This is a genomic window from Chitinophaga sp. CF118, assembly GCF_900112615.1.
Classification (GTDB): Bacteria; Bacteroidota; Bacteroidia; order Chitinophagales; family Chitinophagaceae; genus Chitinophaga.
Genome location: NZ_FOMK01000001.1, coordinates 403,701 through 461,371 on the forward strand (window position 1 = coordinate 403,701; position 57,671 = coordinate 461,371).

51 protein-coding genes and 1 tRNA gene (2 of these 52 cut by a window edge) are annotated in these 57,671 nt (G+C 39.9%); 23 read left to right on the forward strand and 29 right to left on the reverse strand.

Translation table 11 applies throughout. The features are described 5' to 3' along the window. The 9 genes from BM176_RS01510 to BM176_RS01540 all read right to left on the reverse strand — a co-directional run. Positions 1–87, reverse strand: the start of a protein-coding gene (locus BM176_RS01510) for a hypothetical protein (RefSeq protein WP_090098857.1). The gene continues 210 nt to the left of window position 1, outside the view; the window shows 87 of its 297 coding nt (coding positions 1–87); it begins with the start codon at positions 85–87; its stop codon lies off the left edge, out of view. A gap of 214 nt (positions 88–301) precedes the next feature. Beyond that, complete coding sequence (locus tag BM176_RS33085) at positions 302–412, reverse strand: DUF2310 family Zn-ribbon-containing protein (RefSeq protein WP_143097675.1); 111 nt, start codon at positions 410–412, stop codon at positions 302–304. A 217-nt stretch (positions 413–629) separates the two neighbouring features. Then, positions 630–797 carry a hypothetical protein gene (locus tag BM176_RS32335; protein WP_177230265.1) on the reverse strand — a complete coding sequence of 56 codons (168 nt, stop codon included), beginning with the start codon at positions 795–797 and terminating at the stop codon, positions 630–632. 30 nt (positions 798–827) lie between these two features. Further along, entirely contained in the window at positions 828–1,379 is a 552-nt protein-coding gene (locus BM176_RS01515; RefSeq protein ID WP_090098860.1) for a hypothetical protein, read from the reverse strand. Positions 1,380–1,613: 234 nt separating this feature from the next. Continuing rightward, complete coding sequence (gene leuB, locus BM176_RS01520; protein ID WP_090098862.1) at positions 1,614–2,687, reverse strand: 3-isopropylmalate dehydrogenase; 1,074 nt, start codon at positions 2,685–2,687, stop codon at positions 1,614–1,616. Between the two features lie 28 nt (positions 2,688–2,715). After that, entirely contained in the window at positions 2,716–4,239 is a 1,524-nt protein-coding gene (locus BM176_RS01525; protein ID WP_090098863.1) for an alpha-isopropylmalate synthase regulatory domain-containing protein, read from the reverse strand. Positions 4,240–4,258: 19 nt separating this feature from the next. Then, positions 4,259–4,855 (reverse strand): 3-isopropylmalate dehydratase small subunit, encoded by a 597-nt coding sequence (leuD, locus tag BM176_RS01530; protein WP_090098865.1) that lies wholly within the window; start codon positions 4,853–4,855, stop codon positions 4,259–4,261. Between the two features lie 68 nt (positions 4,856–4,923). After that, the gene (leuC, locus tag BM176_RS01535) at positions 4,924–6,333 is read right to left on the reverse strand and encodes a 3-isopropylmalate dehydratase large subunit (protein WP_090098867.1); all 1,410 of its coding nucleotides are present in this window, start codon (positions 6,331–6,333) and stop codon (positions 4,924–4,926) included. Between the two features lie 284 nt (positions 6,334–6,617). Continuing rightward, complete coding sequence (locus BM176_RS01540) at positions 6,618–9,155, reverse strand: ATP-dependent Clp protease ATP-binding subunit (protein ID WP_090098869.1); 2,538 nt, start codon at positions 9,153–9,155, stop codon at positions 6,618–6,620. Positions 9,156–9,360: 205 nt separating this feature from the next. Between BM176_RS01540 and BM176_RS01545 the strand changes: the two genes are divergently transcribed. Continuing rightward, positions 9,361–9,735: an STAS domain-containing protein gene (locus BM176_RS01545; RefSeq protein WP_090098877.1), complete on the forward strand. Its 375-nt coding sequence runs from the start codon at positions 9,361–9,363 to the stop codon at positions 9,733–9,735. Positions 9,736–9,841: 106 nt separating this feature from the next. After that, positions 9,842–10,750 carry a ribonuclease Z gene (locus BM176_RS01550; protein WP_090098879.1) on the forward strand — a complete coding sequence of 303 codons (909 nt, stop codon included), beginning with the start codon at positions 9,842–9,844 and terminating at the stop codon, positions 10,748–10,750. A gap of 62 nt (positions 10,751–10,812) precedes the next feature. On the opposite strand, the gene dapA is transcribed toward BM176_RS01550, so the two are convergent. After that, positions 10,813–11,691, reverse strand: a complete 879-nt coding sequence (gene dapA / locus BM176_RS01555; protein WP_090098881.1) for a 4-hydroxy-tetrahydrodipicolinate synthase — start codon at positions 11,689–11,691, stop codon at positions 10,813–10,815. Between the two features lie 98 nt (positions 11,692–11,789). After that, the gene (locus BM176_RS01560) at positions 11,790–12,743 is read right to left on the reverse strand and encodes an acetyl-CoA carboxylase carboxyltransferase subunit alpha (protein ID WP_090098883.1); all 954 of its coding nucleotides are present in this window, start codon (positions 12,741–12,743) and stop codon (positions 11,790–11,792) included. Between the two features lie 114 nt (positions 12,744–12,857). Here BM176_RS01560 and BM176_RS01565 point away from each other — a divergent pair. The 3 genes from BM176_RS01565 (at position 12,858) to BM176_RS01580 (ending at position 14,542) form a co-directional block, all read left to right on the forward strand. Next, positions 12,858–12,931, forward strand: a tRNA-Asp gene (locus BM176_RS01565). A 508-nt stretch (positions 12,932–13,439) separates the two neighbouring features. Beyond that, positions 13,440–13,694 (forward strand): hypothetical protein, encoded by a 255-nt coding sequence (locus BM176_RS01570; RefSeq protein WP_090098885.1) that lies wholly within the window; start codon positions 13,440–13,442, stop codon positions 13,692–13,694. Between the two features lie 584 nt (positions 13,695–14,278). After that, positions 14,279–14,542, forward strand: a complete 264-nt coding sequence (locus tag BM176_RS01580; protein ID WP_090098889.1) for a hypothetical protein — start codon at positions 14,279–14,281, stop codon at positions 14,540–14,542. 176 nt (positions 14,543–14,718) lie between these two features. Here BM176_RS01580 and BM176_RS01585 read toward each other — a convergent pair whose 3' ends face one another. The 3 genes from BM176_RS01585 to BM176_RS01595 all read right to left on the reverse strand — a co-directional run bounded on the left by BM176_RS01585 (position 14,719) and on the right by BM176_RS01595 (position 17,784). Next, on the reverse strand, positions 14,719–16,008 hold the full coding sequence (locus BM176_RS01585; protein ID WP_090098891.1) for a type II toxin-antitoxin system HipA family toxin: 1,290 nt from the start codon (positions 16,006–16,008) through the stop codon (positions 14,719–14,721). Further along, positions 16,008–16,364 (reverse strand): helix-turn-helix domain-containing protein, encoded by a 357-nt coding sequence (locus BM176_RS01590; protein WP_090098893.1) that lies wholly within the window; start codon positions 16,362–16,364, stop codon positions 16,008–16,010. Before BM176_RS01590 ends, BM176_RS01585 begins: the two co-directional genes overlap by 1 nt. Before the next feature lie 676 nt (positions 16,365–17,040). Continuing rightward, positions 17,041–17,784 carry an aldehyde dehydrogenase family protein gene (locus BM176_RS01595; protein ID WP_090098895.1) on the reverse strand — a complete coding sequence of 248 codons (744 nt, stop codon included), beginning with the start codon at positions 17,782–17,784 and terminating at the stop codon, positions 17,041–17,043. A gap of 57 nt (positions 17,785–17,841) precedes the next feature. Here BM176_RS01595 and BM176_RS01600 point away from each other — a divergent pair, with 57 nt between their 5' ends. The 7 genes from BM176_RS01600 to BM176_RS01630 all read left to right on the forward strand — a co-directional run bounded on the left by BM176_RS01600 (position 17,842) and on the right by BM176_RS01630 (position 26,435). Then, positions 17,842–18,459, forward strand: coding sequence for a TetR/AcrR family transcriptional regulator (locus tag BM176_RS01600; RefSeq protein WP_090098896.1), 618 nt, complete (start codon positions 17,842–17,844; stop codon positions 18,457–18,459). A 63-nt stretch (positions 18,460–18,522) separates the two neighbouring features. After that, a complete protein-coding gene (locus tag BM176_RS01605) occupies positions 18,523–19,863 on the forward strand; it encodes a TolC family protein (protein ID WP_090098898.1) in 1,341 nt (446 codons plus the stop codon). A gap of 18 nt (positions 19,864–19,881) precedes the next feature. Then, positions 19,882–20,931, forward strand: coding sequence for an efflux RND transporter periplasmic adaptor subunit (locus BM176_RS01610; RefSeq protein ID WP_090098900.1), 1,050 nt, complete (start codon positions 19,882–19,884; stop codon positions 20,929–20,931). Between the two features lie 11 nt (positions 20,932–20,942). Beyond that, complete coding sequence (locus BM176_RS01615) at positions 20,943–23,993, forward strand: efflux RND transporter permease subunit (protein ID WP_090098902.1); 3,051 nt, start codon at positions 20,943–20,945, stop codon at positions 23,991–23,993. Between the two features lie 22 nt (positions 23,994–24,015). Then, on the forward strand, positions 24,016–24,792 hold the full coding sequence (locus BM176_RS01620) for an SDR family NAD(P)-dependent oxidoreductase (protein WP_090098905.1): 777 nt from the start codon (positions 24,016–24,018) through the stop codon (positions 24,790–24,792). Between the two features lie 107 nt (positions 24,793–24,899). After that, positions 24,900–25,925: an NAD(P)/FAD-dependent oxidoreductase gene (locus tag BM176_RS01625; protein ID WP_090098907.1), complete on the forward strand. Its 1,026-nt coding sequence runs from the start codon at positions 24,900–24,902 to the stop codon at positions 25,923–25,925. 51 nt (positions 25,926–25,976) lie between these two features. Then, the gene (locus tag BM176_RS01630) at positions 25,977–26,435 is read left to right on the forward strand and encodes a methyltransferase family protein (RefSeq protein WP_090098909.1); all 459 of its coding nucleotides are present in this window, start codon (positions 25,977–25,979) and stop codon (positions 26,433–26,435) included. Between the two features lie 808 nt (positions 26,436–27,243). Here BM176_RS01630 and BM176_RS32340 read toward each other — a convergent pair. Further along, positions 27,244–27,405, reverse strand: a complete 162-nt coding sequence (locus BM176_RS32340; RefSeq protein ID WP_177230266.1) for a hypothetical protein — start codon at positions 27,403–27,405, stop codon at positions 27,244–27,246. 884 nt (positions 27,406–28,289) lie between these two features. Here BM176_RS32340 and BM176_RS01640 point away from each other — a divergent pair. Together BM176_RS01640 and BM176_RS01645 are read left to right on the forward strand one after the other, a co-directional pair. Next, positions 28,290–31,406 carry a ligand-binding sensor domain-containing protein gene (locus BM176_RS01640; RefSeq protein WP_177230267.1) on the forward strand — a complete coding sequence of 1,039 codons (3,117 nt, stop codon included), beginning with the start codon at positions 28,290–28,292 and terminating at the stop codon, positions 31,404–31,406. Between the two features lie 11 nt (positions 31,407–31,417). Beyond that, a complete protein-coding gene (locus BM176_RS01645; protein ID WP_090098914.1) occupies positions 31,418–32,161 on the forward strand; it encodes a LytR/AlgR family response regulator transcription factor in 744 nt (247 codons plus the stop codon). Positions 32,162–32,208: 47 nt separating this feature from the next. On the opposite strand, the gene BM176_RS01650 is transcribed toward BM176_RS01645, so the two are convergent. From BM176_RS01650 to BM176_RS01670, 5 genes are all read right to left on the reverse strand, one after another. Next, positions 32,209–33,432: a serine hydrolase domain-containing protein gene (locus tag BM176_RS01650; RefSeq protein WP_090098916.1), complete on the reverse strand. Its 1,224-nt coding sequence runs from the start codon at positions 33,430–33,432 to the stop codon at positions 32,209–32,211. Between the two features lie 2 nt (positions 33,433–33,434). Next, positions 33,435–34,412, reverse strand: coding sequence for a PLL family lectin (locus BM176_RS01655; protein WP_090098918.1), 978 nt, complete (start codon positions 34,410–34,412; stop codon positions 33,435–33,437). 311 nt (positions 34,413–34,723) lie between these two features. Next, a complete protein-coding gene (locus tag BM176_RS01660) occupies positions 34,724–35,698 on the reverse strand; it encodes a DUF6268 family outer membrane beta-barrel protein (RefSeq protein ID WP_090098920.1) in 975 nt (324 codons plus the stop codon). Positions 35,699–35,860: 162 nt separating this feature from the next. After that, positions 35,861–36,619, reverse strand: a complete 759-nt coding sequence (locus BM176_RS01665; protein ID WP_090098922.1) for a LytR/AlgR family response regulator transcription factor — start codon at positions 36,617–36,619, stop codon at positions 35,861–35,863. Next, the gene (locus BM176_RS01670; RefSeq protein ID WP_090098924.1) at positions 36,600–37,631 is read right to left on the reverse strand and encodes a sensor histidine kinase; all 1,032 of its coding nucleotides are present in this window, start codon (positions 37,629–37,631) and stop codon (positions 36,600–36,602) included. Before BM176_RS01670 ends, BM176_RS01665 begins: the two co-directional genes overlap by 20 nt. A gap of 186 nt (positions 37,632–37,817) precedes the next feature. Between BM176_RS01670 and BM176_RS01675 the strand changes: the two genes are divergently transcribed. The 3 genes from BM176_RS01675 (at position 37,818) to BM176_RS01685 (ending at position 40,537) form a co-directional block, all read left to right on the forward strand. Next, positions 37,818–38,417, forward strand: a complete 600-nt coding sequence (locus BM176_RS01675; protein ID WP_255373403.1) for a Crp/Fnr family transcriptional regulator — start codon at positions 37,818–37,820, stop codon at positions 38,415–38,417. Positions 38,418–38,542: 125 nt separating this feature from the next. Continuing rightward, positions 38,543–39,517, forward strand: a complete 975-nt coding sequence (locus BM176_RS01680; RefSeq protein ID WP_090098927.1) for a zinc-binding alcohol dehydrogenase family protein — start codon at positions 38,543–38,545, stop codon at positions 39,515–39,517. Positions 39,518–39,538: 21 nt separating this feature from the next. Next, positions 39,539–40,537 (forward strand): L-histidine N(alpha)-methyltransferase, encoded by a 999-nt coding sequence (locus BM176_RS01685; RefSeq protein ID WP_255373404.1) that lies wholly within the window; start codon positions 39,539–39,541, stop codon positions 40,535–40,537. Positions 40,538–40,556: 19 nt separating this feature from the next. On the opposite strand, the gene BM176_RS01690 is transcribed toward BM176_RS01685, so the two are convergent. Next, positions 40,557–41,249: a LytR/AlgR family response regulator transcription factor gene (locus BM176_RS01690; RefSeq protein WP_090098929.1), complete on the reverse strand. Its 693-nt coding sequence runs from the start codon at positions 41,247–41,249 to the stop codon at positions 40,557–40,559. Further along, entirely contained in the window at positions 41,250–42,275 is a 1,026-nt protein-coding gene (locus BM176_RS01695; protein ID WP_090098931.1) for a sensor histidine kinase, read from the reverse strand. A gap of 187 nt (positions 42,276–42,462) precedes the next feature. On the opposite strand from BM176_RS01695, the gene BM176_RS01700 reads away from it, so the two are divergent. After that, a complete protein-coding gene (locus BM176_RS01700; protein ID WP_090098933.1) occupies positions 42,463–43,773 on the forward strand; it encodes a serine hydrolase domain-containing protein in 1,311 nt (436 codons plus the stop codon). 3 nt (positions 43,774–43,776) lie between these two features. Here the strand turns inward: BM176_RS01700 and BM176_RS01705 are convergent, their stop codons facing one another. Continuing rightward, the gene (locus tag BM176_RS01705; RefSeq protein WP_090098935.1) at positions 43,777–44,433 is read right to left on the reverse strand and encodes a metal-dependent transcriptional regulator; all 657 of its coding nucleotides are present in this window, start codon (positions 44,431–44,433) and stop codon (positions 43,777–43,779) included. Between the two features lie 119 nt (positions 44,434–44,552). Here BM176_RS01705 and BM176_RS01710 point away from each other — a divergent pair, with 119 nt between their 5' ends. The 3 genes from BM176_RS01710 to BM176_RS01720 are packed head-to-tail and all read left to right on the forward strand — an operon-like array spanning position 44,553 to position 47,416. Then, a complete protein-coding gene (locus BM176_RS01710; RefSeq protein ID WP_090098937.1) occupies positions 44,553–45,737 on the forward strand; it encodes a di-heme oxidoredictase family protein in 1,185 nt (394 codons plus the stop codon). A 3-nt stretch (positions 45,738–45,740) separates the two neighbouring features. After that, positions 45,741–46,184: a QcrA and Rieske domain-containing protein gene (locus BM176_RS01715; RefSeq protein WP_090098939.1), complete on the forward strand. Its 444-nt coding sequence runs from the start codon at positions 45,741–45,743 to the stop codon at positions 46,182–46,184. Continuing rightward, a complete protein-coding gene (locus BM176_RS01720) occupies positions 46,181–47,416 on the forward strand; it encodes a hypothetical protein (protein WP_090098941.1) in 1,236 nt (411 codons plus the stop codon). Before BM176_RS01715 ends, BM176_RS01720 begins: the two co-directional genes overlap by 4 nt. A gap of 233 nt (positions 47,417–47,649) precedes the next feature. Here the strand turns inward: BM176_RS01720 and BM176_RS01725 are convergent, their stop codons facing one another. Further along, entirely contained in the window at positions 47,650–48,561 is a 912-nt protein-coding gene (locus BM176_RS01725; protein ID WP_090098943.1) for a bestrophin family protein, read from the reverse strand. Between the two features lie 76 nt (positions 48,562–48,637). Beyond that, a complete protein-coding gene (locus BM176_RS01730; protein ID WP_090098944.1) occupies positions 48,638–49,471 on the reverse strand; it encodes an AraC family transcriptional regulator in 834 nt (277 codons plus the stop codon). Positions 49,472–49,560: 89 nt separating this feature from the next. Between BM176_RS01730 and BM176_RS01735 the strand changes: the two genes are divergently transcribed. Then, on the forward strand, positions 49,561–50,046 hold the full coding sequence (locus BM176_RS01735) for a lipocalin-like domain-containing protein (protein ID WP_090098946.1): 486 nt from the start codon (positions 49,561–49,563) through the stop codon (positions 50,044–50,046). A gap of 744 nt (positions 50,047–50,790) precedes the next feature. Beyond that, complete coding sequence (locus BM176_RS01740) at positions 50,791–51,267, forward strand: hypothetical protein (protein WP_143097676.1); 477 nt, start codon at positions 50,791–50,793, stop codon at positions 51,265–51,267. Between the two features lie 75 nt (positions 51,268–51,342). Here BM176_RS01740 and BM176_RS01745 read toward each other — a convergent pair whose 3' ends face one another. The 4 genes from BM176_RS01745 to BM176_RS01760 all read right to left on the reverse strand — a co-directional run. Then, a complete protein-coding gene (locus BM176_RS01745) occupies positions 51,343–52,500 on the reverse strand; it encodes a hypothetical protein (protein ID WP_090098951.1) in 1,158 nt (385 codons plus the stop codon). Between the two features lie 92 nt (positions 52,501–52,592). Continuing rightward, entirely contained in the window at positions 52,593–54,506 is a 1,914-nt protein-coding gene (locus BM176_RS01750) for an SPFH domain-containing protein (protein WP_090098953.1), read from the reverse strand. 521 nt (positions 54,507–55,027) lie between these two features. Next, positions 55,028–56,401: a vanadium-dependent haloperoxidase gene (locus tag BM176_RS01755; protein WP_090098955.1), complete on the reverse strand. Its 1,374-nt coding sequence runs from the start codon at positions 56,399–56,401 to the stop codon at positions 55,028–55,030. Beyond that, positions 56,398–57,671: the final stretch of a VCBS repeat-containing protein gene (locus BM176_RS01760; protein WP_218162131.1), read on the reverse strand. It continues 2,062 nt past the right edge of the window; the window shows 1,274 of its 3,336 coding nt (coding positions 2,063–3,336); its start codon lies off the right edge, out of view; the stop codon is at positions 56,398–56,400. Before BM176_RS01760 ends, BM176_RS01755 begins: the two co-directional genes overlap by 4 nt.

The window sequence follows — 57,671 nt, forward strand, 5'->3', positions numbered from 1 at the left end:
ATGATACTCGATATAAATGCCTGCATATGCTAATAAACAGAGAATCGTCAATGTAGTTAGAACAAAGGTTGTATTGTCTTTCATCATGATCTTGAAGTTTTTGAAATAATCTTGCTCCCATTACCGGGCGAACGACATCAGTTTTCTGGCAAGAATCTCTTTCATCTTTCCTGAAAAATAATCTCATTGTTAAACATAGATGAGCTAGTTATAGTGACATAAATATATATTAAAATTAAAACACATAGTGAGAAAAAAGATTCATGATATAGAAAATATAGAGTTAATGTATTTTAATTATTTAGCCGTATTTGATATTATTCTGCATTTCATCACATTTCAAATCAAATTCATCAAATAATTTTTTTTCTAGTTTCCATTCCTTACCACAACATGGGCATTGCGTAGACATATTTTTAGTGTTGTTAGTCAATTATAAATCGGATCTATTATCCTACATCATTTGGTAAATTCATCAACCATGCCAATAACAGAATTAAGGATTCTTCGTGATCACATTCCATTGAAACATTAACAATTACAGGACGACGAAAAAGGGAAATAAATCTTTCAGCTTTTGCATAACCAACAAAAACATTATTTATATAAAACCGGCGAGGTTGTAGACTTTAAAAATGCGTTGTTACTTTATATTCATTCTTTTCATTTATCAGGAAATAATCACCTTCTGCTTTACCAAGATCTATATTCATTCCTAAATCCTGGTATTCAATTTTTACAAACTTCTTAAAAAACTCCAGATTTTGATCCGCTGGCAGTATTACTAATTGCAGCATATTCTGATAAATAATAGGAACATAAAAGCACTAATTCTTTTCTAAATAAGTATTGCTCCATTCGGGTAACAAATACCCTTTTTCTTGTAAGAATTTCAAATAGGTCTTCTTATTTCTGTCATCGAATGGCTCTACACTGACTATTGCATTACTCTGATACTTGCAAAGAAGGTCATATTCTTTACTTTGATAAAATAATTTATACCTGCATGGACTGATGCTGATACTAGTAAAATCATGCTGACTAGTATCATACTGAATAGTGCAATAAAAATAAAATACTTCATCCCATATGAAACGTTCATCATTATGAGTATAATACTTCAGATAAATACTATCACCAAATCCTCGTTCGGGAAGAAGACGTACTCCAAAATCATAAGAAAACGTTCCCGGAACAAATGATCGGTTATCAATTGCACATAACATATCTTTTGTTCGATCCGTACAAGGTTGAAAAACCCAATTATATGTTACCCAAATTAAATATCCCTTTTCCTGTACAATGCCTTCTTTTTTACGTTGGGCAGTTATTGTGAAATTAAAAGACAACAAAATAAAAATCAGGAAACTCTTTCTCATATATTCATTTCATTTTTTCACACAAGTAGAAGGTTTTCAAGGCATAAAAAAGTTCTTTGAAAAAGAAACCACCTTTCGTTTAGCGCCTTTATTTCTCAATATATAAATATATGTTAAAATTAAAAGCTATCTAAAATATCTATAAATCATAACACTTAAGGGTCATAAAAACAGCAAAAAAAATCCCGGGACAATGCCCGGGACTTTCTTAAAAACAATTTTATCAACGATAACTTAAATAAACTTCAGCACTTCTTCTCCCATTGCCACTGTACCTAATATTTTATCGGCAGGTGTTTGAGAATTGGCAATATCTCTTGTACGGAAACCGGCTTTTAACACTTTATCTACCGCACTAATAACAGCTTCCGATTCCGCCTTCATATTAAAGGAAATGTCCAGTAGCAATGCAGCAGATAAGATGGATGCTAATGGATTAGCCACTCCCATACCAGTAATATCGTGGGCTGAGCCATGAATGGGTTCATATACGCCTGTACCGTCGCCTATTGAAGCAGAGGCCAGCATACCCATAGAACCGGCTATCTGTGATGCCTCATCGGTGAGAATATCACCAAACAGATTTGCTGTAACTACCACATCAAAACGACGCGGATCTTTTATCAGTAGCATCGCTGTAGCATCTACAAACTGGTGTTCTACTTCTACATCAGGATATTCAAGGGCTACTTTCTGTACTACTTCTCTCCATAACCTTGATGTTTCAATTACGTTTGCTTTATCTACAGAACATAATTTCTTTCTTCTGGTCCTGGCAGCGTCAAATGCTTTCCGGGCAATACGCTCTACTTCATAACGGCTGTATTCAGCAATATCGTAAGCAGTGTCTCCATTATTTTTCCTTCCCTTTTCACCAAAATAAATATCACCTGTCAGCTCACGGAAAAATAAAATATCAGCGCCTTTTAATATTTCCGGTTTGATACTGGAAGCCTCCAGCAATTCATCAAACAATTTAATGGGACGAAGATTAGCATACAATCCCAATTCTTTGCGCATTTTCAGCAAGCCCTGTTCCGGTCTTACTTTGGCAGAAGGATCGTTATCGTATTTGGGATGGCCTACAGCTCCAAATAATACCGCGTCTGACTTCCGCATCTTTTCAAGCGATTCGTCCGGTAAAGGGTTCCCTGTAGCCTCAATAGCCACATGTCCAATCAATGCTTCATCGTAGGTAAATGTATGCCCAAACTTTAAAGCTATTTTATCTAAAACTTTTTTACCAACTGCTGTTACTTCCTGTCCTATTCCATCGCCTGGAACAATTAAAATATGCTTGGTTGCCATTCGGTTATTTATTGAATTGAAGAATGTCTTATATTAAATTCAACATTTTTTGTGTTGCCTTTATTGCTGATACAGTCTGATCACTGTCAAGCCCCCTTGTTTTAAATTCTTTCTTGTTATAGCTCCAGGTAATAATAGTTTCGCATAAAGCATCACTTTTACCTCCTGGTGGTATACGAACAGCATAATCTACTAACGTGGGCAATTCCTGCTTCTTTTTCTTATACACCTTTTTCAACGCATTCATAAAAGCATCGTATTGTCCGTCGCCTTGCGCATGCTCTTCAAACAGTTCACCATTAATAACAATTTCCAGTGTTACTGACGGTCTGAGCATTCTTGCATGAGTAAGCACATAGTTCTCTATCCTCACCTTATTCTCAATCGTATTACTGTCCAATATATCGGAGATGATATAAGGAAGATCCGCCTGAGTAACTACTTCTTTCCTGTCGCCTAATTCAATGATCCGCTGTGTTACTTTTTTCAGATCCGGTTCGGAGAGCTGTATGCCCAGTTGCTGCAAATTGTTTTCAATATTGGCTTTACCGCTTGTTTTACCTAAGGCATATTCACGTCTGCGGCCAAAACGCTCCGGCATCAGGTCACTGAAGTACAATTTATTCTTTTTGTCACCATCAGCGTGGATACCGGCTGTTTGCGTAAACACATTCTCTCCTACTACCGGTTTATTGACCGGGATACGAAAACCGGAAAACGTTTCTACCAGTTTGCTAACAGTATATAATGATTCTTCCACCACTGTGGTTTTTACAGAAGGCATAAAATCATTCAATACAGCAATTGCACTGGCTAATGGCGCATTACCGGCTCTTTCGCCCATACCATTGATAGTAAGATGGATCCCACGCGCTCCTGCTTTTACTCCTTCAAGAACATTGGCAGTGCCCAGATCGTAATCATTATGTGCATGAAAATCGAAATGAATATCCGGATAACGTTGTACGATTTCTGAAATATATTCATACACTTCCGAAGGAATGAGCACCCCTAAAGTATCTGGCAGCATGATCCTTTTTACAGGCAGATGCTGTAAAAAATCCAGGTATTGAAAAACATATTCTTTGGAATGGCGCATACCATTGCTCCAGTCTTCCAGATACACATTACACTCCAATCCTTTTTTCTTTGCCAGCGCAATAACAGCAGCTACTTCCTCAAAATGCTGTTCAGGTTTTTTCTTTAACTGATGTGTTAAATGATTAAGGGACCCTTTCGTAAGCAGGTTCATTACTTTTGCCCCTGCTTTCTGCATCCATTGTACAGAAACATCTCCATCAACAAACGTCAGTACTTCTACCTTGTTTAAAAAACCATTTGCCTTAGCCCATTTGGTAATTGTTTTTACGGCAGCAAATTCTCCTTCAGACACACGGGCCGACGCAATTTCAATCCTGTCCACTTTTACTTCGGTTAGTAAAAGCTGAGCAATCGTCAATTTTTCAATTGGCGAGAAAGAAACACCGCTGGTTTGTTCACCATCACGGAGAGTGGTGTCCATTACTTCAATATAACGCTGGGGAGTTGACATAATAGTTCTGAGCTATTTTTTAGTATTTGCTTTTTTCAGCAAATAATTGAATTTCACTTTTCATGGCCTGCAGATAATCGATATCATCATAGCCATTTGTCATGTTATGTTTTTTATAGCTATTGATGTCAAATGATTCGCTTTCTCCTGTTGAGAGGATGGTAATCTTTTGCTCCGGAAGATTTACTTCAAGTTCTGCAGCAGGGTTTGCTTCAATAGCAGTAAATATCTTATCTAAAAATACTGCGCTTACCTGTACGGGTAATATGCCGATGTTTAGAGAATTGTTTTTGAAGATATCAGCAAAAAAACTGGATACTACACAACGGAAGCCATAATCATATATGGCCCATGCAGCATGCTCACGGCTGCTACCACTTCCAAAGTTTCTGCCACCTATTAGTATTTTACCTGAATAAATAGGATTATTCAGCACAAAATCTTTTTTCTGTGATCCATCTGTATTATAGCGCCAGTCGCGAAACAGGTTATCGCCAAAGCCTTTACGCTCGGTTGCTTTTAAAAAACGGGCGGGGATGATCTGGTCAGTGTCCACATTTTCAATCGGCATTGGAACCGCTGAACTCTTTAATACTGTGAATTTATCGTAAGCCATTTTTTAATTGTATCGTTAATATTTTATGTTTCACCCCGGAAGGGTGTCTGATCTCAAAAGATTGATTATCAATCAACCAATAATGCTCTCGGGTCTGTTACAACACCGGTTACTGCTGCCGCAGCTGCCACTAAAGGACTTGCCAGCATTGTTCTCGCACCAGGGCCTTGTCTTCCTTCAAAATTCCTGTTGCTGGTGCTCACCGCATATTTACCTGCAGGAATTTTATCGTCATTCATAGCCAGGCAGGCAGAACATCCGGGTTGACGAAGTTCGAATCCTGCTTTAGTCAGTATATCCAATATCCCTTCGTCTTTAATTTGTTGTTCTACGATATGCGAACCGGGCACTATCCATGCTATAACGTGATCTGCTTTTTTACGACCTTTCACAATAGATGCAAATGCACGGAAATCTTCGATACGTCCGTTAGTACAGCTACCGATGAATACATAATCCACTTTTTTGCCAAGCATCTCTTCTTCCTCATGAAAGCCCATATATTCGAGCGACTTTTCATAACTGGCTTTACTACCACCGGCTTCCGCTGCAACAGGGATATGTTTGGTGATCCCCATACCCATACCTGGATTGGTACCGTAAGTGATCATAGGTTCTATATCCGCAGCATCATAATTATATTCCAGGTCAAAACCTGCACCTTCATCTGTTTTCAGAGTTTTCCAGTAGGCAAGTGCTGTATCCCAGGCAGCATCTTTCGGTGCTTTCTCCCTACCTTTGATATAGGCAAAAGTAGTTTCATCCGGTGCAATCATACCACCGCGGGCGCCCATTTCGATGCTCATATTACAAACAGTCATACGGCCTTCCATACTCATGTTCTCAAATACATCTCCGGCAAATTCTACAAAATAACCGGTAGCACCTGCTGCAGTCAATTTAGCAATGATATAGAGTACAACGTCTTTAGGAACAATGCCTTTACCCAGCTTACCATTTACTTTAATGCGCATTTTCTTTGGCTTGGGTTGCATAATGCATTGGGAAGAAAGTACCATTTCCACTTCGGAGGTACCAATACCAAATGCAATAGCGCCAAAGGCACCGTGAGTAGACGTATGGGAATCACCGCAAACGATTGTCATACCTGGAAGGGTAATACCGTTTTCAGGACCTACCACATGTACGATACCATTCTTTGGATTACCTAAACCCCAATGCGAAATGCCATATTTGGCCGAATTCGTTTCCAATGCTTTCAACTGGTTGGCAGAAAGAGGGTCCTGTACAGGCAGATGCTGATTGATGGTAGGCGTATTATGATCGGCCGTAGCAAATGTTTTCCCTGAAAACATTACTTTAAGACCACGGCTCTCCAAACCCAGGAATGCTACCGGGCTGGTCACCTCATGGATAAAATGACGGTCTATAAATAGTACATCAGGACCATCTTCAATTTTCCTGACCACGTGGGCATCCCATACTTTGTCAAATAATGTAGCTGGCTTCTGGCTCATTTATCATAATTTAAATGTGAGTGTAAAATTCTTAAAATATATCCAGATAATCACCATTTTATCTGAATTATTTCTAAGTACAATGGGAATACTTTACAATTCAACGACACATGAATTGGAATATGGTCTTCCTTAAGCATAAAATTAATTTATAATTTAGCTTTTTGTTAACATATAAGCCTCAGAATATTACTACTAAAGTGCTATAAATGAGGGCAAAAAAAATCCCGGGACATTGCCCGGGACTTCTTTCAAAACAATTTCTATCAACTATGGCTTACTGTTTATGCTTCTTTTGTTTCAGAAATACTATTCCTTTCTTCTGAATTTTTCAAAGTAAAAACCAGTTTCTGATTTTCCTTGTCAAGATTAGCGATCAGAATATCTCCGTTATGAATGTTCATATTCAGTATCTCTTCAGCCAAAGGATCTTCCAGGTATTTCTGGATGGCCCTGTGCAGCGGACGGGCGCCAAACTGATGGTCGTAACCTTTCTCTGCAAGGAAACCTTTCGCTTCTTCTGTCAGTTCAAGGCTAAAGCCCAGATTTTCAAGGCGTTTCAGTACACTCTTCATGGTGATATCTATGATAGTATAGATATGATCCTTTGAGAGGGAGTTGAATATGATCACGTCATCGATACGGTTCAGGAACTCAGGAGAGAAAGTACGTTTCAGCGCTTTTTCAATCACTGACTTGGTATTTTCATCTTCGTTACCAGATTTAGCGGCGGTGGTGAAACCAACACCTGCTCCGAAATCTTTCAACTGACGTGCTCCGATATTGGAGGTCATGATAATCAGTGTATTCTTGAAATCCACTTTACGGCCAAGACCATCGGTAAGGATACCATCATCAAGCACCTGCAGCAGGATATTGTAGATATCCGGATGTGCTTTTTCAATTTCATCCAGCAGGATCACGGAGTAAGGTTTACGGCGAACTTTTTCAGTCAGCTGACCACCTTCTTCATAACCTACATAACCTGGAGGCGCTCCGATCAAACGGCTCAGGGAGAATTTCTCCATGTATTCCGTCATATCAATACGGATCAGTGAATCTTCGGAATCGAACATGTAGCGTGCCAGCGATTTAGCCAGCTCGGTTTTACCCACACCTGTTGGTCCGAGGAATATGAAGGTACCGATTGGTTTCTTAGGATCTTTCAACCCTACACGGTTACGCTGTATAGCTTTGGTTACTTTGCTGATTGCGTCATCCTGTCCAACCACTGCACCTTTCAGGTCATCCCCCATACGGCGCAGCTTCTCGGTTTCAGCCTGTACCATCCGTTTTACCGGGATACCGGTCATCATGCTCACTACTTCAGCAATCGCTTCTTCATCAATTGGGTAGCGTTTGTGTTTCACTTCTTCTTCCCACACAGCTTTTGCACGTTCCAGGTCTTCACCCAGTTTCTTTTCAGTGTCACGTAAAGCAGCCGCTTCTTCAAAGCGCTGGCTCTTCACTACTTTATTTTTTTCCTGCTTAATATCCTCTATCTGTTTTTCCAGTTCAAGGATATTAGTAGGTACATTGATATTCTTCAGGTGTACACGGGCTCCTACCTCATCCAGTACGTCTATCGCCTTATCGGGCAACAGGCGGTCTGTCATATAACGATCGCTCAGTTTCACGCAGGCATCGATTGCATCTTGTGAATAGCTAACGTTATGATACTCTTCGTACCGGGGTTTGATGTTGTTGAGGATCTGAATGGTTTCGTCTACAGTTGGAGGTTCTACCATCACTTTCTGGAAACGACGGTCTAATGCACCATCCTTTTCAATGTACATGCGGTATTCATCCAAAGTAGAAGCACCAATGCACTGCAGTTCCCCACGAGCCAGTGCCGGTTTGAAGATGTTGGAAGCATCCAGCGAACCGGAAGCACCACCAGCACCAACAATTGTGTGGATCTCATCAATGAACAATATCACATCCCGGTTCTTCTCCAGTTCATTCATAATAGCTTTCATCCTTTCCTCAAACTGGCCACGGTACTTGGTACCAGCCACCAGTGCTGCCAGGTCGAGGCTAACCACGCGCTTGTCGAACAGCACGCGGGATACCTTACGCTGCACAATGCGCAGTGCCAGGCCCTCTACGATAGCGGTTTTACCCACTCCCGGTTCCCCGATGAGGATTGGATTATTCTTTTTACGGCGGGACAATATCTGCGATACACGCTCAATTTCCTGCTCGCGACCCACAATTGGATCTAAGCTGCCACTCTCGGCCAGCTTGGTGATATCCCTGCCGAAATTATCCAGGACAGGGGTCTTAGACTTTGTATTAGTTTGTTTCGCTTTTGAGGCAAAGCTTTTGCGTTCATCTTCAAATTCTTCCTCTCCAGGATCATCAAACTCTGCTTTGGGATCAGCAGATTTTACAAAGCCCAGTTCGTTTTTAAAAGTGTCGTAATCCACGTCAAACTGTTGTAAGATTTGTGTACAAACGTTTTCTTTATTCTTGAGGATAGAAAGCATTAAATGCTCTGTTTCTACAGTAGGGCTTTTCAGCGCCTTTGCTTCAAGTACGGTTACCCGTATGACCTTTTCTGCCTGCCTTGTGAGCGGGAGACTGTTGATATTGGCAATGTTTTTTCCTGTCTTGTCTTTAACCGCCAATTCAACCTCCTTACGCAGTTCATAGAGGTCTACATTTAAAGCCTGCAGAATTTTAACAGCTGTCCCTTCCCCCTCTCTTATAATGCCTAGCAGCAGGTGTTCTGTGCCGATGAAATCATTCCCTAAGCGAAGAGCTTCCTCCCTGCTAAACGAAATTATCTCCTTTACTTGCGGTGAAAAATTCTGGTCCATTGTGAGAATATTAAATTATTAAAACCCTTACGGGGACTTGCTTATACAATATTAGCAAATAATTTTGATTTACCTTTACCATCACACGTTAATAGTATAAGTATATAACTGAGTGCTGATTAGATTGTGTGAAGTAAGAAGAAGGCTGTTTTTTGGCAGGATTCCAGATTACTTATTTACTAATTTATAAAACAAAATCTTGCTAATGAAATTCAAAATTGATACCAAAGAAAAAATACTGGTGATAAGTCCGGAAATTAGTGAGCTAAATGCTAATTTGTCAGCCTCCTTCATAACAGAAATCACCGGTTTACCCGATCTGGAAGAGCGTAATCTCATACTGGACATGACATTAGTGGAAAAGTCCGACGATGCTGGAATACAAGCCATATTAACAGTCTATCACCAACAGTATGACAGAGGTCTCTCCTGCGCATTAACAGGTCTTAACAGCACTTTAACACTTCTTGTAAAAGAAGCGGACGAATCAGTATATAACCTTGCCCCTACTATGGCAGAAGCGATAGACCTCGTTATGATGGAAGATCTTGAAAGGGAATTGATGCAGGACGAAGAGTAATTTTCTGCACATACTACCAGATGCCAACATTATTCCCAAATGTGGAATTAATGTTCCATTCTACGGAAAATGAATCCTGATTATGTAATTATTTTTATTTTAGGGCATGTTTGCGGTAACCATATTAGGTAATAATTCAGCTATCCCCACGTTAGACAGACATCCAACGGCACAGATAGTCACATGTAATGATCAGTTGCTGCTCGTTGACTGTGGTGAGGGCACCCAGTTGCAAATAGCCCGTTACAAAATAAAAAGAAGCCGGTTAAGGTACATTTTCATCAGCCATCTGCATGGAGATCACTACTTTGGACTGATAGGCCTTCTGAACAGCCTTAGCCTGTTGGGCAGAATCGATCCTTTAACCGTATATGCTCCACCGGAGCTGGAAACCATCCTGTTACTCCAGCTGGAATGTTCCGGTACCACTCTCCATTTTGAATTACAGTTTGTTCCGCTGATCGCAGAGAATCAAGGTGTTATACTCGAGGATAAAGAACTCCGTGTTAGCTTCTTCCCTACCCGGCACCGTATTCCCTGTTATGGTTTCATCATCGAAATGCAGAAACGGAAGCGGAAAATTATCCCGGAACAAGCCAGGGCATATGAAATCCCGGCTGCTTATTTCTCGCAATTGCAGGACGGCGCTGATTATCAACGCAAAGACGGCCTGCTCGTTAAAAATGATTGGGTAACCCTTCCACCGCCACTGGGTAAACGCTATGTTTATTGTGCAGATACAATCTATACAGAAGATCTTCTTCCTTTTGCGGAGAAAGCAGACCTGCTTTATCATGAAACAACGTATCTCAATAATCTGGCAGAAAGGGCCGCAGAAAGATATCACAGCACCAGTGTGCAGGCAGCTACCCTTGCTCTGAAAGCGGGGGTAAAACGCCTCATAATCGGGCATTTCTCATCTAAATACACAGAACTCGAACCTTTCCTGGAAGAAAGCCGTCCTGTATTCCCGGATACAGATCTGGCCATAGAAGGTGCTACTTATATCATATAACGAAAAATCCCCGTCCGGGCATATAACCAGGACGGGGATCCGTATTTTAAGACACTTACTGTCTATTTGTAATTCTTCGCAAACGTAGCGATCCGGCTTCTCAAACCTTCACTTACCGGTACCACTGGCAAACGCAGTACATTTTCCACAATACCAGCCCCATTTAAGAACGCTTTTGGACCAGCCGGGTTATTCTCTTCAAACATGAGATCAAACGCTTCCTGGAGCTTATTATTCAATTCACGGGCTACCGGATAATTGTTCTCCAGAGCAGCTCTGACCATTCCGGAAACGTCTTTTGCATAATAATTGGCCCCTACTGAGATCAATCCGTCCATACCACAGGCTATTTGTGCCAATGCCAGGGCGTCATCGCCACTCACTACCAGGAAATCTTTTGGCTTATCCCGGAGTATCTGCATGCACTGTATCATATCTCCGCTCGCTTCCTTCATAGCCACTATATTGGGGACCTCATGCGCCAGCCTAAGTGTGGTCTGTGCAGTCATATTACGTCCCGTACGACCAGGTACGTTATACAGAATGATCGGCTTCGGAGAAGCTGCAGCGATTGTTTTATAGTGCTGGAAAATACCTTCCTGGCTAGGTTTGCTGTAATAGGGTGCTACGCTGAGTACCGCTGCCGCTTCATCCAGCGGGCAGGTTTCCAGGCGCTTCACCACATCGCGGGTGTTGTAATCTCCAATACCCACTACGACAGGAACCCGTTTACTTACTTTTTCAAAAGTGAATTTCATAAGATCCAGCTTCTCATCTGCGCTGAGAGTGGGAGTTTCACCAGTGGTACCAAGGGATACTATATAGTCTACCCCACCGGTAATCACATGATCAATCAATTTTTCCAAAGCATTCCAGTCAATGCTTTCATCTTTTTTAAAGGGCGTAACCAGTGCAACACCGGTGCCTCTTAATTGTTCCATATCTTATAAAATTCCAGATAACAAATTCCAAAATTGCACCTCTTCACTCAGAAAGAGCTGCAAAGATGGTAATTTGGAACGTTATGTTACAAATATTTTTAGCGTTCGTCGTAAAAACCCATATTACTGAACTTGTCTATCCGTTGTTCAATACGGGTTTCCGGATCAATCTTTCGTAATTCAGCCAGCGTATCCTTGATTGTCTGCTTAAGAATAACAGCCATTTCATCAGGATTTACATGAGCTCCCCCCAGTGGTTCTTTAATTACCCCGTCAACCAGGCCAAAACGACTCATGTGTTCAGAAGTCAGCTTTAGTTCTTCAGCAGCTTTTTCCTTGAAATTCCAGCTACGCCACAGAATGGTAGAACAGTTTTCGGGAGAGATTACTGTATACCAGCTGTTTTCCAGCATCAGGATCCTATCGCCAATACCAATACCCAGGGCTCCACCGGAAGCGCCTTCGCCGATGATGATGCAGATAACAGGTACCCGCAGCTTCACCATTTCGAAGATATTACGGGCAATAGCTTCACCCTGACCACGTTCTTCAGCTTCCAGACCGGGATAAGCTCCGGGAGTGTCAATAAGCGTAACAATGGGCTTATTGAACTTCTCTGCCAGCTTCATAAGACGCAGGGCCTTACGGTAGCCTTCAGGATTGGCCATACCGAAGTTTCGGATCTGACGCATTTTGGTATTAATCCCTTTCTGTTGACCAATAAACATAACCGTTTCACCATCCAGCTCAGCAAAACCACCTATCATGGCTTTATCATCCTTCACATTCCTGTCGCCATGCAATTCAACAAAGTTGGTGCACATCTTTTCGATGTAAGCCAGTGTATAAGGCCTTTCCGGGTGTCTGCTGAGCAGTACCCGCTGGTAACTGGAGAGGTGATCATATACATCTTTCCGGGTATTTACTATCTTTTGTTCATACTCCCTAACAGTTGCGGTTACGTCCACACCTGACTTTTCCCCGTTTTCTTTCAGTTTTTCTAACTGATCGTACAGGTCCGCAATAGGTTTCTCAAAATCCAGGAATTGCATATTTTAGTATAAATTGGTTAAAGATCGGTGTAAAGATAAGCGGTAAAAGTTTTTTTAAAAAAGATTTGCAAAATTGGTTCGTTTCTCCCTATCTTTGCAATCCCAAAACGGGAAGGATCAGTAGTTCAGTTGGTTAGAATGCCGCCCTGTCACGGCGGAGGTCGCGAGTTCGAGTCTCGTCTGGTCCGCAAGCTTTAAAGCCTCTAAGTCGAAAGATTTGGAGGCTTTTTCATATGTAATCCCTCATGAATTTAATCTGACCCTATGCATTCCTGGCATCCTGTTCTTCTTCAATAAAATTTATTTTCATCAATTTTATTTTATAAGTTCTTTCTTAAAGACACCGTAAGTAAAAAAAAACTTCTTCCCATTTCCCCAATAGGGTGAAGATCAGAATTATTAGCCTTTCAAGAAATCCAATTCATGATTTTGCAGCCCCTTTTTAAAAGGTAGGTAGCAATTTTTTCGATTATGTAGCACCCTATGTCATGATGTCTATAAATCCACACTGAAATGGCTCTGGATTGGTTTAACATTAACTTGTTGATTGTTATGGTGTAAAACTTTGTTCCAGATTATTAGAGGTAGGTTTTGTAACTAACTGAACGATGAAATTTGTTAAAATTTTTATATGCGCAAAAAGACTGCGCATATAGGTTGCAACTTCGTAAAAAAAAGATCACCTAAATCTAAGTTATGAAAGAACATCTTATATACCTTCTCTACGAGCAATTTAAGTTTAATTGCATCATTCATCATTTTAACTCAATTGGAATAGAAATTTCCAAATTTGAATTGAATAACAATCAAATAGTGCTGGATCTTATTGGCTTTCCGCAGGATGGCATTGTCGAATATCATATAGGTCCTGATCATGACACTTATATCAGACAACGGCTGGGTTACTATTTCGAAGATATTGTTGAGCGAATGATTGAAATAAGGCAGTAACAATGACAAATGATGGATTGAACATTTCAGAAGATTATGAATTGTTTATAAAAGGAGAGTAAACAAGTATGTTGAAATGCTACTTAACGAACTTGATAATCCAAATCTATTAGGACAAGATTTCTACCTGGCCCGGGAACAGGATAATCTGCCATTAATCTTAAGATGCCCACGAATGACTTCTGTGTTATATGTCCATTTTGATGTGAGTTTTAAATCAGGCAGTCCAGATTTTAAAATTCATAGTCCATTGGTACTACCACAGAAGGTGAAACCGTCGACTTTGAATGGAGGAATTTTTTCGATAATGAAGCCCTTATTGAGGAACTGGAAATCTTTGCAGAAGGTAGTGTGTGGATTTGTAATGTGCTTTTTAAGAAATATTATAAAAACCAAATTGAAACACATATCACATTAATGGATGAAAAGTCTTACAGGGAACATCTTAAGCATTTCAGGCAGCATCTACCAACCTGGAACTATTAACACTCAGACGCTACAGATTAACCCTTTGAGAAAAAAAACACTCTTGCTAATTAACAAAAAAGAAAAGTATTAAAGTTAACCATAAATAAGAATCGATTATGAACAAAGAAGAATTATTTGAATTTTTAGACAGCTGGATCCAGCAAGATAAAGCTAAAGATGGTTTTAAACCGATCAATGGCTACCAGCTGCATGCATATATGTTAGGGTTGGGATTTCACCTTAAATGGTACCTTTCTGAAAAGGATTTCATTGCCATTGCAAAGGAACTAGATTTTGACCTTGAGGACGGACAGGCAGACAAGATTCTTTTCACATACGGTGATCAAAATGTTGAACTTGAACTATATTCACAAGAATAACTTATACTGCTACCTGGTGCAGACCATGTTGACGTCTTTTCTTTTCTAACTGCATAGCATCTTGCCTTCCTTTGAACAGAGATTGGAATAGCTCCAATCTCTGTTCAGTTATATCTAAAGACATTGTAGCCGATTATAATTATGGAATCTAAATAATCTCTTAATTTATAAACAACTTAAATGGAGATTAAAAGCGTATTCGCGATTGCCAATTTTAATTCCTCATTAACTCCTTGTTGTTCAGCATATTCATTCCAATTGCTAATCACATTTTGAATATCTGAAATAATTTGATCAGCTTTTTTAATATTCATTTGTGTGGCGACATTCAATAAGTCATTCCTGGTTATATCTTCTCTTTTGCCATTGACACTTAACGATTGTCTACTTACCCATATACTTCCGGGCCGATAGGCGTGACAAACATCATATGCCGGAGACAGGCTCCATAGTCCATCTTTGTCCATGGTAAAAGCAAAGTTCTTTGTATGGTCATCGCAATTCCTTGCGATCACATTAAATACCATGCGTCGAAATAATTGCTCTGCCTGAGAATAAGGCAATCCTAATATTCTTAAAGTCTGAAATAACTCCTCATAACTATAACTGCTCACCTGCTGAAAATCCCTATGCGTCAATGCGCACCAGGTTTGCACGTGTATTTTCCCCTCACCTGGTACACGATCAAATCTTCTGGTCATAAAATGGGCACGATTATCTTCCTCCAGTAAACGGCATTCAGTCATTTCAATCCCGCAGTTGATAGCCATTCTATGGTAAGCCATTTCTACCCGGCCAAAGCCATAAGTTTCACCAAATTGACTGTCATGTACCCCATCAAATTTAATGAGCCATTGTGAAAATCCTTTCGGAGCGTCGGTCTGTCCAGAACGAACCTCCCCAGTTTGTTCATTATAGGCAATTAATGCCTTTGCCCTTGCCCCTCCTGCCGAAGTTCCTATTTTCAGGATATCCATTAAGGCTTTTTGCTGATCTGCTGCCATTTGGGTATTAAAATGCAGGCGATTATTTAAAATATCACTAGCAATTTTAATTAGGCCTGATATTTCAACTTTTGTTGACAAATCAGATCTTTTAGGATGCACCGGTTCAAATTCCAGGGCACCCATACCACGAGAACCAATGAAACAGAGCATTTCCACAGGATTCATATCTCCGGGTGTTCTACCATTTTCCGCCAACCAGGCATCAATAAGGGCATTACCATATTTATCAGGAAGAACATCTGCAAGCAATCCAGGTAAACCCTTAAACGTTTTTGCATCAAGATCTGAAAAAGAAAAAATTGTTCCGGTTTGTTCTATGGGCATATGGATAGGAGCAATATCCCAATGACTCGCTGTAAATTCAGGAGTATACTCAAAGCTGGCTATTCTTTTCTCAGAATTCCATAACACTGCACCTACTCTTTTATTCCAAAGGTTAACATATGCTGTAGTCATCATTACCAGTCTGATTTTCGTTTAGTTTGGTTTGATTTTTTTGTTGTTTTGGTACTTACCCTTATTCTTTGCTTTTGTTCAGCAGCAGCAACCATTAGCGGACTTATTTCAGGTTTGACCTCCAGCGCATTTAAGATATGGAGTTGCTTTAATGCACGCAAAACTTGAATCAGAGAAAGCAGCTTGACTTGTTTTCCTGATTCAAGTTGAATCAAGGTCGACCGGTTAACACCTGCCTCACTAGCCAATTGCTGCTGGGTTTTATTCTGTTTGATACGGTTCGACCGGATAAAATCACCTATCAGATCTATATAATATAAGTCATTTTTAGAATAGATATTTATGTCGGACTTTTCCATCTTTAAAGGGTTAAATGATCCTTAATGTTGAATAACCTCAACAAATTTAAGCATTTTGATATAAATACTAAAATTGATGGGGAAAGTCAACATTAACAGCCATTTTTCTCCTTAATGTTGCCTAAACCAAACATTATGCGGTTTTTATCAACGAAGATTATTTGAACATATTCAACATGATATATTGTATAATTTAGGTAGTGATTTAGGAATTAAAGTTCTGAGATAAATATGAAGAATTGGTTAACCTGATGTTATTAGTGCTATAATTACTGGTAATTTAAAGCTCATAGATAGTATTATTCAGGAGACAGGGCAACTACACCTACCTCGAACTTTTATTATATTATATTCACCTTCCAGACCTTAAACACCCCCTAAATCCGCTAAATCCTGCAGAATTTGGTTCGAGGTTACGATACCTGGGGCCGCTTGATAACTTATCAAATCGTATTAAAGGGCTCATAAAACGCTGGTTTTGTGGGCCCTTTAAAATTTTCCGCCTCAATTCGTATCAAACAAAATCAACCGAATAGGTGTCCCAAACCACTGCTTAGATTTGGGACACCGAGTTTTCCGAGAACGCCCTACAGATGAGGGTTTGAAGCGACGGAACTTTTAGTGATGGATTTGATAATTCGTAAAACACAAAGGAGGTGGAAAATGGAACACCGGATCAGTAGTCTTTTTTACCTTCCACTTCTATTATCTTAGCCCCATGAGCTTCGGCATCATTAAGCAACTTCTTTAAGATTGCATACTGCTGGTCGTTCACAATTGAAGTATAGTCATCCCCGGTTGGTCCTTCAGGATAAGCCAATTTTACGTGGTGATCATATGCTTTGATAAAAGCGTTTACTTCAGTTTCATGTACCAATGCATAATCTGGTGCAATACATGTTTGCCCGGCACTCAGGAGTTTTCCATACACAATACGGGATGCGGCTTTTTCGAGTGAATAACCTTTAGAAATAATGACAGGTGATTTACCTCCCAATTCCAGGGTCAAGGGCACGAGGTTTTCGCTTGCCGCTTTCATCACAGATCGTCCTACGGCTTTACTGCCGGTAAAAATAAGATGATCAAAAGGCAATTTGCTGAATGCGGCCCCATCACCATTTACCAGGGTTACCTGTTCTTTTGGAAAAATTTCACTGAACATAGCAGCAATCAACAAAAGTAGATTCACTTGATGCCTGGGTTTTAAACCAAACGGAGGAACATCTGACACAAAATGACGTGTAAATAGATAAAGAGTAAAATCCGTTTCGAATTTTATCAAACGGCCGATTTGTTTGGTAAAACCCTTGAAATCCACTTCCCAAAAATTAGTGTTAAAAGTTTTTCGCCTAATTGAATTGAAAATGAATGATTTGTGCTGATGCAGGTTCATCAATAAAGAAATTTTCACCGGAATCATAAAAATTTATTTTGAAAATTGAACAATGTTCATTTTTTTTGTACTGAAATTGATTTTATGGGTACTACAGAAAGAAAAGCAAAAGAGAAGGAAGAACTGAAAGCGCTTATTTTAAAAGCTGCCCGTAAGTTGTTTATAGAAAAAGGCATCGGACAAACAACTATCAGAAATATCGCTGATTCCATAGACTACAGCATCGGTACGGTATATGTTTATTTCAGGGATAAGAATGAAATACTCCATGCGCTGCATACACAGGGCTTCGTAGACCTCGGCGGCCAGTTGAAAGTATTATTTAGCGTAAAAGACCCGATGGAGCGGCTGAAGGCAATGGGCAAAGTGTATATCAATTATGGCCTGGATAACCCGGAAATGTACGATCTGATGTTTACTCTTAGAGCACCTATGGAGTTCCTTGAAACAATCCAAAAAGATGAGTGGGATGAAGGGAAAGCAAGCTTTGATTTGCTAAGAACTACGGTAATACAGTGTATGGATGCCGGGCATTTTAAAGGGCATAAACTGGACCCGTTGTGTTTTCTGATATGGAGTTGTATACATGGCATGTGCAGCCTGGAAATAGGTTCCCGTACGAAAAACGCGAATATTAAAAACCCTGAAAATATTGTAACAGATGCGTACGATGAATTTTTAATAATCATAAGTAATCTGTAATTTTTTTTGCTCTCATATTGAACATTGTTCATTTAAAATATATGGTTCATTAAAATAAAAATCATGAAAAAATTTCTCACATTTCTTTTACTGTTATTATGCGTTGGAAGCGCTTATGCACAAACACACCTGGAGCAATATGTCAACACGGGTCTGAGTAATAATGAAACAATCCGCCAGCAGCAATTTTTACTTGATAAAAGTCTCTGGGCTTTGAAAGAAGCTAAATCATTATTCCGCCCCAACGTTGAGTTTAATGGAAACTATACCCTTGCAGGCGGCGGACGCACCGTGGATATTCCGGTGGGAGATTTAATGAACCCCGTTTACAAAACACTTAACCAACTGACAGGTACCAATAATTTTCCGCAAATACAAAACCAAAGTGTACTGCTGAACCCCAATAACTTTTATGATGTAAAACTACATACCACTTTTCCGGTCATCAATGCAGAAATAGCTTACAATAAAAAAATAAAAAGGCAGCAGTATGATTTGCAAAAGATAGAAATAGACATCTACAAACGGGAGCTTGTAAAAGAAATCAAAGTTGCTTATTATAATTATTTACAGGCAACGACAGCCATCGGGATTTATGAAAATGCCCTTGCACTGGTAAAAGAAAACGAAAGGATAAACACTTCTCTTCTTAATAACCAAAAAGTAAACCGCACGGCAGTAATAAGGAGCAATAATGAAGTAACAAAGATTACGGCACAACTGAACACCGCCATGATAAACCGCGATAATGCCAGAGACTTTTTTAATTTTTTAATCAACCAACCGCTGACCACTCCCATACTTATTGATTCAATAACTAATATTCCTGACCCACATGTTGCAGATGATACTGCTGTAAATAAAAGAGAAGAATTATTAAAGTTAAATACAGCATCCGCAATTAATAAGAACCTTATTGGTCTTGCCAACTCCTACAAAATACCAAAACTAAATTCCTTTCTTGATTTAGGCTCTCAGGCTTTTGATTTTAAAGTAAACGATAAATCGCCTTATTATTTCTTCGGGGTTTCACTTGCCTGGGATATTTTTTCAGGAGGCAAAAATAAATATAAAGTAAAACAGGTGGAGGCGGATGCTAAAGTGATTGCATCGCAGACAAGCAATACCGAACAGCAACTGAGATTACAGGTTAGCATGGCTGCTAATTCATTCAACACCGCGCTTATAAATTACAATGCCGCTGTTTCACAAGTGGCTTCTACTGAAAAATATTATAGTGATGAATTGCGGCTGTACAAAGAGGGCATCGCACTGTACATAGAACTGCTGGATGCACAAAACCAACTCGTATCTGCCCAACTTCAGGCAAATATTTCACTCTACGACACATTTGTAAAGCAGGCAGAAATAGAACGCGCCACTGCCAGTTTCATCATTCAATAAATAAAAAATCAAACTATTATGAAAAAAATACAATTACTCAGCCTTGCTGCAACAATATTGGTTTTATTTTCTTGCAAGGAGAAAGAGAAAGCAAAAAAAACATTGGGAGAAGCAGATGTTATCCCTGTAAAGATATCTTCTTTATCTGCGTTAGGATTATCCAAAAAAATAAGTGCTACAGGTCTCGTAAGCACAGAAAATGAAGCTAAATATTCTTTCAAAATAGGCGGCATAATTAGCCGTGTTTTTGTAGAAGAAGGCCAGTTCTTCCGAAAAGGTCAGTTGCTTGCTACACTCAATTCAACTGAAATTGCTGCCGGCGTTTCACAATCCAGCTTAAATGTAGAGAAGGCACAGCGTGATTATGAACGGGCAGTTAATCTATACAAAGACAGTGTTTTTACATTAGAGCAGTTGCAAAATACCAAGACTGCCCTGGATATTGCTCAAAAAGCAAAAGAGGCTGTTGCCTTTAATGAACACTATTCGAAAATATATGCAGCATCTGATGGTTTTGTAAGTCAGAAAATCGCCAGCGAAGGAGAAGTAATCGGGCTTGGTATGCCGGTCCTTGCTATCAATGAAACCCAGCAAAATAATAACTACTTACTTAAAGTTGGTGTAACCGACCGCGAGTGGGCAATCATTAATCCCGGGCAAACCGCAACAGTGACACTTGATGGATATGCTGATAAGAAAATTGATGCTTTCGTGTTTCGTAAATCGCAGGCGGCAGATCGTACACTTGGCTCCTTTCAAATAGAATTGAAATTGAAATTAAAGGATATAAAACCGGCAGTGGGCATGTTTGGCAAAGCGGAAATAGCTACCAATCAGGATGAAAATGTGAAGGTGATCCCATACGGTTCTCTGGTAGAAGCCGATGGCGATAAGGCATTCGTATTTATACCTGACGGAGCCAATAAGGTTAGGAAAATTCCAGTAACTATTTCAAGGATTGACAATCAACAGGTTTATCTAAAAGATGGACTTGATGGAGTGGAAGAAATCGTGATCTCTAATAGTGCCTATCTCAACGAAAAATCTACAATAAAAATCATCCGTTAATACTAACAGATATGAAGATTACAAATTTTGCCGTTAAAAACTATCAGTTCACCCTCATTATATTCCTGCTGTTTGCTGTAGTTGGTGTACTTACTTTGTTTACAATGCCTCGTTCGGAAGACCCAACTATACATCCACCGGAATATCTCATAACTGTTATATACCCTGGCACAAGTCCTAAAGACATGGAGGAGCAAGTAGTAAAGCCCATTGAAAATAAAATTTACGGGCTGGAAAACATTGATAAATTGCTTACCACCGTTGAAGACGGTGTGGCGGCAATTCAGGTGAAATTCAAATATGGCGTTAATATAGATAATAAATACCAGGAGATTTCTACAGAAATAAACGCGTTAAAAAACAGTGAGCTTCCTAAAGATATTTATCTTATCAAAACAGAAAAGATTTCTTCTTCCGATGTAAAAATTTTACAGGTTGCATTGGCTTCGGATAATGCCTCCGATAAATTGTTGAGAGATGAAGCCGACATACTAAAAACACGCCTGGAGAAAATAACAGACCTTAAAGAAGTCAAATATTCCGGAATGCCGGAACAGGAAATCCGTATTGATGTGCAATTGGACAAACTGGCGCAACTGAAAATTCCGCTCAACGTAGTTGAAGGCAGTTTGCAAAGTGAAGCGGCAGACATTCCTGGTGGAAGCATCAACCTGGACAGCAAGGTTTTTAATGTGAAGACCAGCGGCAAACTTAAGAACGTTGAGGATGTTGCCAATACCGTCATCTACAATGCCAACGGAAAAATTATTTATTTGAAAGATGTGGCTGAAGTAAGTTATAGAAACGAAATGGTCAACCACATTACACGTGTAAACGGGCATCATTGTGTACTGGTTACGGCAGCAATGAAAGATGGAGTTAATATAACGCAAGTGCAGGGGGAATTTTATCCGGTATTGGATGAATTTTCTAAAGTATTGCCTGCTAACATCCAGCTCGTGAAAACTTTTGACCAGGCAACTATGGTCTCACAACGTTTGGGACATCTCGGATTTGATTTTGGTTTAGCAATTCTTTTAGTAGTCATTACCTTATTGCCTTTAGGATTTAGAGCATCACTCATTGTTATGATCTCTATTCCGCTTTCTTTAGCATTAGGGCTTATAGCATTGAATTTATTTGGGTTTTCGTTGAACCAACTAAGTATTGTTGGTCTCGTTGTGGCATTGGGATTGTTAGTAGATGACAGTATTGTAGTTATTGAAAATATAGAAAGATGGCTTAGAGAAGGACATTCACGAATGGATGCTGTTCTGAAAGGCACTAAACAAATAGGTGTAGCAGTTGTAGGATGTACAGCCACTTTGGTAATTGCGTTTTTGCCTCTCGCCTTCCTGCCGGATGCAGCCGGTGAATTTATGCGCAGCTTGCCTATGGCTGTTATCACCAGCGTGCTGGCATCAATGATCGTGGCTTTAACACTTGTTCCTTTCATGGGAAGCCGGATATTGAAAACGCATACACATGGAGAAGGCAATTTTTTCCTGAAGCAACTGCAAAAATTTCTCACCTACAGTTATCGCGGTATTATGCCACGAGCTTTAAAATATCCTAAAACAACCATTGGAATATCATTAATACTTAGTGCTCTCGCCTTTTTCTTATTTACAAAAACGGGATTCAAACTTTTTCCAACCTCTGAAAAGCCAATGTTTCTTATCAATATCAAAATGCCGCTGCAGGCTGATATTCCTGAAAGTGATCGTGTAACCAAGCTCGTAGAAAATGAATTGAAGCAACACAAAGAGATTGTGTATTATACAAGCAATGTAGGAAAAGGAAATCCGCAGATTTATTATAATGTACATCAACAGGACGTAAAGCCCGACTTTGCCCAGATTTTTGTACAGATGGATGATGAGGCAAGTCCTGACTCTAAAGTAGAGTTAGTTAAACAGCTAAGAGAAAAGTTTAAAGATTTTCCTTATGCCAAAATTGAAGTGAAAGATTTTGAACAGGGCCCCCCGATAGAAGCCAACATAGTTGTAAGGGTTTTTGGTGAAGACCCGGACACGCTGCGTAGGCTTTCCTTTAAAGTGGAGGATATTTTACGCAACAACCCAGGTACTGTTTACATCAATAACGAATTAAACACTTACAAGTCTGACATTAAAATAGAAATAAACAAAGAAAAAGCCCGCACATTGGGCGTGCTTACAAGCGATGTTGATAAGGTAATTCGAATGGCGGTAGCAGGATTAACTGTTGGTGATTATATAGATGACAGAGGCGATGCCCGCAATGTTGTCCTGACACTTCCCAAAGATAAATTTTCAAATTTAGATGCATTCAAAAATCTGTACGTAAACAACATACAAGGTCTTCCTGTATTGGTTAATCAGATTGCAACCATTTCTTTTGAAACATCGCCTACGGCAATAAATCATTTTAATAAATCGCGTTTCGCAAAGGTTACCTCTCTAACCAAAGAAGGTGTATATGCAAACGATCTACTAAAGGATATTGTTCCGCAACTGGACAAACTTAAAATGCCGCCTGGTTACTATTACAAGTTATCCGGTGAAGCGGAATCGGAAGGCGATACACTGGGTGGAAATTTTTTGTCAGTTATCCTGTTAAGTACATTCCTTTTTATTGGAGTTCTGTTACTACAATTTAAGACGTTTAAAGGTATCATCATTGTACTATCTATTATTCCATTAGGAATTCTCGGAGGTGTGGTAATGCTATTGATCACCGGCCATCCGATGTCAATGGTTTCTATTATTGGTTTCATTGGTTTGTCCGGCATACAAGTCAAGAATTCGCTGTTACTCGTTGATTTTACCAACCAGTTGCGGGCCGAAGGATATAGCATAGACGATGCAATTAATAAAGCAGGAGAAACCCGTTTTTTACCGGTTGTGCTTACGTCCATAACAGCTATTTGCGGATTAATTCCTCTTGCCTGGAATCCGAATCCACTTATCGCTCCATTAGCGATTGTGTTGATTGGTGGATTAATCAGTTCAACCATTCTTTCAAGAATTGTAACGCCGGTAATGTATAAGCTTATTCCGCCTTCCATTGAAAATATTTAATCATTCATAAAATCAAAACAAAATGAAACAATACATCTTAATAACCGGAGCATCATCCGGAATTGGTTACGAAATGGCCCAACAGCTTGCGGCTTTAAAATACAATCTTATCCTCACTGCCCGCAGCGAGGATAAATTGACAGCTATGCAGCAGGAGTTATCTTTCAAGTATGGCATTACCGTACAATACATAGCCAAAGACCTAAGCAAAACAGAGCAGGCGACTCAGTTATTTGATGAGATCAAGGGCGCCGGCTATCAGGTATCTCATTTGGTTAACAACGCAGGATTTGGCGACTATGGAAGTTTTCTGGAAACATCACTGGAAAAGGAATTGAAGATGATTGATCTCAACATCAGCAGCCTGGTTATCCTTACCAAATTGTTTGCAAATGATATGGCAGCCCGAAAGTCGGGCAGAATCATGAACGTGTCTTCAGTGATTGCATATTTGCCTTTCCCTTACCAGTCGGTGTATTCAGCCACCAAGTCTTTTGTCTTAGCCTTTTCGGAAACGCTCGCTGCCGAACTGGAAGGCAGCGGCATAGTGGTTACCACGCTTGCCCCTGGGGTTACAGAAACAGCATTTATTTCACCGGAAATGCGGGAAACCAACCTGCTGAAATCCAATAAGCCTACCCCCGTAAAAACAGTGGCTACTGAAGGAGTGAAACTCTTGCTAAACGGAAAAGGAAAGAAAATTGTAGGTTTTCAAAACCGGTTCAATTCCATTTTAGCAGGAATACTGCCAGACCCGGTGATGATGAAGATTAAGATGAAGCTGGCAACTGTCCAATAATACGTTTGGCCAGTTCGATTTCGTTCAGGGTAAGTTCAGATGGAAACCTAAGCCATTCGCTTTTTGCTCGCTATATACAACAGAAACGACACACATCTAAAAAACAAATGACTGAAACGAAAAAAATATCAAGACGAGTACTAATAAAACAAGGGGGGCTTGCTTTATCAGTTTTAGCTTTACCTTTTCCATTAACAACATTTTCAAATTTTAACGAAATGACAGACAACAAAAATTTTGACGTAATTATAGTTGGTGGAAGCTATGCAGGACTTTCGGCAGCAATGGCTCTGGGACGAGCATTAAGAAATGTTTTAATCATTGACAGCGGTTTGCCTTGTAACCGACAAACGCCTCACTCACACAACTTCATTACGCAAGACGGAGAAAAACCAAGCGTTATTGCGGAAAAAGCAAAAAATGAAGTGTTGAAATACGACACAGTAAAATTCTTAACTGACCTTGCCGTTAGCGGAACGAAAACCGATAAAGGATTTGAGATTTCAACTCAATCCGGAAAACTATTCTCAGCTAAAAAACTCGTTTTTGCAACAGGCTTAAGAGACAAAATGCTAAAAATTGAGGGATTTTCTGAATGTTGGGGAATTACGGTACTCCATTGTCCCTATTGCCACGGATATGAAGTAAAGAATCAAAAAACAGGGATTTTGGCAAATGGATATGCTGCATTTCATTTGGCTCGACTCATTAGTAACTGGACAAAGGATTTAACCATATTTACCAATGGGAAATCGGAATTGACAAAAGAGCAAACCGATGAAATCAAAGCACACAATATTTCAATAGTTGAAAAGGAAATTAGCTCATTGAAGCACAAAAACGGAGTTGTAGAAGAAATAATCTTTTCAGACAATTCAACTTTTGAATTGAAAGCTATTTATTCAAGACCTCCTTTTGAACAACACTGTAAAATCCCCGAGTTATTGGGTTGTGAATTGACAGAACAGGGACTTATCAAAGTAGATACATTTCAGAAAACAACAGTGGATAATATATTCGCTTGTGGAGACAATACTAATCCTCTACGTGCTGTATCATATGCGATATCAACAGGGAATAATACAGGAGTATTCTTAAATAACGCAATGACAGAAGAAGATTTTTTAAAATGACAATAAAAAGCTTCATAGAACATGCGGTAAGCATCTGTCAAAATTCTAAATATGAATACTTCAATACCTCGTATTCCCCCTCCAGTTTTGTTTCTTGTAGGAATTGTTGTGATGGTTCTGCTTAATTCCTATTTTCCGATTGGACGCTGGTTACATTACCCTTGGAGATACCTTGGTATAATATTTCTTGTTTTAGGATTTTCCCTCGGTCTTGGGAGCGGCTTATATTTCCGAAGATTAGGAACAAATCCCCGTCCTGGCGCTAAAGCAACTCTAATTGTCACGACAGGACCTTTTAAGTACACAAGAAATCCAATGTATTTGGGGTTAACCACAATGCTGATCGGTACTGCGATACTTTTAGGAACATTTTCACCTGTGCTTGTAATTCCCATATTCTTTATCCTCGTGCAAACACAATTTGTATTACGAGAAGAGAAATTGATGGAACAGTGGTTTGGCCAACCATACTTAGAATATAAAAAGAAAACTCCGAGGTGGTTAAGTTAAGAAAGATACCTGCCGCTAACATTGGTCACTGTTATCGATTCTAAGCATGGATGGTGTTAGATCAATAACCTCTTGTAACTCTTGCTCCGCAATCAGTTGGACTTCGGTGAACGATGCGGCTAAATTGTTAGTTACAGTGGCAGCGGAGTCACATGCCTGGGGCAGGCCCTGGCATGTTCCGACCAACGCGCCAATAGAAGCATTTCTCGAGAGCTATTCAAGAGAGAAATACACAACCCAGGTTTAAGCACCTATGGAAGCAATGTGTTGCCGGTCGGCATCCAGAGTTTTATCTGGCGACAATGTGTTGAAGGAACCGGGCAAATACTTAAATTTGGGCATCGTCACCGAGGTGGAAAATCCGGTGCACCGGCCAGTAACAGTGAGCTTAATACCTTGATAATAAATCTGTTTAGCGAGTAGGTTCCGGGTAGAGCGGTTCGTTGCCTCCCCGCTCCCCCACAGGTAGGGTCGAGCAGTTTTCCTGCACACGGTTCCTCTATTTACGGTTTCGCTAATTGATAGCTGTGATAGATTCGTGGTTGTACAAGAGGCATCCACTCAGTAATCAATTTCATGATCTTATCCCATGTCCAGACTCGCTTGCCTCCGCGATGGTTCAACCATTTATGGAGTAGCCGTTTAGTCTGCATGAAGTAAGCGTTTAGTCGCCGACTATTAAATGTAATACCATAGTAGGCATAGTGGCCGCGTAGCTTTTGGTTCCGATATAAGCTCCGTTATAGGAAGCTTGTGTCTATAGAACTTGATCCAATCACTCAGCCGCATCAAAGCCAGATTCAGTTTTTTATTGCTTGTTTTGCTCATGGCCTGGTGTTGTCAGAATCCCTGCTGAGAGCTCTGCTGTATCCTGCCTGGCAATAAAACTACTTTTCCCATGCCGTGCACGAAAGTATATCGTTTTGGTTTGAAGGATGTTTTCCCCGACAAACAGTGGGATAACTTCCATATAGTAATTGTTTAGCAAAATAGTATAGGGTGTTTGGAGTTTTTTTGTTACCGACCAACTTCTCAGTCTTGTCTTAAATGATTTGACGGTAACAGATCCCGGCTTACTTGCTCGGAGGCTTACTAAGCAACATCTACCAACCTCGAACTTTTCACATACCATTTTCTCTCAATTTAACCTAAATACCTCCTAAATTGACCCAATCCTGCATAATTTGGTTCGAGGTTATGATACCTGGGGCCGCAAGCTTTAAAGCCTTCAAGTCGAAATATTTGAAGGCTTTAATGTGATTATATCCTCTCACAATGATAAAATGCTCTCAAAATGAGAGAGTTTATTTTTCTCCACACCCCCCATCTGAAAGAACAAAACAACCACAGTAGCCGTTTTCGCGATTTTACACCTTTTAGGAACGTCGATTGCCTTTTAGAGTAACAAACTAATTAAATGCGAACCTTAAAAAAATACGTTTCTCCTTGGAATATACTATTGGTTTTTTACACCCTGATAATTATATCAGGCATTATTTACAGAATCATAAATGGCATATAAAAGGCTCTTTATGGAATTAGTTAAATCGTTATTTCTTTTTGTATTAGCTGGTATCTGTGAAATCGGAGGTGGGTACCTGATGTGACTTCGCAATCGTTCAGCAAGTTTTTCAAAATAACGGCTAAAGTTTCTCCTTTGCAGTTCAGACAATCATTTAACTGATTTGTAAGCACCCATTATTTCTGATTCAGTATTTATAATGATAACCTATAATTGATTTACCTGGAAATCATTTAGTATCCTTTTAATAAATAATTATTAAATTGAGGCAATGTTTGTTACCAATGAGGCTATGGCGAATCCCTTATGTTTACCTATTATCTGTTCTTTGTATGATGAGCAATATTGCATTGTTGAGACCCTGGACATCCTGCTGGCAGCTTTTCTTGCGGATTAGTGGCTGCTTTCTGCTTCTACCATTTATTACTGCCGCACAAACAAACTTCCATTTATCAACCGATAATGGACTATCAAGCAAATTACTTACAGTAGTAACACGAGACCATTTAAATAACATGTGGTTTGGCTCTTATAACGGACTTTATAAACATGAAGGAGCCCGTATAAAGTGGTACAATCGTGTGGGCAATGATAGTCTTTCCCTTAGTGGCGGAGAATTACATGCTTTATTTGAAGATAAGGAGGGTAATATGTGGATAGGTACCACCGGAGGCCTTGACAGAATGAATATGCGAAATGGGGTTATACAACATTATGTGCTTACCTCATTAAATAATAGCAGCTCACTGGGTTACATTTATTCAATTTTTGAAGATAAAAAACATTACTTATGGATCTCTACTGATGCGGGCCTGTTTAAAATGGATAAAACTTCGGGCAACTATCATATTATAGCAGAGAGAAAGGATAATAAGGGTATTCCTTCTTCTATAGCGCAATTCCATTGTATGGTAGATACGGATAAAGGATTCTGGCTTAGCACGGCAAGTGGCCTTGTTTATTATGAATACATTTCAGGAAATTTTTATCATCACTACAATAATCCCGCGAAGGATCCTGTCTTTGATCTTAATTTCTTAACAGGAACAAACACAAGTGATCTGTGCCAGGACTCACAGCAAAACATCTGGTTTGTAGCCAATAGCCATTTGCTTGCAAAATACAATCTTAATACGCACAGGCTGGATACTTTTAAATTTGAACGTCCAAAGGATGCCTGGCCTTATTGTTATTCTTTAACTGCAGACTTTAAAGATAATATATGGATAGGTTTCCGTCATGGAGGTTTACAAATATTCAATACAGATAATAACACTTTCACAGCCATCCACAAAGAGGATAATAATAAAATACTGCATAGTGATTATGTTTATTCCCTCTGTCAGGATTATCTTCATAAAATGTGGGTTACAACAGATGAGGGTATTGATATCATTGATTATTATAACGATGATGTACAGACCTATAATTTGTGTAATGATCCTGATTTTACCAGTTTGAAATATGTATCGGGAATGATGTCTTATGATCCCTGGAAAAAGAGGATATACATTCCATTTTCTCAAAAAAAGAGGCTGTTCTGGTTTGATGAAATAACAAAAACAATTCAATCGCAAAAGCAACCACATACTACTTTATATGTCTGGCCTGTGGAAAATGGCAGGTTATTAAAAGGGAGGTCCCATAGTTTTTACGAAACGGACAATAGAGGAAGAGGGCACTCTCTGCAAAACAGAGTGTCATATTATCCCAAAGAACTGGCCAACACACCTTATGAAATTATCTGGGCAGCAAGAGCTCGAGGTGTATCCTACTTCAAAAAACAGTCTGGCATGCTTTATCGCTATGCCCATAAAAAACTGGAAGTTATTCCTTCCGTGCAGTTTATGAAACAGGCATGTATTTCTGCAGACAGCCAGTTTCTGTATTTTATAGATCATTCTGAAAACCTTGCAAGGCAAAACATTATAACGGGAAAGATAGAACGTTTTTATTTACAAAGTCAGTCAAAGAAACAACATTTTTCTTTTTCAGATCCCCGTGACATTATTGATGATGGAAAAGGCAGTATCTGGATAACCAGTCAGAATGGATTGCTTAAATATAATCCCGGAGGCAGAACGTTGGAAGTATTTACAACAGCACATGGGCTTTCACATAGTTTTACTTTTGCATTACTGATTGATAATGATAAGCGCTTGTGGGTGTGTTCACTGGGTGGAGTGGATTGGTATGACAGTAGTCATTCTTCTTTTCATAATGTAGTCAGTAATCCCAATAGCACTTACATGGATGCTTTTGGCAGTGGCATCAATGGCAAAGATGGCAGTCTGTATTTCCAGGCGGGCAATAAGTTGTACCATATTATTCCGGAAGAATATTTTAAATCTCATAAAATACAACCTGTATTACAATTAAATGAAGTATTAGTTGATGAAAAGAAAGTTACATGGGATCACTCTTTTCATCTTTCCCCGCTTAGCTATCAGGATAACCGTCTGATGATAAAGTATAGTTTGCTGGATTTCGAACGTCCTCAGAAAGTACATTATTATTACCGTCTTGATGGTATTGATCATAATTGGGTTGATAATGGCAACCGCCCGGACGTATTTTATAATAACCTGCATCCCGGCAACTATATATTCAGCGTGCATGCAGTAACTGATGACGGACTGGTGGCAATTGAAGACCTTACTTTATACATCCGGATAATACCAGCTTTATGGCAAACAACCTTATTCCAAATCATCATAATCGTACTTATTATTTCTCTGATTTTTTTTCTATGCTGGTGGTGGGTGCGTACTATTAAAAGAAAGGCAGATATTCATCAGCAAATGAGTGAATTAGAAGCGCGTGCAATAAGAGCACAAATGCATCCTCACTTTATTTTCAATAGCCTCAATGCTATTCAGGAATTGATTGTACTTAAAGATACCTCCTCTGCATACCAATATCTTTCAAAATTTTCAAAATTGTTGCGGATGGTATTACATCATTCAGAGCATAACATTATTTCATTGGATGATGAGATTAGCATGAACCGTCTTTACCTTGATTTGGAATCGTTACGATTCAAAAAATCCTTTCATTATACTATAAAGGTCTCAGAAGGAATTGATGAACATGCCACCATTGTACCTTCATTACTATTACAACCTTTTATTGAAAATGCCATCTGGCATGGATTAATGCCTAAACAGGGAGATAAGGAGCTTACTATTGATTTTACAGAAGATAATGAAGCGCTTATTTGTGAAATCACAGATAATGGTATTGGCAGAGAAGCCGCAGGAAATATAAAAGCCCGGAAAATAGGGACTCATAATTTTGGCAGCAAAGGTATGCTGTTAGGGCAGCAAAGGATAAATCTGATGAATACATACCATAAATGGAAATCCAGTATTGATATCATTGATTTAAAAGATGTCAATGGATTAGCTGCTGGTACAACCATCAGAATAATACTTCAACAACCAGTATAGATAGAACTTTTATGATCAGAATATTAATTATTGACGATGAACCCGCAGCTTCCAATATATTAAGATTGTTGCTGGATAAACATGTACCCGTTACGAAAGAGGTGGCAATGTGTAATGACCCTGAACTGGCGATAGCTATGATCGCTGATTTTCGTCCTACATTACTGATGCTGGATGTGCAGATGCCAGGCATGAATGGATTTGATTTGCTGAATAGTATAGGTAGCTGGGATTTTGACCTGATTTTTACTACTGCTTTTGATCAATATGCTATTAAAGCTATTCGCTTTAGTGCTCTTGATTATCTGCTAAAACCGATTGATATTCTCGATCTGCAGAATGCAATAAACAGGCATATCATCAGAAAGTCGCAGGTTTTCCAACAACCACAACTGGTAACTAACCTGTTGCAGAATTTAAAAACTGACAATGCTTCAGCATTTACATTAACACTGTCAACTTCTGAAGGAGTATTCCAATTTGCCCCTAAAGATATTATACGGGTGGAAGGAATGAATAACTACAGCAAATTCTTATTTAATAACCATGCTCCGATTATTGTTTCCCGAACTATTAAGGAATACGAAGAGCTATTGGCGGAGTATGGTTTTTTACGGGTGCATAAGTCCCACCTTGTAAACAGGATTTATATCCGGCATATAGACAAAGAATACCTGTTATGGTTGCAGGATGGTCATAGTGTGGTGGTATCCCGTAGAAAAAAAGAAGAGATTGTGCAGGCACTACGGGGATAACAAATACCGGCTCATTAGCTGGTACGCTAGTGAGCCGGTATAATCAGTTAAATCGTATCCCAGTTCTTGTTGATCTCTTCCAGCTTTTCCAGTAATTCAGACTGTGCAGTGTTTGCATCGGCGTCTTTTGGTCCTCCTCCGCAATTCATCATAACAGCCACTCCCCTTCCTGCTGCTGCATAAATACGCACAACAGCAAGGCTTGAACCGGTTGAACCAGTATGCCAAAAGTGTTGTTTCTCTACTGGTCCGCCACTTAAAACAAGTCCCCCTTTTGCCGCATCTGTAACCGGCTCGTGATATTGCTGCACATCAAAGAGCTGTGTATAATTGAGCGCCGGTAAGTTATAGCGTATATACTGTGCCATACCCCCTACGGTACAATGTATGTCGCCAGTCGGAAATTTGCTGCTGTAACGCATCAAAGGTGTATCCAGGTTAGGATTTGGAACATATTTCTGGCCATTGTAGTAATGAAACTGTGCCCCATTAGACAAGTTCCCATATTTTATATTAAACTGTCCCTGCAACGGGCCGGCCAGCAATTCATCCATGAGCTGTTCCCATACCTTCCCCGTTTTACGTTCGGCCATAGCGGCACAGATAGTTACGGTTGCGCCATAACCACTAACATGTTGATTTTGATACCCCATGTTCAGCGTACTGTGATACTGGTATTTTTTCTTTTTCATACTTAATACTGTAAACAAATACCGCTGATAGAACAATGATTCATTCGTCATCCATTCCGGGTCCCTGCTATTACCACCAGCTGTGAGTCCCTGATCCTGGATAAAACGGAAAGGGTCGGTTTCTCTACTGTGAGCGTCGGGTTTTTTAACCGGGTCATAATCAGGATGGTACTGTGTGCCGTTCATGCCGGAAACATGTGCCATCAGTTCATAGACTTTTACTTTCAGGAATGTGTCATTCATACCGCTTCTGTCCCGGAAGACTTTCGATTTGAATTCCGGGAATACATCTTCGATGGTTGTATCCCAGCTTAAAATTCCTTTTTTGATGAGACAGGCTAATAAAAATCCTGTAATAGGTTTTGACAGGGAGCCTACATTGAAATAGTCGGATGTTGTCATCTGGTTACTCGCTGCTGTTGCACTAAGGCTGCTGTTCTTTACTCCCTGTATGGTATTCATGATGGTATTACCATTATCACGTACAATTACACCTGCAATATTCGGAAGCCCGTATTTGGCCCGTATGGCCTTCGCCGTATCATTTAACAGCGTTTGTATTTTAGCGATGTTTGCCATAGTTATAAGTTTACATTGTTAAATTGTTTGTCGTTAATTTTCCGCCATGAAATATCCCAGGAGTCACCAAAATCGTTTGATCGTGCCTGCCATATACGGTTATCATTTCCTTTTCCGAATACATGGATTATTTTTCCATCCCAGGAACAATTAGCTGATGGCATGGAAGTAAAGATCCCTTCTCCTATAGGTTTCCATGCCATGTCCCAGTTTTGAGTCCCATTAGTAGCATACGCCCACCAAATCCTGTTGTCTTTTCCTTTGCCAAATACATAAATCCGTTTCCCATCTGCAGAACATACTGCAGCAGGCGCAGAAGTAAACAGACCTTTTCCGATAGGGGACCATGCGCCATCCCAGGAAGATGCGCCATTGGTGGAATACGCCCACCAGATTCTGTCATCTTTCTCTTTACTGAAAACAGCTACCAGCTTTCCATCAGCTGAACAGGCGGCTGCAGGCGATGAAGTAAACACACGATCACCATCAATGGATTTCCATGCCATATGCCAGGAGTGTCCGCCATCTACGGATGATGCCCACCAGATCTTATAATCCTTTCCCAGTCCGAACACCAATACCCTCACACCATCATAACTGGTATGGATTGTGCCTCCCTGCCAGCCTGTGATTGAATTTCCATAACTGCATATTGCAGGCTTTCCAAAGAAAGTACCTGCTCCAATAGGAGCCCATTGTGTGTTTTTAAACTCATAGTACTCTTCTAATCTGGCAAACCAGAAATGGTCGTCATTGCGCTTGCCTACTACAAAAGTGTCCAGGCTGTCGCCTGTTATAGAAGCTGCTACCGACGAAGAAAAAATTGCTGTCTGATTAGAAATCCAGTTATTTACCCAGGTACTGCCGCTGTCATAAGAAACGAGCCGTTCTATTTGCAGCATGTCGATATTTGATGCACCTTGATTTGTTACAGCAAATACTTCCAGTCTTTTTTCCAATGCGAAAACCGAAGCTGTCATTTTAAAGTTTTTTGAGGTTATAAATACATGTTTACATTATTCGCTGCCCATCCGGTGAGGGGTAACCGGAAGCACCGCGATTATCTTACAATGCCAAATTTACAGTGGAAAGGATACTGCGTGCAGACGTAAAAGAGGTAACGGTATATTTTAATTAGATAACGGTAATTTTGACTCTTATGGGTTAAGACTCGCATACGATTTACCGAAAGGCAGGATATTTTCTAAGTCAAAAGGCCGGAATAAAAATATTCCGGCCATTACTTGAACCTACAACTGTTACACTGTTATGGTAATGATAAAAACATTTGTTAAAACTGGTAGCTGATGCCAGCCTGAAATATAAATGAGTTCTGTTGGTAAGAAACGTTTGAGGTCCGATCATTCAATTTACCGAATCCATTGAAGGATACTTTCTGATCTATATTGAATGTTTCCAGCCGCTGCATAAATGTATGACCTGCTACGAGATTCAGTTTCCATCTCTTGCCCATTTTCAGGTCGTAAATGAGCCCGGCACTACTCTGCCGCAAATGCAGGTACTGCTCTTTCCCTTCTTCATTTAAACGGTACATACTTCCACCAATGCTAAGTGTAGCTCCCAGGGATTGAGCTTGCGATAACTTATATCTTAATGAGGCCCTGGAAGGCAAAAGCGCTGTGAAGTTCCATTTTTTGCTAATTGTCCAATCCACATCAGGCAATGGCAACACGTATTGGCCGGCATAGTTTTTTACATAGGTAACAGTAACTCCGTATTTGAATGATTTGTTTTGATGGAATCCTATCCTCACACCGGCCGTGTAAAGAAAATCTTCTTCTGTGATGCTGCGTATAAAATCAGAACCTATGGATACAATGCCGATCAGTGAGATATTGGTAGCACGGGAAAATGAATAGCTGAACAGTAAAGGAACGCTGACTGAGTGAAAATTGTTGCTACCTATATTTTTTTCATTTGAAAGCAACAATCCCTGGTAGCGTATCCCCGCTCTAATGTAAACCGGATGCGGGGAGGAAAAATTTTTATAAACAGGTATGCCAATATCTGCCGTAGGTAATTGCATTGTGAATGAGTGACCGTCAACTGTTATAGGCGCTACCTGGTTAGTGATAGTAATACCACCCAACCGTGGTGATGTTGTAATTAATTTTGAACGTGTACTGCTGTCTGTATTTTGCGAATAACCAAGCACTGGCAATAACAGACAGATAAGAAGTATACTTCTTATCATTTTTAACAGTCGTAAAGGATATTTTGTAGAAGTGATCTGATTAGTATGCATAGACTAAATGTTGATTATCTGCATGCTAAATTATCACAGCTTCTAAAGCATTATGGGAGTATGGCAATGAACAGAACAAAGCTGCATGTGAGATGGCTGAAACCAGTCGCGAACTGTACATGGTGGGAATAAAAAAGTCCGGAGAAAGAGTAGCGGAATGGATCAGGATTCCAGCCAGCGGAGAAAATCCTGCGCCTTTAAACGGCTGATAATAATCACTTCGGGCGTTTGGCAAATGGTATCCACCAATAGCCTCCTGTTGAAATGATGCTCCACACCTCGAATGATATCCCGGTTAATAATAAATTGCCTGTTAGCCCGGAAAAATTGCTTCTGGTTCAGCATATTTTCCATCTGGTCTATGCTGTATTGAATGGTATATTCCTTTTTATCAAATGTGCGAAGTATGACTGCTCCATTTGAAACATGAACAAAACACAGATCTGCTACCTTAACAGGTATTATTTTCTCCCGGTAATAGACCAGTATAGACTGCTTATAATTGCTTTCGATTTGCTGCAGGGCATTATTAAGGTTATTGGAGTATGCAGGTGAGGAATAATGTTCTTTTATACGTTGATATTTTTTAAGGCTTCGTTCCAGCATGGTTTCCTCTATCGGCTTTAAAAGGTAGTCAACACTATTGGATTCAAATGCATGAATGGCATATTGGTCATATGCAGTACAAAAAATCACCGGTGCACTGATTACTATTTCTCCAAAAATATCAAAGCATAACCCGTCTCCCAACTGTATGTCTGAAAAAATAAGATCCGGAGCCGGGTTTTCCCGGAACCATTTAATTGCAGACTCTACAGAGGATAAAACAGCTTCAATGACAATATCTTTATCAAGACTGCCCAGCATCATTTGAAGTTCTTTTGCTGTCTTGGGCTCATCTTCAATGATAATAACTCTCATGACTGATTAGTGGTAAATTGACAACGAAGGTATCCGATGTTTTAATAATTTCTATTTCTTTCCTGAAAAGCAGCTTATAACGTCCGGCGATGTTCTGGAGCCCTAATTTAGTGCTTTCTTCCCGTGTTTTCCTGGGCAATAAAGAATTCTTTACCACCAGTTTTGCATTATCCTGAATGCTGATTTCCAGCTGTAAGGGATGCTCAATAGAAACATTATTGTGTTTTATGGCATTCTCCATCAAAAGCTGAAGGGATAAAGGAGGAATTAGATAGTTGTAATAAGCCTCCGGTATATCAATGGTAACAACCAGGGCATTCTCGAAGCGCTGGTGAAGTATATAAAGATATGCCTGGGCAAATGAAAGTTCTTCTTCCAGGGAAGTCACATCCCTTTCCTTAACATTAAGCAGGTAGCGATATACATGTGACAATTGAACCACAAATTTTTTAGTATCCGGATCGGTGGCAATTGTTTTTAAGATACTAAGGGAATTGAACAAAAAATGAGGACTAATTTGCTGCTGCAGGGAAAGTACCTGAGCCCGGAGGTGTAACTGTCTGAAATGCTCATTTTCCAGCCGTGTTTTCTGCAAAATGTCATTTGTATAGATGATGTTAAAAAAGCCATAACATATCATGACGAGAAACAATGAATTAATCAGGCGCCTGAGGAAGTCTGTGAACGTCGGTTCCAATAATGATGAATCCGGGATACGAAGGTTGTCAGGTACAAACAATGCACACAAATAGTTAATCATCAGGGCTATGATGACACCGGCAATAATACTTATCGCCAATCTTGCATTCCTGACAAATGCTGGTAAATGAACCTGCTTAAAATAAGCCTGTACGATCCAGGATGGAAAAACATTTAAAACGATCAATACAGCAAGCGTTAGAAAATGCTTGATATTTAACTCTCTGGTATCCCCTAATTTTACGAGGGAGTAACCAACAATCATGGCCCCTAGCATAAGGAAACACCATTTGAACTGGTATGAATGTTTCATCTGCAAGTTTAACTGTTACGTTCGATCAAGTAGGACAGACAATCTGAAGTGCACAAAATCATTGCTTAACTGTACAATTCTCCCTGCCAAATGGAAGAATGCTGGCGGGAAAGTTACTAAAAATCAATCATTTGAAAAATGTACCTTTATGCTTTCTATTGATTACGTGTTTTTATTGAAATGGCCTTGAACAGCGAAAACACATTATTAACAGCACTGATAAACCATTTTAAAAACTATTTCCCATTAACGGGAAAGGAAAAAGAGGAGCTGTCATCGCATTTTAGAGAGCGAAAAATCAAACGCCGTGGATTTATTCTGCAGCAGGGAGATGTTTGCAAGCACTTCTCATTTGTCGTTTCCGGCTGTTTAAAGATGTACGCGGTAGACCAAACCGGCAAGGAACATAATCTACAGTTCGCCATGGAAAATGACTGGATCACTGACCTTGCCAGCTTCTATTCAGAAAAGCCCAGCATGGTTTATATAGAGGCTATAGAACCATCCTCCATTCTGCAAATTGAGCACGCTGATCTGCTTTACCTTTACACCAATTATCATAAGTTTGATCGCAACTTCCGGATCATCGTTGAACAAAGGTGCATTGAACTGCAAAACCGGGTGCTACAAAACATAAGTGCTTCAGCAGAGGAACGGTACAGGTATTTTTTACAGCAGTACCCCACTCTACCCAATCGTTTACCCCATACACAGATCGCATCCTACCTGGGTATTACCCCTGAGTTCCTTAGTAAGATCAGAAAAGATCTGATAAACAAACCCTGACTCTTAAACTAGTTTAAGGGTATTTCTTAAGATTGTTTATTGGCCCCAAATGACCGTTTAGAGATCTTTGCACTGTTATTTTTCTTACTCTATACATCACATTACAAAAGCTTAAAGAATTAGTTATGAAAGCAGCTGTATTATATCGTTCCGGAGGAGCTGAAAATTTTGTTGTTGAAGAAAGAGCAGCTCCTGTACCTAAGAACGGGTGGGTATTGATTAAAGTAAAAGCTTTCGGCCTGAACCGGTCGGAACTGATGACACGAAAAGGCTTATCTCCAAACGTTGAATTTCCAAGGGTGTTGGGCATTGAGTGTGTAGGAGAAGTAGTACTTGATCCGGCAGGAGAACTAAAACCGGGACAAAAAATAGCGGCCTTTATGGGCGGCATGGGAAGAGAATTTGATGGAAGCTACGCAGAGTACACAGTACTTCCGAAATCATTGCTTTACCCGTTTGAAAGCCATTTGAGCTGGAAAGAACTGGGCGCCATTCCTGAAATGTTCCAAACTGTTTATGGATCACTGCATCTGGCATTAAAAATCAAGGCCGGACAAACCCTGCTTATAAGAGGCGGTACTTCCTCCATCGGCATGTTGGCTACCCAGCTGGCCAAAAGAAGCAGTCTTACCGTTATTGCAACAACCAGGAAGTTGGAGAAAAAGGAATCATTACTGAACAATGGAGCTGATCATGTACTCATCGACGATGGAAATCTGGAACCAAAAATCAGGCAAATTTGTCCTGATGGCGTAGATACTGTTCTGGAGCTAATAGGTACATCTACTTTGAAAGATTCGTTACGATGCACTGCGCCTGGCGGCACCGTCTGTATGACCGGAATGCTGGCAGAACAATGGTCCATATCCGACTTTACTCCTATGGAGTATATTCCCGCTGCTGTGCATCTCACCGTTTATGACAGCGGACAACTGCGGGTTGACCAACAAGGCTTTCAGCAGTTTATCCGGGATGTGGAAGCGGGATTGGTTCATTTGAATATAGGCGTGACGTTTACACTCGATGAAATTGTAGAAGCCCATCGCTTAATGGACAGCAATTCAGCCGGTGGAAAGATCGTAGTACTTACTGAGGGTTAAAACCAACTAAAATAAAGACAAATGAATACTGGCTTAGACTATAGCCCGGCAGCCGTACCCGTGCTGAAAGCTGTCTTTATGGAGAAATTCCGTGAAGAGATACTTGATGGATTGAATCAAACACCCAAAAGACTTCAATCGAAATATTTCTATGACAAGGAAGGAGATGCACTTTTCCAGCAAATTATGGCTTGCCCTGAATATTATTTAACGAGGTGCGAACTGAATATATTCCAACATAAAACGGCTCAATTGGCCGGTTTCATCAGATCATACTTCAATAAAGAATTTGATCTGATAGAATTAGGAGCGGGTGATGCAACGAAATCACAATATCTGCTGAAATACCTTGCAGATCAAGAGACAACTTTTACCTATATACCGGTAGATATATCGGGAAATATTCTGTCCTTACTAAAAAAACGGTTAATCGCTGTTATACCCGATTTAGACATAAGGTGCCTGGAAGGAGAATATCTGGATGCGCTCAGTAATGCAATAGAACTATCTTCCAAACCAAAGGTTGTCATGTTTCTCGGAGCAAACATTGGCAATATGGAACCACATGAAGCAACCGTGTTCTGCAGATCCTTAAGGGAACATTTAAAACCCGGAGATTTGGTAATTATTGGTTTTGACCTGAAAAAACACCCAAAGGTTATCCTGAATGCCTATAATGACCAGGCCGGTCTTACAAGCCAATTTAATCTGAACCTTCTTACACGTATTAACCGTGAACTGAATGCCAATTTTATTATTGAACAATTTGAACATTATCAGACTTATGATCCCTGCAATGGTGCATGTAAAAGCTATCTCGTGAGCCTGCAGGACCAAATCGTAACTATCGGCCATAAGAAAATCACATTCACCCATGACGAAACTATCTTTATGGAAATATCACAAAAGTATACGTTGAAAGAAATTGATTTTCTTGCAGAAAACTCTGGTTTTATGCCGGTGCATAACTGTGCTGATCCAAAAGGTTGGTTTGTAGATGCTTTCTGGAAGGTAGTTTAGATTCAATGAACAGAAGTGCTTATTGCAAACGTTTCAGCAGGTTTTCGCGGTATACTTTACCTACAGGAAGTTTTTTACTCCCCATAGATACTTCATTTCCTTCGAGATATTTAATGGCTTTGATTGATGCAATAAAGGACTTGTGTATCCTGGTAAACCGTGTGGCTGGCAATTGCTGTTCAAATTGTGTGAGAGTTTGCTTAGACATGATGCGATCCTGATCCCTGTAGATAAAGATGTAATTGCCGTATGCTTCGACATAGTTTATCTCATCAAAAAATACTTTGGTTAGCTTTTTATCAGCCTTAACCATAATAAAAAGTTCCTCGTCCTGCCTTACTACCGGGGAAGTATCCCTTGTTTTATCAACTACCTTTTCAGTAGCCTGTACAAAGCGCGGGAATGAAAAGGGCTTTAACAAATAGTCGGTTACCGCTAACTCAAACCCTTCAAGTGCATATTCAGGAAACGCCGAGGTGATGATTACAGCCGGATATTTTTTTAAGGAGCGCAGCATTTCAAAACCGCTCAGGCGGGGCATGTTAATATCTAGTATGATCAGATCAACGGCTGTTTTATTGAGTAGTTCCATAGCCTCAAAAGCATCGGAGCAAACCCCGGCCAGATTCAGGTACGGAACCTGTGCGATATAAGTGATGAGAATTTCCCTGGCGATGGGCTCATCGTCTACGATGATGCAATTGATTTTCATTTAACTCAAATCTATTTGTAAATCCACTTCAAAATATCCCGGTTCATGCTTTATCACTAAGGTATGTTTTTCCGGATAGATCAAAGCTAATCTTTGCCTTACATTATTTAAACCCAAACCACCACCTTTATCTTTATTCTTTGATGAAGGCACATAATCCGGATCAACAGAATTACGTGCGTTCATCTGAAGAAAATCACCCTGCAGATTTAATGAAATATTTACAAATCCCTGCTGTTTTCGCGGGAATGAAAAATGTTTAAAACTGTTCTCAATAAATACAATCAGCAGCAGTGGAGCGATATATCTGTCCGAAAAATCGCCCCGGATATCAAGAACAATATCCGCTCTGTCATTCAGCCTGATTCTTTCCAGCTCTACATAATTCGTGATATAATTAAGTTCCTTTTGAAGGGATACATAATGTTGGTTGGTATCATATAGGGAATACCGTAGCAGATCAGATAGTTTCAGCATCAGGTCCGGCAATTCCCTGGAACCGCTAACAGATAGTCCGTATAAATTATTTAAGGTATTGAATAAAAAGTGAGGGTTGAGCTGTGCTTTCAGATGTCTAAGCTCGTTCTCTTTTTGTTCCTTATCCAGTATCAGCCTGTCCAGGCCTACCTTAAAAAATGTGGCCACCACTGTAAAGGCTATCACGCTGAAACCGATATGCTCATTTCTCCAGTCCACACGGTCGCGGATATTGAAAAGCAATCCAACGCCATTTAAAGCATAAGGGATCAGCCAGACGAGCAGCACCACCTGGAGCAAATAAAGTACGATTGCCAAAAGCCACTTGCCCCGTCTGAAAAAAGGCAATATCAGCAGGTTCTGAGAGTAAGATGGAATAGCCAGCTCTAATACTTCCTGCAGCACAAGACAGATCAGGGAAGCCCCTGTTAATCGCTCCGGATATTCCTTAAGGATGATATAAAGGGCAAACACGATGATCCAGAAAACCAGCTGGGTATACACCTTATAAGGCCAGATAAATAACCGTGTCCAGTCGAATGGTTTCATTATCCAAAGAAAGCACTGCGACGGAGATAAAACAAATTTCGGTGATGAACATATGCTTTATGATGATGAACGTTTGAAAATAAGCTGATCCTCAGGTTGAGGATGTTCATCATGGGGCCTTATATGTTCAGCACTTATATTTTTCAGCCAGTTTTGCCCGGGATACTTTTGAATAAATCTTAAAAATATGAAAGCAAAATTGATCCTGATAGTCATACTGGCACTAATGAGTAACCGTAGCCAGGCCGATACCATTCAGACTTCCCTGCTGCATACTGTTCCGGAATGGATGGCTGAATACCATGTCCCTTGCGTTGGTATTGGTCTAATTGAGGACGGTAGGATCAAATGGGTAAAAGTGTTTGGTAACCTTCAGCAAGGCCATCCGGCATCCAGCAATACGCTATTTAATATCGCTTCACAAACTAAACCGGTTGTTGCCATGCTCACCTTAAAGCTGGTACAATCAGGCCAATGGGATCTCGATGAACCATTGGCGCATTTCTGGATTGATCCGGACATTGCTAATGATCCCTATTTAATGAAGCTGACCACACGTATGGTACTCAGCCATCAGACCGGCTTTCCGAACTGGCGCTCGGATAACGGTTTAGATAAACTCCATTTCAATTTTGAGCCAGGTACCAGGTTCAGCTATTCGGGCGAAGGCTATGAATATTTAAGGCATGCACTGGAAAGCAAATTTCACCAATCTTTAGACCAACTGCTGGACACTATCTTATTCAAACCAGCAGGCATGAAAGATACACATTACTGGAGCGAAAAACTGGATACCAACCGTTTCGCCATGTGGCATAATGGGCAGGGAAACCGGTATCAGACTGCTGTTCAAACTCCTGTAAATGCTGCAGACGACCTCATTACGACCATTGAAGATTATTGTCGTTTTGGAACATATGTAATGAATGGTGCAGGACTATCTGATTCACTATATGCTGATATGGTAAAGCCGCAGGTTAAAGTAAAAACAGATTACTACCGCGGTTTAGGATGGGGCCTGATAAAAAACCTGCCAAACGGGGAATACGCATTGGAGCATGGGGGCTCTGACATTGGTGTACGGACAATGGCCGTTTTTCTGCCAAAATCGAAACAGGGAATTGTGGTGATGACCAATGGAGACAATGGCATGTTCATTAGCGACCGGATCATTAAACTTGCGCTTACTTATGGCACTCAAGTGTTGGAAACGATGAATAAGGCAGCTAACAGTCATGAAAGGATTACTATACCGGATGAGATCATCAAAGGTTATATTGGAGAATACGAACAAAACAACGGGAAAATGATGAAGGTAGAACAAGAGGGAAATGGAATCAAAGTTTCAGGCGACGGTATACCTACGGCAGTGTTGTATCCGGAATCAAAAAACAAATTCTTCCTGGAAGGTTATGACGTACAGCTGGAATTCCCGGACTCTCATTCGCTGATCATATATGAGGGAGGTAAACAGATCATGAAAATCAATAAGAAATAGGAATCACACTTTCTTTATCAATAATCTGTCACATACCACCCGGCTTAACATCTCAGATTTTCGTTTACCATAGCTAACCGTCATAGTACCATCAAAAGGTTCTAACGAGATTATTTTAAGAACAACACCTAAATGAAGGTCCCGGTTGTTCAGGAATTTCAGGAACTCATCTGATGAATAGATAACAGCAGCGAGTGTTACGGTATCTCCACTATTGCATTCACTTAGTTTGTTGTATTCCACCCACACGATGTTTCCATTTCTATCGGGTATTGGTGAGCCATGCGGATCTACTTTAGGGAATCCCAGTATCTCATCCATTTTCTCGAAAAAGTCAGGAGATTGTATATGTTCTACCTGCTCGGCAATATCATGTACCTGCTCCCATCCAAAGCCCATTTTTTCTACGAGGTACATTTCCGTAAGACGGTGTTTGCGGATGATAAGCGCCGCCTCTTTTTTCCCTTTTTCCGTAAGCCGGATGGGTTTATAGCTTTCATAATGAACCAGCTCTTTTTCTGCCAGTCTTTTCATCATGCTGTTTACAGTCGGCATTTTAATATCCAGCTGTTTACTCAGTTCATTTATGCTCGTTTCCCCCTTTTCATTGGCAATGTTAAATATCGCCTTCAGGTAATTTTCCTCCGTTTGCGAGTTCATCGGACAAAGTTAACAATAATACTTAGTCAGGGTCAAACAAGAACTTAAACGAGTAAAATATTTTTGTTAGCTTCATCTAACAATTTATATTTGTACAGACTAATAAACAGTTTAGGCTAATGAAAAACTTTTACATAGCATGTTTAATTATTATAACCGGAATAATCCTGATACAGGCATGTTCAAAGCTGGAACCCAGGCCTCTTGCCGATGATCAGTTATTGGACGGTCCGGTAGGAGAATTGAATTATGAGCAAAACCAGCGGTTTCTGGCAGGAGATATTGCCTTTAACGATGAAATTTTCACGGTTGAAAAGGGAGTAGGGCCTATTTTTGTGGCTACCAGTTGTGGCAGTTGCCATGCCGGCGATGGAAAAGGACACCCGTTCACCACCCTTACGCGTTTTGGCCAGGTAGATGAAACCGGTAATCATTTTTTAGATCAGGGAGGTCCTCAGCTACAGAACCGGGCTATACCCGGCCATTTACCCGAAACTATTCCCACAGGAGCAACCTTCGCTAAATTTACACCACCAGGTAATACTGGTTTGGGGTTTCTGGAATTAGTATCAGATCAGGATATACTTTCAATGGCAGACCCGCATGATACAGATGGAGATGGTATCTCTGGCGAACCAAACTGGAATACGGTACCGGCTTATATTTCACCTTCCAATACTATAAAATACATCTGCCGGTTTGGTAGAAAAGCGAGTATTTTCAATCTTTTACAACAAACCGTAAATGCTTATAACCAGGACATAGGCATCACTTCTGTTTACGCCACTAAAGATGTCTATACTCATCAGGAAATTGATCCGGAGGTCTCTACACAAACAGTAAATAATGTTGCTTTCTATCTGCAAACTTTAAAAGCACCTATTCAGCGTAATCAACAAGATCCTGAAGTAATAAATGGCGGTGCTGTATTTACACAGATTGGCTGTGAAAACTGCCATAAACAAACCTTGAAAACAGGGTATTCACCAGTTCAAAGCCTTTCCAACAAAGAGTTTCACCCCTATACTGATTTGTTATTGCATGATATGGGCAGTGGGCTGGATGATGGTTATACCGAAGGCTCTGCCAAAACCTATGAATGGCGTACCACTCCTTTATGGGGACTGGGACTTTCTCCCAGATCACAAGGCGGTAGCTACTTTCTGCTGCATGATGGACGGGCCACAAGTATCGAACAAGCAATAGAAATGCATGGCGGCGAAGCCACAAAAGCAAGAACGAATTACTCCAACCTTTCAAAAGCAGATAAAGATGCTTTATTGAAATTTTTAAAATCCTTATAACCCATGAATAGAAAAGAATTTATAAAAAATTGTGGCTTTGCCTGTCTGGGAGGTATTAGCGCTGTTGCAATACTACAAAGCTGTAGCGCTTCAAAAGAATTATCCGGTACTATCAGTGGAGATGATTTAATCGTATCGTTGACGGAATTCGAAACAATGACCGGAAAGGAAAAGCATTTTAAAAAATATATAATAGTGCAGAATGAGCGATTGAAATACCCCATCTGCATTTATCGCTTTGGTGAAAATGAATATTCTGGATTGTGGATGCGCTGTACTCATCAGGGAACCGAATTACAGGTGTTTGGTGATAAACTGCAATGTCCGGCACATGGCAGTGAATTTAACAACAAAGGAGATGTGGCAAACGGCCCTGCAGCTATGGCCCTTAGATCGTTTCCTATAAGCATTGATAAGGATCAACTAAAAATCTCTTTAAAGAAATGAACATCAGAAACATACTCCTTATTATCGCGGGTACATGTATTCTTCCCTTTACAACCCATGCACAGATTGATCCAAGCCTTTTAAAATCAATACCTAAAGACACTGTTAAGCAGACGATGAACATGGATGCTATTTATAATCGTCCGTTTGTTAGTGTTGGAAAGTTGCCTGTTTCAGTGGGTGGCTATATGGAAGCCAACTGGCAGCATTTGGGAACGGATGGTATAAGCGAAGGGCATCAATTCCAGTTCAGACGAATGACTTTGTTCGTAGCTTCTACTATCAGCAAACGTATTAAATTTCTTAGTGAAATAGAGTTTGAGGACGGGGCAAAAGAAATTGCCATTGAATTTGCAGCTTTGGATATCGAGTTGCATCCCTTACTGAATCTGCGTGGTGGAATGATCATGAATCCCATTGGTGCCTTCAATCAGAATCATGACGGTCCGAAATGGGAATTTACCGACCGCCCCATTGCTATGACACAAATGTTACCTGCTACATGGAGTAATGCAGGTTTCGGTATATATGGCAAGTATTATAGCAAGGACTGGATGTTCGGCTACGAGGCCTACATATCAGGAGGATTTGATAATTCCATTATCAATAATGAAGAAAATAAAACGTTCTTGCCAGCTGCTAAAAATAACCCGGAACGTTTTGAGGAAAGCGCCAGCGGAGAACCATTATTTACAGGTAAAGTAGCTGTGCGGAATAATAAGATCGGCGAAATCGGATTTTCGTATATGGGCGGGGTGTACAACAAGTACCAGGATGATGGTATAAGGTTAGATGAAAAAAGAAGTGTAAATATCTGGGCTATTGATTTTAATACAACACTACCGGAACTTAATACTTTCATTACCGGCGAATGGGCATGGATAAAGGTAAACGTTCCGGAAACCTATTCCCAGCAATATGGGAATAAACAGCAGGGAGGCTTTATCGACATTGTACAGCCTATCTTAAAACGAAACATATTGGGTTGGAGAAAAGCAACGCTGAATCTTGCCTGCCGGTTGGAACGCGTAGATTGGAATGTAGGCAGATTCAAAGAAACAGGTGGTAATATTGCAGACAACTTATGGAGCATTATGCCAGCCATCAGCTTCCGGCCAACATCTGAAACTGTACTTCGTCTGAACTATCGCTATCAGCAGCAAAAGGATCTTTTGGGCAACCCTCCTTCCGTTACAAGTGGTTTGAGCTTTGGAATTTCCACTTACTTTTAAAGTGTTAAAGATTATAGAAAGAATAGTATGTAATAGTGAGTCTATATATTGAACATACGTTGGACCTACATTGGAAATACGTTGGAGAATCTTTGATCACGTATAGCTGTTCAAAGATTGTCCAACGTATGTCCAATGTATGAAGCAAATATCAACTCACTACGAACTTGCTATTAACTCTCTTTGGATAATTTACGAAAAAACACCAATTCAGATAATAAAAAACATTATACTCAGAGGATATATTCATCATTAATAGGTTTTACTGGTTCTGGTATATTCGTTTCACCCAGCATTTCCAACAGGTTAATCTCTATCGTTCTACTAATCTGGTTTAATGGAATAGAGGCAGAATTGTTCTCAAAAGGGTTAATCAGGGTCATTCCATTAATCTGTGTAGATACATAAACAAAACCTACCAGCCATCCTAAGAAAATAGACCATAACCCTGCCTGCTCGCTAATAACCAGGGTTAGAGATACTACAAAAAGCCATATAAAAACTTTTGTGAAATAATTATAGGAAGTAGGGAATACCGTATTTTTAATACGTTCCGACATTCCCATTTCGTCAGTAAATTTTACCAGCAGCTCATTCATTTCCATAAACCTAAAACTATCAATCATCCCGTCTTTGTTAAGTTGCTGCAACTCTCTTGATTGCAGGACAAGAATAGCATTAGGAACATTCGTATGTTTACTAATTTCATGTACATCCTGCTCATCCAGGTATTTACTGTAGGTTTCATCGACAGCTCCCCTGAGCTTCGCTTTCAGGGCATATAAAAATGCAATCTGCCGGTACACCATTCTTTTCTTCAGCGTTGTGAACTTTTGTTCATCTGTTTCATGATATGAAATATAGGTAATAACACTTCTTGCCCAGGACCGGGAATCATTCACGAGGGCTCCCCATATTTTCCGGGCTTCCCACCAACGATCGTATGCCTGGTTATTATTAAACCCCACAAAAAATGCAATTGCTGTACCTAACACAGTAGGAATAATGGCAGGAACTTCAAAGTGATGCTTAATTAAAACCGTTCGAACCAGGTAGGCTAAAGTGCAGGATACTATCATAATAAGATCTACCTGCCATGTGTTCCTGAGTACCCGGCTTAAGCGTATGTTTTGTACAATGAGCATGGTGTGAATTTAAGTTAGGACAAGCTTGAATTAAAGATAGCTATACTAAGTTACTTAAAACGTTCTACATCTGCATTCACCCTGCCCGTCTCCGGAATTCCGAAGGACTCACTCCCTTATATTTTTTAAATAGCCGGTTCAGATGACTTTCATCTGTAAAGTTCAATTCAAGTGCAATCTCGTTGATCCGCATATCTGTATGCAGTAATCTTGTTTCTACCAATCGTACTTTATAATTAGAAATGTATTCCTGCAATGTCTCTCCTGTTTGCTTTTTAAAATACCGCCCCAGATAACTCAGCGAGATACGAAAATGCGTACTGATTTCTTCCGCCTTCAACATCCTTGGTTCGCAGATATTCTGCTGGATGTAATGTAAGATATCGAGTACTGTTTCACCTGTATTCTCCTTTATATTCTTGGGCAGCTTTAAGGCAATATTTCTTGCTACAATAATGATAATTGCATTTACTATCTGCTCTATTATTTTACTGTGATATATTTGTTGATTAGTATGTTCACCTATTATACTTTCTATGAGTGATGCAATAAGAGGTTTATCTACTTTATTTTTCAATATACATCCCGGACGGTGACTGGCATTCTGAAGAATATTTTCCATGCGTTCCACCCATTCTTTATTTTTATTCGACCTGATGTAATATTCATTAAAGCGCAGAAAGAAAAACTGTGTAACAGTCGTTATCTCAAAAGAATGGCTATCCTGTGGAGTAATTAAAAACAGGTTTCCTTTCCGGTAGTTAAACTTGTTCCTGTTAATATACTGCACACCGGTTCCTCCCGCAACATAAATCAACTCAAAAAAGTTATTGTGCCGGCTGGTCGGTGGAAACTTGTCCAATTCCTTATACTCAATTTCGAAAGGATGATGTAAGTTTTCTTTGGCCATATATCCCGAAATATACTGAATTAGCGAAAGATTGTACAGGGAATTGCACTAGCAATCAACATAATTTTACACCATCAAAATTAACAACTATGAAAAAAATGATTGCTTTGCTGTTTACCCTTGGATTTGGATCTATGGCATATGCCCAGCAACATACCTTTACAGGAACATGGGAATTGGTATCTGTGGATAATATTTATCCTGACAGCAGCAGGGTTCATCCATATGGAGATCATCCGCAGGGCATGCTTATGTTTGATAATAAAGGGAATTATACTATCCAGATCTTTAATGCAACAAGACCGAAAGTAACTTCAGGAGATAAGAACAAATGTACCCCGGAAGAAAATGCTGCATTGGTACAGGGAAGTAATGCCCATTTTGGTAAATACACAATTGACGAAGCAACGCATACTATTACATTTAATATAACCCATGCTTCATTCCCAAATTGGGAAGGTACAACGCAAAAACGAGCCTATACCTATATCAACAATGTATTGAGCTATGTAGTAACACATACCACACAAGGAGGGGCAGCAGTCGTTGCAGAAGTAGTGTGGCGCAGGCTGTAAAACACATTCAAACCATTGCTGGTATTGTATTATAGAATATTGCTTATAAGCTGCTTATATCCTGCTTCCAAGCTGCTTATAAGGTTTCTATAAGCTAAGCATATAGGAACCTTATAAGAACCATATAGGGAAAGGCCTTCCAGCTTATAAGCATATAGGAATTTAGCATTCCCCGCTATCATGTCCAGGTATAGCTTAATTGCTCAAAACCAACAGAACAAGCTATTAAAGCATGAAAAAAAGCATTTTAAAGGCTTTTAAGAGAGAAATGTGGCCCAATTAATATCCTGAACAGATTCAGGGGCTATAGAGGCTTGCGGGGCTTATAAACGCCATCCAGATCACAGTAAAGAAATTTAATATTTTAAAGAGTGCGTATCAAAAGGATGATACGCGCTCTTTTTATTTTCTTAATAATCGTCTTTATTCTTTCAGTACGTAAATAGAGTGCGTAGTCCCTCTTTAACTTTGCATCATGTTTTAAAAATCATCTTTTTCAGACAATGCAATCATCATTTATCTTCAATTAAACCCTGATGTAAAATTTAAATTAATCGTTATGCTCCATTCTTTTTAACCGTAAAGTCCCTTAAACAATTATTGTTCTGTTGCAATGATGCTGGTTCTTATCAGTCTTAAGTGTTGTTGTTTTCAGTATTCTAACTGCTTTAAGGTATGGGCATATTATGCCTGCTTATTACCCCATTATAAACTACTATTTACAATTTAAATAACTATTCAATTATGAAATTATTTATTCGCTGTGCAGTCCTGACGTTATTCTGGTTTGTCTACTTATTCTTTAACATGGCTAATGCACAAGCCAGGAAAGATACAACCAGCAGAATTTATAAAAGTAAAACTACTGAGGATGTAGTCATATCTTTTAATTCTTTCAGCAAGACTATTACTATAACATCTTTACAGGAGGTAATTGCAACAGCTTTTCAGGATGCCTGTACAATCAGTATGGAAGATAATAGTTTGGCTGGAGACAGTATCGCTAAAAGCAGTGTTTCTAAAGAGATACTTCCATCTTATATCCGGCAGATAAAAATATATGATGCTGCTGATGTACTCAGGAAAACATTTAATTATGTTGATTCTTCTAACACGCAGGTAAATATTGACATAAGTGATCTTTCTGCGGGTAGCTATCTTATAGAAACAATTACCAGTCTTAAATCAATTAATAAGCAAAAAGTAAATATTGCCAGATAGTATAACATTCTATACTGAGTTACAAAAAAGCCCCGGCATAACCGGGGCTTTTTGCAACTTATATTGTATACAACACTATATCATTACCCAATACCACGCAATCCCTAACCAGCCTTTCTTACAATACACTTTCACGTCATTATTAATACGAGTTTCCTCATATGCTTTACTGGAAACCGATACCTCATCTTTTTTAGTTTGTGGTCCCCATGGCATCAGCTTAAGATAATAGGTAGTCCTCTTCCCCTTACTTATTCTTTTGTCAATTACTCTGACATTATACTCCACAGCGTCACTTTTATCCTGGCGTGCATTCAGGTACCCTACGCCTCCGTAAGCATAAGCAAGTGACATGAACAGAATTTCTGCAATTATACCGAACTTACTCACTTTCTTTAGCGGGTTCTTTAATACTCCGGCAAGTATCAGCAAATAAGAAAAGATAATGGCAACAGCACCGGTAATCAGCCACATGGTATTATAGTTCAGTATATTTATCTGAATCAGGACTATTAGCGTAATAACGCATGATGGTATCAGCATTAAAAGATCCGCAGACGGATAAGGGCTATTTTTAGGAGTAGCTATCCTGAGTATACCGTTGTGTTTGAAAAGCAGAAATATACCTGCCCAGGGAAATAGTAACAACAGGTACATACCATACACCATATACGGTTCATCGCGAAAATAGAAGGCAGCAATTATCAATGCAATCATCAATACATTCGCTATTCTTATATCACGCTTTGCTGCATTGAGTTTGGCCGGTATCACATCAGGATTATCTCCATATATATCATGACCGACATTCAGTCTCTCTACCAGATCCAGGTCTGTGAAATGTAATGATACCCAATTTTTTATTTCGTGTATTTTTTCGAGGTATAGTGTTATTTTAATAGGTTTTCTATCTCTTGATTTAGGTACAAGGGTAATAAATTTTTCATCAATAGTATACCCATCTATTTCATCAATAAATAATTCTCTGGTAGTGATACCTTCTTTGCGTACCATCCTGTCATCTATCACCAGTTTACTTTTCTCCGTTTCCCATACTATCAGGATACCTAATATCAAAAAAATAATGCTGCAACTCAGGATGATAAAATATACATGTTCAGGCAGTGTTCCATAAAGCGGGGAAAGCAGACCGGCAAGGCAGCCTATTATGAGAACAGCAGAAAAAATATAAGAAAAGATTTTCCAGCCACGGGCCAGTGTGTACGTATTCATATGGGTAAAAGAATTGATCTGCTAATTTAAACAAATAGATTAAAACTGCCCCTGGAACATGTTCCGGGAGCAGCTTTTTACAAAGTGGGTTATCAGTCGTTGGATGTATGGTTCTTTTTATTGCCCAGCTCTTCCAGGAGTTTCAATCCCAGCAGTCCGCTGATTGGTCCGTTAGTGCCATCTCCGCCACCACTGATCAGTACATCAGGCATGATCTTAACGCGTTGTTCTCCAATCGCTTCCATTACTTTCAGTTGGGTAAAGTTATTACCGCCCATTGCTTCCACTGCCAGTTTGTAAGACTCTGCGCTGGATTTACCAATAGCCAGGATCTTTTCTGCTTCCGCGTTACCAGTCAGAGAGATTTTTTCAGCATCAGCTTTTGCTATCAACTCTGTACGTTCGGCTTCTGCAATAGCCAGCAGGCGCACCTTTTCAGCCTCACCACTCGCCATTAATTTCATCCTGTCTGCCTCTGCATTCGCCTGTAAGCGCATACTATCTGCATCACCTGTTGCTTTTTTCACTGTAGCATCTGCAATTCTTTCTGCAATCAGTACACCCTGGTCTGCCTTTACGATTTCTTTCTGAATATCAGCGATAGCTGTTTCTTTTTCGAGTGCCTGTCTTGTTTCCTGCGCACGCATCTGCGTATCGTAGGTTACTTTCTGTTCTTCCGCAATTTTACGGTCGGTTAGTGTTTTCATCAGGCTTTCAGGAGGTACAATATCACCGATCAGGGTATCTACACCAAATACATTGTATTGTTCCAGTACACGGCCAATATGTTCTTTCGCAGATTCCTGTCTTTCCTTACGGCTTTTCAGGAAGTCTATTACTTCAGAATCCTGCGCAGAGTTACGGAAGTAGTTACCGATGGTTGGTTCCAGCACCTGTGTAACCAGATTGCTCATATTACCGAAACGGGCAATTACTTTTGGAGCTTCTGTTGCCGGTATGTGAATGATCTGCGCAACGTCCAGATTGAAGGTAAAACCATCTTTACTACGCACTGTTATTGTAGACAAATTCTTATCCAGCTGGTGAGCCTCACTGCGCGCAGATGCCCAGTTCAGTACAAGGTTGGTGGTTGGTACATATTCCACCTTCATGATATACGGGTTGATAGGATACTTACCAGGTCCTAACGGTTCAGCCCATACGCCCTTATAGTTTTTGCCAACGATATTACCATGTTTGAATTCTACTCCGCTCAGGTCTTCTCCTTCGTTACCCACATAAGAGATTACTACGCCCACGTGGCTGATAGGTATTTCTGTCATCTGACGCGTTTCTACTTTAACAAACCAGGGGTTCAGGAAGTACGAACCGGAAAGGATCACCTGTTCCTGTAAGCCTTTATAACCGCCTTTGGCAAGGAATGTATCTGTATCCTGGAAGTTGTTATGATCGGGAATTATCTTACCTGCGATCTGGCCGTTTTCGATTGCTTTACCTTCCATAGTAGTAACGATACCTACCGAGTTGTCAGGTACATTAATCATATCGGTCATTTCTACTTCAAAGATGAAAGTATTGATACGATAAGAACCAGGAGTGATAATAGCTGTTTGACGCCCTTTCTGACCGCCATTGCGCAGAAAAGCTTCTGCATTCTGGAAAGCATCACAGTCTACACGGCGGGCAAGAATAGCACCCTGTTGCAGCTCTGTACCATCTTTGGCCAGTACAAGGCCGATTTTACCGGTAGGGATGATGGTAAAAGGCTGGAAGGTAACATCATACTGCCAGATCCATTTTCCGAAATACACACCAGGAGCAAGGGTTTGCGCCTGGAAACCAGCCTGACCGTCAGTGGCGATAATACGTCCTTCCGGTAGTTCCTGGTTACCCATTAATACAAACTTTTTAGTGATAAGTCCGATCTTATCTTCGGGTACAATAACAACACCAAAGAAGAAACGGAGAATAATGCGGTAAAGCACAATGCACAGTACAGGCAGGCCGATAAGTATCAGCCATTTGATAACAATTGTTGATTCCATATATATTTGATTGAAGTAAAAAAAGGCAAAGTTGTTGACACGTGTGTACACGGATCTTCTTTGTACCGTTTGGCACAAATACACACTGCGATATAGTGCAAGATTAATCTTGTAAAAAGATCGGTGTCAGTTTAACTAAATCTTTGGAGGAGACGTGTTAAAGATGGTGAAGGGCTGATAAAGAAGCTTTGCGAATTTAAATGAATCAGAGTCCATTTGTTTTGTTGATTACCACACAAAGGTTATACAAATTTCTGAATCTAAAAAAATATTCATAGACTTTCTGGCAGTGGCTTTTAAAAGCTTTTTAACGGTTTATTATAGGAATAAACTTATTCCTAATGATATTGTAAAACCTTTAGCATTATTTATCGAAACTGATAAACCGGGAACTATTCTTTAGAGAAATCTTAATTAAGAGAAAATACTCTAATAAATCAAAAAGCCCTGTCAGGAGGCTTTTTGATTTATTATGATAACCAGGGTTATTTGTTCCCGCGGATAAATATACCGTTAAACCATCATTGTATCTTTTCCTGAAATGCCTGTCTGCTATCCTTTTTTTCGGAATAAACAGGCTTAATACCTGCTGCTTTCAATTTTATGATCACACCTTCTGCCAGTTGTCTTCCCTGTGTAACGCCATTATCAATAGCATCCCTGTAATGAATACCGCCATACAAACGGGAAATAGCAGCTTCCTGCGATGCCTGGTTGAAAGAAGTAAATGAACGTGCCGGGATCTCAAACATTTCTTCAGAATTATCACTATATGCAAAGTTATCTCCAAACAGATACGTCAATACTGTTGCTCCTGCGGTAGACACAATACTATGACCACTAACATATTCCGGGAATGGAGGTGTTTGTAAAAGCGGTTTCCATTTAACATCCATATACTTGTTGATGTATGTTTCCGGCCGGATGCGGTTAGTCTTAAATTTTGTATCCCAGCAGGCAATGAAAGCATCCATCATAGTAATAGCTGAAATGGCATGCACAAGTATTGTGTTATCAAAATTAAGATTTGCCTTTCGCGCAGCTATACCAGATACATTCATCCAGTGACCACCAGGCGTAATCTTTTTAAATCCAATGGCCATATGCCCATAGGTAGTTACTGCAAAAGGATTACAATCCCAGAAAGATGCTATATTCAGGTGTTCCTGTTCTTTTTGAAGATTTAATCCTGCAGTATATACCTCCATATTTAATTTATAAAAAGCACTGCCGGTATCCTTACTGAAAGGTACAGGATCCAGGGCGGGATATTGATTACAGGAATCAATAACCATAGGTCTGATAGTACGCCAGTGAGGCTCAACTGCATCCATATACGCAGGTGGTGTGGGATACCAGTAGCCTTCTTCTTTCTGTGGAGTATAACGCAGCCGTGTACTGAGTTTACCATAACCATCTCCTTTCGACCATTTTACGATCTGCGCAGCTACTTCTGTTGCTACGGCAACAGAATGTGCGATAATACTATCAGGCACCTTATCTTTCTTAAATAACTGGACCAGTTTCCCTTCATCCTGTGTAAGCATAAAACCTGAAGGCAACAGTTGCTTTCCCGCTTCAAGGATCGCATACACCGCTGCTACACGATAATCATATTCTCCTATCGTATCACTGATTGTGATAAAAGGGAATGATTTGATAAACGTTTTTGCATTGGGAACTTCCTTATTATGCATGGCGACTATCTGGTAGGCTGTCAGCATAGCATAACTATAAAAACGGGTAGCTGCAGGAGGATTGACCACATCATGCATCATCACCATTGAGAGTGAAAAAACAGAAGGTTGAACATAATTAATAAAAGCAGTATCTGATTTATACTGTGCATATCCCAACTGGCAAAAAAACAATAGTGCTATAATAAGCGTTTTCATAGTTCATTTTCTTTATAGAGTGAGATACCTTCATTATTCACCCCTACGATCAGGTATTGCTTACCAGCAACCTTAATTGTAGCAGCGGATTTTACATCGCCCTTTATACAAAGACCGGCATCAGTCTGATTTACATAACCGAACCCTCCTTTTCCATTGCCTCTGAGCATACAGCCATAACCAGCATCTATACTTCCCAGCTTTAACCTGTTATCACTGTGATTTCCCAATAACAACAGATCCATCTTTCCATCATGATCAAAATCTTCTGTTATGATCCTTGATACAATGGAGAACTGCGCCACTAATGGTAATGCCTCCGGAATAAATTTTCCATTTTTATACAACAGGCAAAGTGTTCTTGTTTCATTCGCAGTTAACTTACCAGCTTTACCCAAATCTTCAGGAGATAAGATCTCCTTCATTGTAGCATTTGAATAATTCTTGTAAGTGCTGAACTTTCTTCGCATAGGATAGATCTGATCATTCAGTTCATCCCGGCTTACAAAAGGATAACTTACCCCTTGCACATAAAAATTGAGGATCGGATCCATAGAGCCATTTTTATCAAAGTCTGCGTAGTACAATTCGGCAGGTTCTTTTGCAGAACTATGTACCTGTGTATTCATACCCAGATTACCCGCAATAATATCATCATGCCCATCTCCGTCTACATCTACCAATGATAAGCTGAACCAGAAACCTCCCAGGGGCTGATCAAAGTAATCCGCAGTTTTATCCGTAAATCCATTTGTTTTATTGGTATATACCATGATAGGCATAAACTCACCACAAATCACCAGGTCTTTTCTACCATCTTTATCCAGATCGGACCACTGTGCATCCGTGATCATACCTGCCTTTGCAAAAGGCACATCAGCAATAGTAAACTGTCCTTTACCGTTATTCACCAGCAAATAAGAAACCGGTGCCACAGGATATTGTCCCGGAATCACCCTTCCTCCTACAAACAGGTCTATATCACCATCATTATCAAAGTCGCAGGGACGAACACATGATTTACTGCTGGCACTTACATCCGGCAGGGACTCTTTGGTCCGGAAGAAATTTCCTTTCCCATCATTGAGATATAATTCATCCTGTAAAGCCGGGGTATTAGGTTCAAAGAGACCGTAACCACCTTTGGCAAGATAGAGGTCGGGGAAGCCATCTCCATTGGCATCGAAGAATGTTGCATCTGATACCACTGTTTCTTTTTTATCTTCCAATGTTACCTTGCTGTTCATAACAAAGCTGCCGTTCTTCTCCT

Coding starts and splice junctions, on each gene's coding strand:
- BM176_RS01650 (WP_090098916.1), bottom strand. CDS start 33,432: ATGGCAAACATCGCTAAAATACAAACGCTGTTAAATGATACGGCGAAG.
- BM176_RS01590 (WP_090098893.1), bottom strand. CDS start 16,364: ATGGAAAAGTCCGACATAAATATCTATTCTAAAAATGACTTATATTAT.
- dapA (WP_090098881.1), bottom strand. CDS start 11,691: ATGGAACAATTAAGAGGCACCGGTGTTGCACTGGTTACGCCCTTTAAA.
- BM176_RS01745 (WP_090098951.1), bottom strand. CDS start 52,500: ATGAATACGTACACACTGGCCCGTGGCTGGAAAATCTTTTCTTATATT.
- leuB (WP_090098862.1), bottom strand. CDS start 2,687: ATGGCAACCAAGCATATTTTAATTGTTCCAGGCGATGGAATAGGACAG.
- BM176_RS01700 (WP_090098933.1), top strand. CDS start 42,463: ATGAAAGCAAAATTGATCCTGATAGTCATACTGGCACTAATGAGTAAC.
- BM176_RS01715 (WP_090098939.1), top strand. CDS start 45,741: ATGAATAGAAAAGAATTTATAAAAAATTGTGGCTTTGCCTGTCTGGGA.
- BM176_RS33085 (WP_143097675.1), bottom strand. CDS start 412: ATGTCTACGCAATGCCCATGTTGTGGTAAGGAATGGAAACTAGAAAAA.
- BM176_RS01685 (WP_255373404.1), top strand. CDS start 39,539: ATGAATACTGGCTTAGACTATAGCCCGGCAGCCGTACCCGTGCTGAAA.
- BM176_RS01630 (WP_090098909.1), top strand. CDS start 25,977: ATGAATACTTCAATACCTCGTATTCCCCCTCCAGTTTTGTTTCTTGTA.
- BM176_RS01580 (WP_090098889.1), top strand. CDS start 14,279: ATGAACAAAGAAGAATTATTTGAATTTTTAGACAGCTGGATCCAGCAA.
- BM176_RS01600 (WP_090098896.1), top strand. CDS start 17,842: ATGGGTACTACAGAAAGAAAAGCAAAAGAGAAGGAAGAACTGAAAGCG.
- BM176_RS01605 (WP_090098898.1), top strand. CDS start 18,523: ATGAAAAAATTTCTCACATTTCTTTTACTGTTATTATGCGTTGGAAGC.
- BM176_RS01720 (WP_090098941.1), top strand. CDS start 46,181: ATGAACATCAGAAACATACTCCTTATTATCGCGGGTACATGTATTCTT.
- BM176_RS01525 (WP_090098863.1), bottom strand. CDS start 4,239: ATGTCAACTCCCCAGCGTTATATTGAAGTAATGGACACCACTCTCCGT.
- leuD (WP_090098865.1), bottom strand. CDS start 4,855: ATGGCTTACGATAAATTCACAGTATTAAAGAGTTCAGCGGTTCCAATG.
- leuC (WP_090098867.1), bottom strand. CDS start 6,333: ATGAGCCAGAAGCCAGCTACATTATTTGACAAAGTATGGGATGCCCAC.
- BM176_RS01570 (WP_090098885.1), top strand. CDS start 13,440: ATGAAAGAACATCTTATATACCTTCTCTACGAGCAATTTAAGTTTAAT.
- BM176_RS01615 (WP_090098902.1), top strand. CDS start 20,943: ATGAAGATTACAAATTTTGCCGTTAAAAACTATCAGTTCACCCTCATT.
- BM176_RS01710 (WP_090098937.1), top strand. CDS start 44,553: ATGAAAAACTTTTACATAGCATGTTTAATTATTATAACCGGAATAATC.
- BM176_RS01670 (WP_090098924.1), bottom strand. CDS start 37,631: ATGAAACATTCATACCAGTTCAAATGGTGTTTCCTTATGCTAGGGGCC.
- BM176_RS01725 (WP_090098943.1), bottom strand. CDS start 48,561: ATGCTCATTGTACAAAACATACGCTTAAGCCGGGTACTCAGGAACACA.
- BM176_RS01660 (WP_090098920.1), bottom strand. CDS start 35,698: ATGCATACTAATCAGATCACTTCTACAAAATATCCTTTACGACTGTTA.
- BM176_RS01695 (WP_090098931.1), bottom strand. CDS start 42,275: ATGAAACCATTCGACTGGACACGGTTATTTATCTGGCCTTATAAGGTG.
- BM176_RS01550 (WP_090098879.1), top strand. CDS start 9,842: ATGTTTGCGGTAACCATATTAGGTAATAATTCAGCTATCCCCACGTTA.
- BM176_RS01545 (WP_090098877.1), top strand. CDS start 9,361: ATGAAATTCAAAATTGATACCAAAGAAAAAATACTGGTGATAAGTCCG.
- BM176_RS01665 (WP_090098922.1), bottom strand. CDS start 36,619: ATGAGAGTTATTATCATTGAAGATGAGCCCAAGACAGCAAAAGAACTT.
- BM176_RS01585 (WP_090098891.1), bottom strand. CDS start 16,008: ATGATGACTACAGCATATGTTAACCTTTGGAATAAAAGAGTAGGTGCA.
- BM176_RS01740 (WP_143097676.1), top strand. CDS start 50,791: ATGAAATTATTTATTCGCTGTGCAGTCCTGACGTTATTCTGGTTTGTC.
- BM176_RS01690 (WP_090098929.1), bottom strand. CDS start 41,249: ATGAAAATCAATTGCATCATCGTAGACGATGAGCCCATCGCCAGGGAA.
- BM176_RS01680 (WP_090098927.1), top strand. CDS start 38,543: ATGAAAGCAGCTGTATTATATCGTTCCGGAGGAGCTGAAAATTTTGTT.
- BM176_RS01705 (WP_090098935.1), bottom strand. CDS start 44,433: ATGAACTCGCAAACGGAGGAAAATTACCTGAAGGCGATATTTAACATT.
- BM176_RS01625 (WP_090098907.1), top strand. CDS start 24,900: ATGACTGAAACGAAAAAAATATCAAGACGAGTACTAATAAAACAAGGG.
- BM176_RS01610 (WP_090098900.1), top strand. CDS start 19,882: ATGAAAAAAATACAATTACTCAGCCTTGCTGCAACAATATTGGTTTTA.
- BM176_RS01540 (WP_090098869.1), bottom strand. CDS start 9,155: ATGGACCAGAATTTTTCACCGCAAGTAAAGGAGATAATTTCGTTTAGC.
- BM176_RS01640 (WP_177230267.1), top strand. CDS start 28,290: ATGATGAGCAATATTGCATTGTTGAGACCCTGGACATCCTGCTGGCAG.
- BM176_RS01730 (WP_090098944.1), bottom strand. CDS start 49,471: ATGGCCAAAGAAAACTTACATCATCCTTTCGAAATTGAGTATAAGGAA.
- BM176_RS01750 (WP_090098953.1), bottom strand. CDS start 54,506: ATGGAATCAACAATTGTTATCAAATGGCTGATACTTATCGGCCTGCCT.
- BM176_RS01735 (WP_090098946.1), top strand. CDS start 49,561: ATGAAAAAAATGATTGCTTTGCTGTTTACCCTTGGATTTGGATCTATG.
- BM176_RS32340 (WP_177230266.1), bottom strand. CDS start 27,405: ATGGAAGTTATCCCACTGTTTGTCGGGGAAAACATCCTTCAAACCAAA.
- BM176_RS01620 (WP_090098905.1), top strand. CDS start 24,016: ATGAAACAATACATCTTAATAACCGGAGCATCATCCGGAATTGGTTAC.
- BM176_RS01755 (WP_090098955.1), bottom strand. CDS start 56,401: ATGAAAACGCTTATTATAGCACTATTGTTTTTTTGCCAGTTGGGATAT.
- BM176_RS01655 (WP_090098918.1), bottom strand. CDS start 34,412: ATGACAGCTTCGGTTTTCGCATTGGAAAAAAGACTGGAAGTATTTGCT.
- BM176_RS01595 (WP_090098895.1), bottom strand. CDS start 17,784: ATGATTCCGGTGAAAATTTCTTTATTGATGAACCTGCATCAGCACAAA.
- BM176_RS32335 (WP_177230265.1), bottom strand. CDS start 797: ATGCTGCAATTAGTAATACTGCCAGCGGATCAAAATCTGGAGTTTTTT.
- BM176_RS01645 (WP_090098914.1), top strand. CDS start 31,418: ATGATCAGAATATTAATTATTGACGATGAACCCGCAGCTTCCAATATA.
- BM176_RS01560 (WP_090098883.1), bottom strand. CDS start 12,743: ATGCAATTCCTGGATTTTGAGAAACCTATTGCGGACCTGTACGATCAG.
- BM176_RS01515 (WP_090098860.1), bottom strand. CDS start 1,379: ATGAGAAAGAGTTTCCTGATTTTTATTTTGTTGTCTTTTAATTTCACA.